The organism is Deltaproteobacteria bacterium (assembly GCA_019310525.1).
In the GTDB taxonomy this organism is placed as follows: Bacteria; Desulfobacterota; DSM-4660; order Desulfatiglandales; family HGW-15; genus JAFDEE01.
Genome location: JAFDEE010000030.1, coordinates 1 through 43,018 on the forward strand (window position 1 = coordinate 1; position 43,018 = coordinate 43,018).

Annotated in this window: 40 protein-coding genes and 1 tRNA gene; 11 read left to right on the top strand and 30 right to left on the bottom strand. The window is 53.5% G+C overall.

The window, feature by feature from the left end:
* The 5 genes from JRF57_07150 to JRF57_07170 all read right to left on the bottom strand — a co-directional run.
* Positions 1-1,346: LON peptidase substrate-binding domain-containing protein (locus JRF57_07150; GenBank protein MBW2303477.1), on the bottom strand; the 1,346-nt coding region annotated here is incomplete at its 3' end.
* 3 nt (positions 1,347-1,349) lie between these two features.
* Positions 1,350-2,603: an ATP-dependent Clp protease ATP-binding subunit ClpX gene (clpX, locus tag JRF57_07155; GenBank protein ID MBW2303478.1), complete on the bottom strand. Its 1,254-nt coding sequence runs from the start codon at positions 2,601-2,603 to the stop codon at positions 1,350-1,352.
* A gap of 11 nt (positions 2,604-2,614) precedes the next feature.
* Complete coding sequence (clpP, locus tag JRF57_07160) at positions 2,615-3,214, bottom strand: ATP-dependent Clp endopeptidase proteolytic subunit ClpP (protein MBW2303479.1); 600 nt, start codon at positions 3,212-3,214, stop codon at positions 2,615-2,617.
* A gap of 62 nt (positions 3,215-3,276) precedes the next feature.
* Positions 3,277-4,617, bottom strand: coding sequence for a trigger factor (gene tig, locus JRF57_07165; GenBank protein ID MBW2303480.1), 1,341 nt, complete (start codon positions 4,615-4,617; stop codon positions 3,277-3,279).
* A gap of 720 nt (positions 4,618-5,337) precedes the next feature.
* The gene (locus tag JRF57_07170; GenBank protein MBW2303481.1) at positions 5,338-5,634 is read right to left on the bottom strand and encodes a hypothetical protein; all 297 of its coding nucleotides are present in this window, start codon (positions 5,632-5,634) and stop codon (positions 5,338-5,340) included.
* Positions 5,635-5,800: 166 nt separating this feature from the next.
* On the opposite strand from JRF57_07170, the gene JRF57_07175 reads away from it, so the two are divergent.
* The 6 genes from JRF57_07175 (at position 5,801) to JRF57_07200 (ending at position 9,790) form a co-directional block, all read left to right on the top strand.
* Positions 5,801-6,172: a zinc ribbon domain-containing protein gene (locus tag JRF57_07175; GenBank protein ID MBW2303482.1), complete on the top strand. Its 372-nt coding sequence runs from the start codon at positions 5,801-5,803 to the stop codon at positions 6,170-6,172.
* A 326-nt stretch (positions 6,173-6,498) separates the two neighbouring features.
* A complete protein-coding gene (locus tag JRF57_07180; GenBank protein MBW2303483.1) occupies positions 6,499-7,119 on the top strand; it encodes a MotA/TolQ/ExbB proton channel family protein in 621 nt (206 codons plus the stop codon).
* 10 nt (positions 7,120-7,129) lie between these two features.
* The gene (locus JRF57_07185; GenBank protein ID MBW2303484.1) at positions 7,130-7,585 is read left to right on the top strand and encodes a biopolymer transporter ExbD; all 456 of its coding nucleotides are present in this window, start codon (positions 7,130-7,132) and stop codon (positions 7,583-7,585) included.
* Complete coding sequence (locus tag JRF57_07190) at positions 7,575-7,865, top strand: septum formation initiator family protein (protein MBW2303485.1); 291 nt, start codon at positions 7,575-7,577, stop codon at positions 7,863-7,865. Before JRF57_07185 ends, JRF57_07190 begins: the two co-directional genes overlap by 11 nt.
* A gap of 43 nt (positions 7,866-7,908) precedes the next feature.
* Positions 7,909-8,682: a tetratricopeptide repeat protein gene (locus tag JRF57_07195; GenBank protein MBW2303486.1), complete on the top strand. Its 774-nt coding sequence runs from the start codon at positions 7,909-7,911 to the stop codon at positions 8,680-8,682.
* A gap of 97 nt (positions 8,683-8,779) precedes the next feature.
* Complete coding sequence (locus tag JRF57_07200; protein MBW2303487.1) at positions 8,780-9,790, top strand: hypothetical protein; 1,011 nt, start codon at positions 8,780-8,782, stop codon at positions 9,788-9,790.
* Positions 9,791-9,892: 102 nt separating this feature from the next.
* On the opposite strand, the gene JRF57_07205 is transcribed toward JRF57_07200, so the two are convergent.
* The 15 genes from JRF57_07205 to JRF57_07275 all read right to left on the bottom strand — a co-directional run bounded on the left by JRF57_07205 (position 9,893) and on the right by JRF57_07275 (position 23,938).
* Entirely contained in the window at positions 9,893-10,690 is a 798-nt protein-coding gene (locus JRF57_07205; GenBank protein MBW2303488.1) for an inositol monophosphatase, read from the bottom strand.
* Positions 10,691-10,825: 135 nt separating this feature from the next.
* On the bottom strand, positions 10,826-11,401 hold the full coding sequence (locus tag JRF57_07210; GenBank protein MBW2303489.1) for a tRNA (cytidine(34)-2'-O)-methyltransferase: 576 nt from the start codon (positions 11,399-11,401) through the stop codon (positions 10,826-10,828).
* A 208-nt stretch (positions 11,402-11,609) separates the two neighbouring features.
* Positions 11,610-12,383 (bottom strand): MBL fold metallo-hydrolase, encoded by a 774-nt coding sequence (locus JRF57_07215; protein ID MBW2303490.1) that lies wholly within the window; start codon positions 12,381-12,383, stop codon positions 11,610-11,612.
* A 46-nt stretch (positions 12,384-12,429) separates the two neighbouring features.
* On the bottom strand, positions 12,430-12,882 hold the full coding sequence (gene dut / locus JRF57_07220) for a dUTP diphosphatase (protein MBW2303491.1): 453 nt from the start codon (positions 12,880-12,882) through the stop codon (positions 12,430-12,432).
* 61 nt (positions 12,883-12,943) lie between these two features.
* Positions 12,944-14,209 (bottom strand): insulinase family protein, encoded by a 1,266-nt coding sequence (locus JRF57_07225; protein MBW2303492.1) that lies wholly within the window; start codon positions 14,207-14,209, stop codon positions 12,944-12,946.
* The gene (gene pnp, locus JRF57_07230) at positions 14,196-16,295 is read right to left on the bottom strand and encodes a polyribonucleotide nucleotidyltransferase (protein ID MBW2303493.1); all 2,100 of its coding nucleotides are present in this window, start codon (positions 16,293-16,295) and stop codon (positions 14,196-14,198) included. Before pnp ends, JRF57_07225 begins: the two co-directional genes overlap by 14 nt.
* Positions 16,296-16,383: 88 nt before the next feature.
* A complete protein-coding gene (rpsO, locus tag JRF57_07235) occupies positions 16,384-16,653 on the bottom strand; it encodes a 30S ribosomal protein S15 (GenBank protein MBW2303494.1) in 270 nt (89 codons plus the stop codon).
* Positions 16,654-16,791: 138 nt separating this feature from the next.
* Positions 16,792-17,718, bottom strand: coding sequence for a tRNA pseudouridine(55) synthase TruB (truB, locus tag JRF57_07240; GenBank protein ID MBW2303495.1), 927 nt, complete (start codon positions 17,716-17,718; stop codon positions 16,792-16,794).
* Positions 17,718-18,101 (bottom strand): 30S ribosome-binding factor RbfA, encoded by a 384-nt coding sequence (gene rbfA, locus JRF57_07245; GenBank protein ID MBW2303496.1) that lies wholly within the window; start codon positions 18,099-18,101, stop codon positions 17,718-17,720. Before rbfA ends, truB begins: the two co-directional genes overlap by 1 nt.
* A 56-nt stretch (positions 18,102-18,157) precedes the next feature.
* Positions 18,158-18,445, bottom strand: a complete 288-nt coding sequence (locus tag JRF57_07250; GenBank protein ID MBW2303497.1) for a DUF503 domain-containing protein — start codon at positions 18,443-18,445, stop codon at positions 18,158-18,160.
* Between the two features lie 3 nt (positions 18,446-18,448).
* A complete protein-coding gene (gene infB / locus JRF57_07255) occupies positions 18,449-21,160 on the bottom strand; it encodes a translation initiation factor IF-2 (protein ID MBW2303498.1) in 2,712 nt (903 codons plus the stop codon).
* 145 nt (positions 21,161-21,305) lie between these two features.
* Positions 21,306-21,554, bottom strand: coding sequence for a YlxR family protein (locus JRF57_07260; protein MBW2303499.1), 249 nt, complete (start codon positions 21,552-21,554; stop codon positions 21,306-21,308).
* Positions 21,555-21,582: 28 nt separating this feature from the next.
* Positions 21,583-23,064, bottom strand: a complete 1,482-nt coding sequence (gene nusA, locus JRF57_07265) for a transcription termination/antitermination protein NusA (GenBank protein MBW2303500.1) — start codon at positions 23,062-23,064, stop codon at positions 21,583-21,585.
* 127 nt (positions 23,065-23,191) lie between these two features.
* The gene (locus tag JRF57_07270; protein MBW2303501.1) at positions 23,192-23,623 is read right to left on the bottom strand and encodes a ribosome maturation factor RimP; all 432 of its coding nucleotides are present in this window, start codon (positions 23,621-23,623) and stop codon (positions 23,192-23,194) included.
* Positions 23,624-23,862: 239 nt separating this feature from the next.
* Positions 23,863-23,938, bottom strand: a tRNA-Gly gene (locus JRF57_07275).
* Positions 23,939-24,458: 520 nt separating this feature from the next.
* Between JRF57_07275 and JRF57_07280 the strand changes: the two genes are divergently transcribed.
* The 3 genes from JRF57_07280 (at position 24,459) to prfB (ending at position 28,053) form a co-directional block, all read left to right on the top strand.
* Positions 24,459-25,223: an HlyC/CorC family transporter gene (locus tag JRF57_07280; GenBank protein ID MBW2303502.1), complete on the top strand. Its 765-nt coding sequence runs from the start codon at positions 24,459-24,461 to the stop codon at positions 25,221-25,223.
* Positions 25,224-25,261: 38 nt separating this feature from the next.
* Complete coding sequence (lnt, locus tag JRF57_07285) at positions 25,262-26,827, top strand: apolipoprotein N-acyltransferase (GenBank protein ID MBW2303503.1); 1,566 nt, start codon at positions 25,262-25,264, stop codon at positions 26,825-26,827.
* Between the two features lie 167 nt (positions 26,828-26,994).
* A complete protein-coding gene (gene prfB / locus JRF57_07290) occupies positions 26,995-28,053 on the top strand; it encodes a peptide chain release factor 2 (GenBank protein MBW2303504.1) in 1,059 nt (352 codons plus the stop codon).
* Between the two features lie 160 nt (positions 28,054-28,213).
* Here prfB and JRF57_07295 read toward each other — a convergent pair whose 3' ends face one another.
* From JRF57_07295 to JRF57_07320, 6 genes are read right to left on the bottom strand one after another with little or no spacing between them, the layout of a single operon-like run.
* Positions 28,214-29,947 (bottom strand): N-acetylmuramoyl-L-alanine amidase, encoded by a 1,734-nt coding sequence (locus JRF57_07295; protein ID MBW2303505.1) that lies wholly within the window; start codon positions 29,945-29,947, stop codon positions 28,214-28,216.
* Positions 29,944-32,556: a DNA mismatch repair protein MutS gene (gene mutS / locus JRF57_07300; protein MBW2303506.1), complete on the bottom strand. Its 2,613-nt coding sequence runs from the start codon at positions 32,554-32,556 to the stop codon at positions 29,944-29,946. The genes JRF57_07295 and mutS overlap by 4 nt, the downstream gene beginning before the upstream one ends.
* Positions 32,553-33,830, bottom strand: a complete 1,278-nt coding sequence (locus JRF57_07305) for a tetratricopeptide repeat protein (protein MBW2303507.1) — start codon at positions 33,828-33,830, stop codon at positions 32,553-32,555. The genes mutS and JRF57_07305 overlap by 4 nt, the downstream gene beginning before the upstream one ends.
* A gap of 22 nt (positions 33,831-33,852) precedes the next feature.
* Positions 33,853-34,200 (bottom strand): LapA family protein, encoded by a 348-nt coding sequence (locus JRF57_07310; GenBank protein MBW2303508.1) that lies wholly within the window; start codon positions 34,198-34,200, stop codon positions 33,853-33,855.
* Positions 34,197-34,706, bottom strand: a complete 510-nt coding sequence (locus tag JRF57_07315; GenBank protein MBW2303509.1) for an HIT domain-containing protein — start codon at positions 34,704-34,706, stop codon at positions 34,197-34,199. The genes JRF57_07310 and JRF57_07315 overlap by 4 nt, the downstream gene beginning before the upstream one ends.
* Positions 34,707-34,757: 51 nt before the next feature.
* Positions 34,758-35,255, bottom strand: coding sequence for a metallophosphoesterase family protein (locus JRF57_07320; protein MBW2303510.1), 498 nt, complete (start codon positions 35,253-35,255; stop codon positions 34,758-34,760).
* 189 nt (positions 35,256-35,444) lie between these two features.
* Between JRF57_07320 and JRF57_07325 the strand changes: the two genes are divergently transcribed.
* Positions 35,445-35,933, top strand: coding sequence for a zinc ribbon domain-containing protein (locus tag JRF57_07325; protein MBW2303511.1), 489 nt, complete (start codon positions 35,445-35,447; stop codon positions 35,931-35,933).
* A 264-nt stretch (positions 35,934-36,197) separates the two neighbouring features.
* On the opposite strand, the gene JRF57_07330 is transcribed toward JRF57_07325, so the two are convergent.
* Positions 36,198-37,118, bottom strand: a complete 921-nt coding sequence (locus JRF57_07330; GenBank protein ID MBW2303512.1) for a UPF0280 family protein — start codon at positions 37,116-37,118, stop codon at positions 36,198-36,200.
* A gap of 504 nt (positions 37,119-37,622) precedes the next feature.
* Between JRF57_07330 and JRF57_07335 the strand changes: the two genes are divergently transcribed.
* On the top strand, positions 37,623-38,822 hold the full coding sequence (locus tag JRF57_07335) for an aminopeptidase P family protein (protein ID MBW2303513.1): 1,200 nt from the start codon (positions 37,623-37,625) through the stop codon (positions 38,820-38,822).
* 128 nt (positions 38,823-38,950) lie between these two features.
* Here the strand turns inward: JRF57_07335 and JRF57_07340 are convergent, their stop codons facing one another.
* The 3 genes from JRF57_07340 to pheS all read right to left on the bottom strand — a co-directional run bounded on the left by JRF57_07340 (position 38,951) and on the right by pheS (position 42,792).
* Positions 38,951-39,277, bottom strand: a complete 327-nt coding sequence (locus JRF57_07340) for a MerR family transcriptional regulator (GenBank protein MBW2303514.1) — start codon at positions 39,275-39,277, stop codon at positions 38,951-38,953.
* A 6-nt stretch (positions 39,278-39,283) separates the two neighbouring features.
* Positions 39,284-41,701 (bottom strand): phenylalanine--tRNA ligase subunit beta, encoded by a 2,418-nt coding sequence (locus JRF57_07345; protein MBW2303515.1) that lies wholly within the window; start codon positions 41,699-41,701, stop codon positions 39,284-39,286.
* An 83-nt stretch (positions 41,702-41,784) separates the two neighbouring features.
* Positions 41,785-42,792, bottom strand: a complete 1,008-nt coding sequence (gene pheS / locus JRF57_07350) for a phenylalanine--tRNA ligase subunit alpha (protein ID MBW2303516.1) — start codon at positions 42,790-42,792, stop codon at positions 41,785-41,787.
* Positions 42,793-43,018: the final 226 nt, after the last annotated feature.

Sequence of the window (43,018 nt, forward strand, 5' to 3'; positions counted from 1 at the left end):
AGGGCCGCTGAAGGATCACCACGGAAATCGGTACTCATTTTGTCTACTTCGTCCAGGCAAAAGACCGGGTTGTTTGACTTGGCCCTGCGCAGGTACTGGATGATCTTTCCCGGCAAGGCGCCGATATAGGTGCGTCTGTGGCCCCGGATCTCAGCCTCGTCCCTGACACCTCCGAGGGAAAGGCGGACGAAGTTACGGCCCGTTGCCCTTGCCACGGATTTCGCAAGGGATGTCTTTCCGACACCCGGGGGGCCTACGAGGCAGAGGATTGGGCCTTTGATCTTCTTGGTGAGACTCTGTACCGCGAGGTATTCAAGGATCCTTTCCTTGGGTTTCTTGAGGCCGTAGTGATCTTCTTCAAGGATGGCTTCGGCCTCTTCGATGTCCATTTTGCTCTTGGTGCGCTCGAACCAGGGAAGGGCGAGAATCCAGTCGATGTAATTGCGCACCACGGTCGCTTCCGCCGACATGGGGGACATCATCTTCAGCTTCTTGTATTCCTGCCAGACCTTGGTCTTGGCCTCTTTGGGCAACCGCTTTCTCTTGATTTTCTTTTCAAGTTCCTCGAGTTCGGCCTTGAAATCGTCCTTGGCCCCCATCTCCTTCTGGATCGCCCGCATCTGCTCGTTGAGGTAATAGTCCTTCTGGGTCTTCTCCATCTGCTTCTTGACGCGGGTCTTGAGACGGTTTTCCAGTTTGAGGATGTTGATCTCCCCTCGGAGTTTCTCAAAGAGCTTCTCAAGCCTCTTGTTGACGTCTTCCGTCTCTAAAATCTCCTGCTTGTCGTGGACCTTCAAAGGAAGATGGGCGGCGATGGTATCGGCCAGGCGAGGAGGATCCTCTATAGCGGCGATGGTGGAAACGAGTTCTTTTCCTATCTTGTCATTGAGCTTGGCGTATTCCTCGAAACTCTCATTGACCGCCCGCATCAGGGCCTTGGATTCGATGGTCATCTGGAACTCGTCACTGAGTTTCTTCACCTGGACCATGAAGAATTCCTGGTCATCCAGAAATTCCTCTATGAGTGCCCTCTGCTTTCCCTCGATGAGGGCCTTCACGGTTCCATCGGGAAGCCTGAGCAACTGCAAAACGCTCCCAAGGGTCCCCATCCGGAAGATATCCTTCCTGGACGGATTGTCCACCTTGGCATCCCTTTGGGCGGAGAGCAGAATCTCCTTTTCGTGGGACATGGCGTATTCAAGGGCCTTAATGGATTTTTCGCGGCCCACGAACAACGGAACCACCATGTTCGGAAAAACGACCACATCCCTCAGAGGCAGCAAAGGGTACTGGAGATGCTGAGAGTTGAAGAAATCTACCGGGTTTTTCTTGTTTAAATTGAACATATCCTACGCATACCCTGCCTGGTTTTCATAAAGTAGGAGGGGAGACTCACCCCTGGTGATGACTTCTTCCCCGATGATGCATTCCCGGACACCTTCCAGGTTGGGGATTTCATACATGATGTCCAGCATGATGGACTCCAGGATGGCCCTGAGTCCCCGGGCCCCTGACTTCCGTTCAATGGCGGCCTTGGCAACCGCCAGGAGGGCCTCGTCGGTGAATTTCAGTTCAACACCCTCAAGTTCGAACAGCTTCTTGTACTGCTTGACCAGGGCGTTCTTGGGTTCAGTCAGGATCCTCACAAGGGCATCCAGGCTGAGGTGATTAAGGGAGGCCACAATGGGAATTCTCCCTATGAATTCCGGGATCAACCCGAATTTGACCAGGTCTTCGGGTTGGACCATCGACATGATCTCGTCCGTGTCGTTGTCCTTCTGTTTTAACTGGATATCGGCCTCGAATCCCATGGATTTGCTTCCGATTCGGCTTCGAATGATCCTGTCGAGACCGTTGAAAGTCCCCCCGCAGATAAAGAGGATATTGTTGGTGTTTACCTTTACGAAATCCTGCTGGGGGTGCTTCCGACCGCCCTTGGGAGGAATGCTCGCCATGGTGCCCTCTATGATCTTGAGAAGGGCCTGCTGAACGCCTTCACCTGATACGTCTCTGGTAATGGAAGGGCTGTCGGATTTCCGGGCTATCTTGTCGATCTCATCGATATACACGATACCCTTGCTGGCCGCTTCGACATCGTAGTCGGCCATCTGGACGAGGTTCAGGATGATGTTCTCAACATCCTCTCCCACGTAACCGGCCTCCGTAAGGGTGGTTGCATCGGCGATGGTAAAAGGCACCTTCAGGATCCTTGCGAGGGTCTGGGCCAGAAGTGTCTTTCCTGAACCAGTCGGACCGATGAGGAGAATATTGCTCTTTTGGATCTCTACACCTTCCATGTCCACCTTGGTGCCGATCCGCTTGTAATGGTTGTGCACCGCCACGGAGAGGATTTTCTTGGGTCGTTCCTGCTCGATGACATACTGGTCCAGGATTTCCTTTATCTCTTTCGGTTTGATGAGTTGTCCGTCGAACTCGCCCTGTGGTTCTTCGCCGTACTCCTCAGCAATGATTTCATTGCAAAGCTGGATGCACTCGTCGCAGATATAAACCGAAGGTCCGGCGATGAGTTTTTTCACTTCGTCCTGGCTTTTTCCACAAAAGGAGCACAGGAGATCACCATTCGAATCGTCTTTCCTGGGCATAAAATGTTCTCCTACCTTTTGGTGTCTCGGACCTCTCGTTCCGTGATGACCTTGTCTATGATTCCGTAACGCAAGGCCTCTTCACTGTTCATAAAGAAGTCCCGCTCAGTATCCTGAGCGATTTTTTCAACGCTTTGACCCGTATGCTTGGCCAGGGTCTGATGAATGATGGCTTTGATCTTCAATATCTCCCTGGCCTGGATGTCGATATCCGTGGCCTGTCCCTGGAAGCCACCAAGGGGTTGATGTATCAGGATCCGTGAGTTCGGCAGGGCGTAACGTTTCCCCTTGGCTCCGGCGGCCAGGAGAAGGGCGCCCATGCTGGAGGCCTGGCCCATGCAGATCGTGGCGACGTCAGGTTTTATATACTGCATCGTATCGTAGATCGCCAGTCCTGCGGTTACGGATCCCCCCGGCGTATTTATATAAAGATTGATATCCTTATCCGGATCTTCGGATTCAAGGAAAAGCATTTGGGCGATGACGGTGTTGGCCATGTTGTCATGGACCTGTTCACCCAAGAAAATGATTCTGTCCTTCAAAAGCCTGGAGTAGATATCATAGGCGCGTTCGCCGCGGCTCGATTGTTCAATCACGATTGGAATCAACATGGTACTCGTTCTCTCTTGTTTCAATCAAAAGGTTAAATCAAGGCCCCCATATAAAGAGAGGGTTATTTCACTCCCATCTGAACCTCTTCTGGCTCGCTTGACTTTAATTTTTCCGCTTCAACCTCAATAATCTTAGCACCGCTGACCAGGTAATTCAAGGTCTTTTCCTCCAGAAGCCTCTCCCTGAAAGACTCCACGGCCTGATTCGCTTCATAGTACCTACGCACGACCTGGGGATCCTGGCCGAGGTTCACGGCAAGATCCCGAAAGCCTTCATTGAGTTCCTCCTCCCCGATGGTAATATCGTTCTGCCTGGCAATTTCACCCAGGATCAACATGTTTTTGACCCGCTGTTCAGAGGCAGGCCTTAAATCATCCCGCATTTTTTGGACGCTGATACCCGCCTTTTCCAGGTCGGATCCCGACCGAATCAGGTTTTGCCTGACATTTTCAACAGCCCGGTTGAGTTCCGATTCAACCAGGCTCTCCGGGAGCTCAAAATCCACGGTAGCTGAAATCTTGCCCAGAAGCCTGGTCTTCAGCTCCTGTTCAACCCGCTTTTTCTCCCTTGCCTCAAGGTCTTCCCTGATTTTCTCCCGGAGGTCATCGAGGCTTTGGAATTCGGAGCCCAGATTTTTAGCAAACTCATCATTCAAATCCGGCAGCTCTACTAATTTGATATCGGCCACCCGGACCTGGAACTCAACCGTTTTTCCCGCCAATTTCTGGTGGAAAAAATCCTCTTCGAATGAAACCGTGAACCGGGCCTCCTCGCCCTTTTTAAGACCCAGGAGCTGCCTCTCAAAATCCGGGTGAAATTTATGACTCCCGACCTCCAGGGGAAAATTCTCTGCCTTTACATCTTCCAGGGGTGCCCCGCCCTCAAATGCCTTGTAATCGATTACGGCGAAATCCCCTTCGCGGATTCCTCGATCCTCCTCCACTGGCATCAGGTTCCCATGGGCGGTCCGGATCTCTTCAAGATATTTGGATACCTCCTCGTCGGTCACCCGGGGGATCTCTTTTTCCACCTCAAGCCCCATGTAGTCCTTGAGTTCGAACTGAGGTTTTACCTCCATTACGGCAGTATACCTGAATTCACAGCCTGCCTTGAGGTTTCCCTTTTCAATGACCGGATAGCTCAGCGGGAAAGTTTCGGTTTCCTGGACGGCCGCAGGCAGGGTCTCGGTCACCAGATCCCTTGCCAGGTCTTCCAGCAATTGGGGCCCGTAATAGCTCTCCAGGATCTTTCTTGGGGCCTTTCCAGGTCTGAAACCTGGAATCTTTGCCCTTTTGGCAAGGGTCCTGTATGCCTCATTGATCCTTTGATCGATCTCACTGGAGTCGATTTCAACGATCAACCTCTTCTTTACGCCGGTAATATCCTCTACGGTTGCTTTCATCTGCACTCCTGAAAAAAACGTTTCGCTGATTCTGTATCAGGCCAAGTCGTAAAGCCATATAGGTGTTTTCCGGATCCACCCAAAAATCATAGGTTGTTATTGCATTTATAATAATGCCGGTTTGGATTGTTTCAATGAACAGACCCGCAGTTATTAAATCCCGGGTCAATGAAAATAAGAGACAGCCAAGGCTGAAACGATTCAAGGAATCCACAGGCCTTTTTCCTGGCTTGCCCGACTACCGCAAAAACCCGGGGTTTTGCGAATCAGCCGGAACCAAGATTCATACAGGGGATTCCTACATGTTGTCAACAGGATAAACTTGTGATTCACATTGAAAGTCCCAAGGATGCCTTTCCGCCTCAACCGCGCCTTTTATTATTATGGGTTCCCTCCCCTAATTAGTGCCCATCCATAAATGGCCCTTTTCCCCAATCTCTGCGTCAGGCTCAGATTTTAATCCTCGAAATACTTCAATGTATTCCTGCGGTTAAAATCTTCGCCTTCCTTGACCTTGACTATTTATGGATGGACACTAATTAGCAGGAAATATGCCACCCAACGGCCCGGATCCCTTATCCAATCTTCAGAAATCCCGGCAAACAACCTCATTATGCTGGATTGGAATAATCGAGGAAGGGAAAAGGCGGGAATTCGGCTCAGAGATGTGAATTTCTCATATTCTTTACCGGCCCTTTCGATAATACCGGCCAAGAGAACCTAGTCCTTTGTACGTTTTTTCACCAGCTCAATGAAATTTTCCAACTGTTCCTCTGAACCGAAGGCCTCGTTATACAACCGTTCGCTCCACAGAGAGAGGCCCATCTTGAAGATCCGGTGGATCAGTGTGTCCAGCTCTTCCGGTTTTTTGAATTTAAGGGTTTGATAAACGAGTTCATTGGGCACCTTAATCGGATAAACGGCTGTATCCGCCCTCTCTTCCGATTTCAGGTAATCCTGAATACCCTTGAGAATCCTTAGATCAGCGTACTTTTTCTGATATTCGGCTTCATCCATTTTTCTTGACCTTTTAAGTTATGATAGTATCCCCTTCCCGGGGAGTCAACGTAAAATGCTTGCGCCTCCCTGTTTCATAAACCTGCAAATCCCTCAATTTATGTTTACAAAGGAGAATTTTTCACTAAAGTAATGACAATGCATTTCAGATGGAGGTGCTTTCAGCATGCCCATTTACGAGTACCAGGCCCTGCGCCCGGAAAAAGGTTGTCCGCGGTGCCGAACCCCTTTTGAAGTCCTGCAGGGTATCGGGGAAAAACCTCTCGCCACCTGTCCACAATGCGGTGCAAAGTTGAAAAAAATCATCTCCTGGTGCAGAGCCGCGATCATCGAGAGATCAGACGAAGATATCAGGGTGGAAAAGACCATCAAGGAATACGAGTCTTCGGGCATGTGGAGCCATGCCGCTGAACTTGCGGACAAACATTCGGAAAAGACCAAGGATAAGGATCTTAAAATGAGGGCCCTCGATAATTACGAGAAGGCGGGATATGACCCCGCCTCTCTAGCCAAGCACGCGGAGCCGGAAAACGATTGATAAACATGAACGTTTACCTTCCAGTCCCACCCCTTTTCAGCCCTCGCATAAAAAACATGGGAATTTTCAAAGGCTTTCACCCTTCAAGCCTTTGCCTTACTCCTGAAAATCTTTATCTCCAGAGGGGATCCCTGACCTTCCATTCATCTCGCATGGGACCCCGAACCCTTCAATCTTCCTTGACTTTATCTGTTTTTTATTGATGATGGTATCACAACCTGATGTGCCGGTGACCCTTTTCCCACAGACCGGAAAGAGATCAAGATCTCATTCCATGCGGACCCGGGGCCCGGGCCTGCAATTCAAGGATTGATGGAGAGACAAAGGTGATCGAACTCATATTGAAAGGGGGAATCTTTATCTACCCCATCATTGCCTGTTCCATCATTACCCTCGCCGTCTTTCTCGAGCGGTTGTGGATTCTCAGGAGAAACAGGATCATTCCTGCAGATTTTGTCAATAAGGTTGAGGATCTGTTGAAGAAAAAAAGGATCTCCGAGGCCCTTTCACTTTGCCAGGGCGATCCTTCCTCGATCGCCCGGGTCTTTTTCGCAGGGCTGAAAAATGCCGGCCGGGGCCTGTGGTTGGTCAAGGAGGCCATTGAAGACAGGGGGGGAAGGGAGGCTGTGATATTGGGTAAGCACGTAAACATCCTTTCCACAATCGCCCACCTGGCCCCTTTGCTTGGACTCCTCGGAACGGTCTCGGGTATGATAAAAATTTTCAACGTTATCTCGGTCCAGGGGGTGGGGAACCCTGCGCCCCTTGCCGGAGGGATCGCCGAGGCACTCATTACGACGGCATCAGGCCTGTGCGTGGCCATTCCCGCGCTGGTCTGTTATCGGGTCCTCAAGGACAAGGCGGATTCCTTGATCTTTGATATGGAAGAGAGTTCGATCAGGATCGTGGAGATCATGGAGCAATACGGCCATAAATCCAAGGGATGAGCAGTGTCCCATGAAATTCAGGAAATCCAAAGATGAAGAGATCAATCTCGGTATCGCACCTCTTGTGGATATCGTCTTTCTCCTGCTTATATTTTTCATGGTTACTTCCCATTTCGACGTCGCATCGGGAATTCGAATTCGACTGCCCAAAATAACCCAAAAGGTGTACCATCAGGAGAAAAAAAATATTACCCTGATCATAGCAGAATCCGGAGAGGCATATCTTGAGGGTGAAAAGATCGATCTTGAGGCCCTGGGGAAAAAGGTGGAGGAAATCATAAAAACTCGGGGAGTGAGCAACCTGATCCTCCAGGCCGATATCAACGTGAGACACGGAACGGTAGTAAAGGCCATGGATGTGGCCAAGTCTGCCGGAATCCGGTCCATCATAATTGCAGCCCATTGGAAGGCCGGCAAGATTCTATCCCAGCCCGAGACGGTGAATACGCTCAACCATGGAGATTAAGAGGATCCGACTCATAAAAGTTTTGTTCTTTCTTCTTATCCTGACCCTGATTGCGGCATGGCTCAGCTTTGGAGAAGGGGGGTTCGTACGCCTGTACAGGATGGAAAAGGAAAGGGAGGCTTACGTTCAAAGGCTCCGTAAACTTGAGGAGGAAAACCGTCGGCTCCTGGAAGAGATCGACCGGATGCGGAACGACAAGGAATATGTCGAGTCAGTCGCCAGGAGGGAGCTGAACCTCGTTAAAGATGATGAAATCCTTTACCGATTCACCAAAGAATGAGCCCATTGTTCCGAAAACCCCCAAATTGGACCAGGAGGAACCAATGAGCATCCCGGAAGATTTCTATGATGAAATCCTGCGCCAGGGGCCTTCCACCGAGACACGATTTATCCTTCTCTCGCGGTTAAAGGAAGAAGGACGGATTGAAAAAGTCATCCGGGAGTGTCGGCGCGCCCTGGATATTTCTCCCCGTGATATCGGGATCCGGAGCCTTCTGGCCGAATGCTTACTGGAATCCGGGCAGCCGGAGGAAGCGGAAGAGGAACTCAACCAAATCTATTCGCAATTCAGGGGCCTCACACGAAACTTCAAAGACATGGCCGGGGTGCTCAAGGAAAGGGGTAAGCCCGAGGCCGCCGAAAAGGCCATCCATCTTTACTTGGCCTTTCATAGGGATGATCCCGAGGCCGAAAAGATCATTGATGAACTCATGCCCCCTGGAAAGCCCGAACCAGATGTGCATCCTCCCACCCTTGACGAAGACGCCCTTCCCGAGTCCAGCCCCCTGGAGGATGAAGAAGAGGTGGACTTGCCCGAGATTTCCACTCCCACCCTGGCGGAAGTCTACTTCCAACAGGGACAGGTCCAAGAAGCCGTCCGGACTTACGAAAAAGTGGTTGCACAAAACCCCCTGGATGAACGCTCCAGGGCGCGTCTCGAAGAACTAAGGAGCCTGCTCGAACCTTCTCCTGAAGAAAAGAGAGAAGAAGAGAAGTCGGAGGAAAAAGACCGGGAAAGGCTGATCACAATACTGGATACCTGGCGGACGAATATCCGGGGGATCTCTTCCCGCCGACATTCGACCCTGGACCCTTGAAACTAACACCATGAAAAAAGACAGACCCGCCTTTTTTTTTCAAGCCACTGGAATAGGAAGCGTGCCGTTCCTCGATGTTGAGGAGGCCTGTAGTTTTTTGCTGGAGCGATTTCCCACCATCCCCTTCTGGCCCCAAATGGTGAAGCGCGATGCCCGGGAGGATATGTCGATTCAGTTTACCGAAGGGCTTCCTCTCCTGGAGATTGACGAGCAATCACGATCCCTTACCATTTCCAGCACCGGGGAGAGAGAATCGGCCCTCGTAACCTTTTATGAACATTATCTTGCTGATGATCTCCCCTATTTCGCCATCAGCCGCAACTTCGCCCCAGGCCTTTATGAAATTATCGAAAAGGTCAAAAGAGAGGCGGAGACCTTCGGTCCCTTTATTAAGGGGCACTCGGTCGGCCCCGTAACCTTTGCTGCGGGGGTGAAGGCGGGGGAGGGACGCTCCCTCTTCCAGGAACCGGATCTCCTGGACGCGATGGTCAAGGGATTGTCCATCAAGGCCCTCTGGCAGGTGAAGGAACTGGCCCGAACAGGGAAACGACCGATCATCTTCCTGGACGAGCCATATCTTTCAGGTTTCGGGTCGGCCTTTTCTCCCATTCAGCGGGACCAGGTGGTCAAGATTCTACGGGAAATCGTGGGTTACCTGAAGGAGAGAAGCGATGCCCTCGTGGGGATCCATTGTTGCGGAAACACGGACTGGCCCATGATCCTGGAAGCGGAACCGGATATCGTAAGCTTCGATGCTTACGAATACCTGGATTATTTCTTGCTTTACCCCGAAGACCTCTCCCGGTTCTTGGAGAATGGAGGAACCATTGCCTGGGGCATTGTCCCGACCTTCTCTTTCACGGGGACGGAAACCGTGGATACCCTCCTTTCAATACTCCGGGAGGGCCTGGATCGGCTTCACCGGTGGGGACTGGACCCCGAACTCACGGCCGCCGCATCTCTCCTGACTCCGGCCTGCGGCATGGGAACCATGGATCCGGCATCGGCTATGCGGGCACTTGAATTGCTGGAAGGTGTTACCGATAATTGTGGAGCACTGATTCCGGCGGGGGTCGCCCGCCTTGAGAGCCTGGATGGAAATCAATAATCCTCCTTTAAACCGATGATTCCACAGCCCCAGGCCTCCCTCACAAAGGTTTTTCTGTTACCTGCCGAAAGGAGAAAGGTCCGGGGCTATGGGGGGGCGGGATCAATAAGACTCCGCAAGGTATCCCCGCACCTGGGCGAATGCGTCCGGAGAGGTCACCAATAAGGCTTCGTCGATTCTCTGGCCGTCCATGTATTCGTTTAGGAAAAATTCGCTCCCATCCATTCGATAGAGTTTCCCTCCCGCCGCCTCAACGATCACCCTGACGGCGGCCAGATCCTGGAAGGATTCCTTTGAGATAAGCGCCGCCTCGGCCCGGCCCATGGCGACGTAGCACAGGTGGGCCCCCGTGCATCCGAAATCCCGGATTTTCCCCGGAAAGTTAACCTTGAAATGCTGGTGAAAACGCGAATAGGTGAGGAGAAGACTTTCATCGTTGATCTCCTCCTGTGGAGAGACGTGTATCTCCCGATCTTTCCAAAAGGCCTTCTCACCGGCACGGGCATGAAACATATCTCCTGTCGCCGGCATGTAGAACACCCCGAATATGGGCCAGTAGTTGTCAAGGAGGGCCACTGAAATCCCCCAAATGGGGATGCCAGCCTGGAAATTAGCGACCCCGTCAAGGGGATCGAATACCCACATGAACCGCTTCTTTTCATGGGTATAGCCGTTGTCCGTCTGGCTGTTTTGAAATACCTGGTGTTCGGGAAAACGGCTGTGGAGTTGGTCCAGAAAGAACTCCCGCAGTTGGAGTTCGGCCTCTGTTACAAGGGATTCGTCGAATTTTATACGGGGGGTTCCCCGTCCCGAATAACCCAGGACCTCCTCTCCCGCCCCCTGAACCACGTCCAATGCGAAGCCGGTCAACTCCTCGATATCATGGCCTTCTGTTTCCACTGAATTCCTCCTTCTAATTTTGCCGTTTATTGCCTTCAAGGAAAAGATCTCCAGGCACCTCCACCGCCCGGGCCCCGCCCCTTTCCTGGGGCACTGTGAGATTTCCCCTTTCCTCCCCCCGTGACGAATATACCCCTAGAATCGTCCCATCCGGTGAAGGCAATGGTACACCACGATGCCGACCGAGGTTGAAAGATTCAGGCTTCGCACCCTCCCCCAGATGGGGATCCGATAGGCCGGATAGTTCTCCAGGATCTCAGGCGGCAGTCCCCGGGTCTCTTTACCGAACAGCAACCCGTCTCCATGACCCACCCGGGCCTCCGTATAAGGGACCGAGGCATGTCTGCTGAAAGCGAACAAGCTGCGACCTTCATTCCTCTCCCATTCCCCGAGGAAAGACTTGAAGGAATCATGATATCGGATATCCACCTCCGACCAATAATCCAATCCCGCCCTCTTCAGGTGACGATCGTCCACCTTGAACCCAAGGGGAAAAACGAGGTGGAGACGCACCTCGGCTGCAGCGCAAAGGCGGGCGATGTTCCCGGTATTGGCGGGGATCTCGGGCTGGTACAGGATCACGTGGAGGGCGGGATCCTTGATGACCTTGTGCACGTTTCGTTTCGATGGGCCTCCGGAGATACCAGGGGAGATAGGTTTCACAGGATTGGATCGGATCAAAAGGGCCTCATGGCCCCACAATCGGGACATTGCCAATGGGTTCCGCTGCAGGTAAACCCCCAGAGGTTTTCCTCCATGCATAGGTTGCAAATCTGGAAACCACAGGGGCAAGTCCAGCAGAAAAGAGAATCCGTCCCGCAGCAATGGCAGTGATAGCTCCTCCTGCGCCGTTTCTCTCTCTTACCTTTCATTTTATACAGGGTTCACATTCACTGGCAAGAGAATAGGGCCTGTCACCTCAACAATCCACGAGGGGGAGGGGCTCGTCCTGGGTGCTGACCAGGATCTTTGTTTCACCCCGCCCTGATTCATTCAGGGCCTTTTCAGCCTCCTTCAAGGCCTTGTCAGGGAGATTGTTGGCCTCACTCAAATGGGCCAAAACCACCCAGGCAAGTTTCTCATGGGCGACGGATTTCAGGAGCCGGCCGGCCTGGCGGTTGGACAGGTGGCCGTCAGGGCCTTTGATGCGCCGTTTCAGGGCCAGGGGATAAGGACCCTGTTCAAGCATTTTTTCATCGTGATTGAACTCAAGGATCAGGCCCCGGCATCCCCGAATACGATCCTCCACAACGGGCGAGCTGCGCCCCAGGTCGGTTACGAGTCCCAGTCTGTTCCCGTTCGCGGATATCACCACACCCATCGGATCAGCCGCATCGTGGCATTTGGTGAAGGTCTCCAGGATAAGATCCCCGATGGTGATTGCCTGGCCTGTATGGAGGGGAATCGGACGGGACAGGTTTCCCAGGGCACGCCAGCCCCTCTTAAGGGTCGCTCCGTTTATGAATACGGGGATGTCGAGGCGCCGCGCCAGAGGGCCGGCCCCCTTGATATGGTCCAGGTGCTCATGGGTGATGACAAGGGCATTGACCCGTGAAGGATCCACCCCGATGATTCTCAGCCTCCGAATCAATTCCCGGCTGCTCAATCCTGCATCAATGACAACACCAGTGGAAGGGGTCTCCACATAGCATGCATTTCCACCGCTCCCTGAGGCGAGAACCGAAAACCGCATAATCGTCCTTAATTGAAACCGAAACCAATGCGGGAGGACCCCCCGCTCACTTCACGCCGCTGTGCCCGAATCCACCTTCCCCGCGACCGGTGGGGTCAAGTTCATCGACCTCTTCTATCCCTGCCCTGAAAACACGGGTTATGCACATCTGCGCTATACGGTCTCCCCGGCGGATTTCAAAGGGCTCTTTCCCCCAGTTGATCATGACGATCCCGATCTCTCCCCTGTAATCTGAATCAATGGTACCAGGGGAATTCACCATTCCAATGCCATGTTTGAGGGCGAGCCCGCTGCGGGGACGGATCTGGGCCTCGTATCCACGGGGGATGGAGACCGCCAGACCGGTGGGAATCAGCTTGATTTGCCCTGGATCCAGGATCGTTTTCTCCTTTACGGCAGCCCTCAAATCCATTCCGGATGCCCCTTCCGTCTCATAGGAAGGAAGGGGGAGGTCGCTGTTATCATTGACCCGCTTCACCTTGATCGTCAGCCGTTCCAAATACTTGCCCCTTTTTTCCTTGCTTCTCCGTTCCCTTTCAACGGCATGTCTCAACCAAAGCCTACCCGGAAAACTTAAGATAATTCAGGTCAACATCTTCCTCGCGCAAAGGCCCCAGGGTGGTCAACGAAACCCCCTCATCCCCAAAGGCTTCCCGCGCAACGCTCACCACCTCTTCCACCGTGACCCTCTCCAGGTCTGAAAGAACCTCATCATAATCAACGAACCGGCCGAATACGAACTCGTTCTTGGCAAGGCGCATCATCCGGGTATCGGTGTTCTCAGCTCCAAGGAGGATCCCCCCGACAAGATGCTCTCTCGCCGAACCCAGATCCTCCGGGGTGATATCTCCGTCCAGAATCTTTTTCACCTCCCCGTGCACAAGGGCAAGGACCTCGTTCAGTGAAGCGGGGTCTGTTGCGACGTATATGCCAAGGAGGCCCGTGTCGATGTAAGGAGAAAGAAAAGAATAGACAGAATAGGCCAGGCCCCGCTTCTCCCTTATCTCCTGAAAAAGCCTGGAGCTCATGTTCCCCCCGAGGATGGTGTTCAGGAGAGCACCGGCATACCGGCGTTCGCTCGCAAGATCAGGGGCCTTTCCCCCGATGCACACATGGACCTGCTCCAGATCCTTGGTAAGACATGAAACGCCCCCGGTGATCCGGGGCTTGCTTCTGGAAGAAGGATCCCCGCCCTCTTCAAGGGATTCCAGCAAAGGCCTGAATGCGCTGACCAGGGTATCATGTTCAATGTTTCCCGCCGCCGTGACCAGGATCCTCTCCGGTCTGTAGAACCGATCCATGAACCGCAGGATACACTCCCTCCCCATACTGGAGACGGTTTTCGTGCTCCCCAGCACGGATCTTCCCAGCGGGTGATTCATCCAGAAATTGCGGGTGAAAAGGACGTGGATGTAATCATCTGGAGTGTCTTCCACCATGCTGATCTCCTGGAGGATGACATGTCTTTCTTTTTCGATATCGTGGGGATCGAGCACGGAGTGAAGGAGAATATCGGAGAGGATGTCCACCAAGATGGGAAAGTGCCTGTCCAGAACTTTGGCGTGGAAACAGGTGTACTCCTTCCCGGTGAAAGCATTGGACATCCCCCCGATCGCGTCCAGTTCCTTGGCGATGTCCAGGGCGGAACGATTCCTCGTCCCTTTGAAGAGCATGTGTTCGATGAAATGGGAAACGCCGCTTTCCTCTTCCGATTCGTCCCGGGAACCCACGTCCACCCAGATTCCCAGGGAAACGGATCGGTAGTTTTCCATCTGCTCGGAAAGGATCCGGATCCCGTTGTCCAAAACCGTTTTACGATACATCATCGAGAGTTTCGCCGAGGGCGGCCTTCCGGGAAAGGGCGATCCTTCCGTTCTTGTCGACATCCAGGACCTTTACAAGGACCTCGTCACCTTCCTGAAGGACGTCGGTCACCTTGTTCACCCTTCCCTTGTCCAGTTGGGAGATATGAACCAGCCCGTCCGTTCCGGGGAAGATTTCGACAAAGGCCCCGAAATCCATGATCTTGGTGACCCTACCCCTGTAAAGCTTGCCCACTTCGGCCTCCTGGATGATCCGATTGATCATGTCGACTGCGGCCTTTGAGGTCTCCGCATCGGGGGAAGCGATCATGACCTTGCCGTCATCCCCCACGTCGATCCGCGAGTCGGTCTTGCTGCAGATTTCTTTGATCATCCTGCCGCCGGGACCGATCAGGACCTTGACCTTCTCGGGCTTGATCTTGATGGTCGTGATGACGGGGGCATACTGAGACAGCTGGGGCCTGGGCTTTGGGATCACTTTGTTCATACGGTCAAGGATGAAAAAGCGGGCCTCTTTAGCCTGGTCCAGGGCATTTTGCATGGTCTCCCTGGTTATACCGTCGATCTTGATGTCCATCTGCAGGGCGGTGATCCCCTCCCGGGTTCCTGCCACTTTGAAGTCCATGTCGCCGTAATGGTCTTCGTCTCCGATGATATCGGTCAATACCACCGTCTTGTCCCCGTCCGATACGAGTCCCATGGCCACGCCTGCAACCGCCGCCTTGATGGGAACTCCCGCATCCATCAACGACAGGGAACCCCCGCAAACGCTCGCCATGGAGGAGGAACCATTGGATTCAAGGATCTCGGAGACGGTTCGGATGGCATACTGAAACTCCTCCTTTTCCGGTACAACGGGAAGGAGTGCCCTCCTGGCCAGTGCACCGTGCCCGATTTCCCTCCTTCCGGGTCCGGTGAGCCTCCGGGTTTCCCCGACGCTATAGGGGGGGAAGTTGTAATGAAAGATGAAATGACGGAACACCTCGCCGTAAATGGTTTCAATTCGTTGCTCATCCATCTCCGTTCCGAGGGTCGTCAAGACCAGGGCCTGGGTCTCTCCCCGCGTGAAAAGAGCCGATCCATGGACCCTGGGCAAAACCCCGACCATGCAATCGATCGGTCGAACTTCCGTAAAAGAACGCCCGTCAATACGCTTGCCCTCCTCAAGGATCCGACGGCGCACCAGTTCCTTCTCCAATCTCTCCAGGGACTGTTTGATGTAGGTCTCCCTGCCTTCAAATTCTTGAGCGAGCGCATCGAAGGTCCTGGTGTAACACTCGATCCGCTTCTTCTGGCGTTGAAGTTTATCCGCAATGGAGATCACATCCTCCATCAGGGGAACCGCGACCTCCCTCACCCTGTTTTCCAGCCCGGGATCCTCTTCCTGGGTCGGGGTCTCCCGCTTTGTTTTGCCCACGGCTTCCTTGATTTCCCTCTGCACCTCCAAGAGGGGCTGAAGGGATTCATGACCGAAAAAAATGGCGTCGATCATGTCCGATTCCGATACGAACCGCCCTCCGCCTTCCACCATAACCACCGCGGAACGGTTTCCCGCAACGACCAGATTGATATCGCTCTCTTTTTGTTCGGACACGGTGGGATTGACGATGAACCTTCCGTTTCGCCTGCCGACTCTCACGGCGGCGATAGGCCCTTCGAAGAGAATATCGGATACCTCCAGAGCTGTGGAGGCCCCTAGAATCGCCAGCACGTCCGCCTCATTCTCCTTGTCGGTCGACAGGACCGTGGCGATCACCTGAATTTCATTGAAATAGTTGTCCGGGAATAAGGGGCGCAGGGGCCTGTCGATAAGTCGAGCGGTAAGGGTTTCCCTTTCGCTCGGTCTCCCCATGTCTCTTCTGAAGTAATTCCCGGGAAACCTTCCGCCCGCATATGACATCTCCTGGTACTCCACGGTGAGGGGCAGAAAATCCACTCCTTCCCGAATCTGGTCCGAAGAGACCGCAGTGACCAATACCACCGTTTCACCCGAGGTTACGACAGCGGAACCTCCGGCCTGCTTGGCGATTCGTCCGGTCTCGACGTGAATCACCCGCCCGTCAATCTCTGTTGATCCACTCTTTATCATTGATCCTGACTTCCTTTCTCTCTGGAATAGACCTCCCACCCGTCTATGGAGGGCGATGGTCTTAGGAATTCGATCCACACGATCGAATCTATTTCCGGAGACCGAGTTCCTTGATGATATTCTGGTATCGATTAATATCGCGCTTCTTGAGGTAGTTGAGAAGTCTCCTTCTCTGTCCGACCAGCTTCAGCAGCCCCCGCCTCGAATGGTGATCCTTCTTGTGGGTCTTGAAATGATCCGTAAGATAACTGATTCGATTGCTGAGGATCGCCACCTGGACTTCGGGCGAGCCGGTGTCCTTCTCATGGAGCCTGAAGCGATCAATAATCTCTTTCTTGGTTTCCGGAGTCAAAACCACTTTTCTGCACCTCCTTTAAAATCATTGATGATGGTTTGATGTTCGGCCTGACCTTTCATCCCACCCGGTTATGATCTAACAGGGTGAATTTCCATTAAATTTTTCACAGGTTCAAGATTGTTTATGCAAAATCCGGGCTCAATGAAATACCCTTTGGATTTTCAGTCTCTCTCCTTTTCCATCCGGGTAAAGGGGCAGGCGGACGACAGCCACCAAATCCTCCCCGTGTAAGATCTTCCCCCAGGGTCCCTGTTTCCTCATACTGCCCTGTGGGGATTCCAGTTCCCTGAGAAAAGGTTGATATCCATTCCGAATCTTCCGGGCGGTAGGGCCGTCCACCTTAAAAGCTTCCAGATGGGGCAAGGCCTCGCCCAAGGGAATTACCCTGGTGAGGAGTTCCCCCTGCACCGACATCGATTTGTGAAGCTTCCGGGAATCCCAGGCATCCTCCACGCAAAAAGGGCCGATCGCCAGCCGTCTCAAGGCCGCCAGATGCCCGCCCGTTCCGAGTTTGCGGCCCATGTCGGCCGCGAGACTACGCATGTAGGTCCCTTTCGAGCATTCCACCTCCAGGGTAAAATCGGGCAAAGACACGGAAAGGACCTCCATCCGAAAAACCGTGACCTTCCTCTTTTTCAATCTGATCTCGACACCCTTCCGCGCCCATTGGTAGGCCCGGCTACCTTGAAACTTAACAGCCGAGAAGAGCGGGGGCACCTGCTCTATCTCTCCGACAAAGGCCCGGATCTCCTGCTCGATCCCTTCCCGGCTGATCTCCGGCACCCTGTTCGTCGCTATTACGTTTCCGGTCGGATCAAGGGTGTCTGTTTCGATGCCCAGCCTGACGACGGCGCGGTATTTTTTTCTTCCGTCCATGAGGAAGGGGGAAAGCTTGGTCCCCTCACCCAGGAGAAGGATCAGCAGACCCGTTGCAAAGGGATCCAGGGTCCCGGCATGTCCGACCTTTTTGACCTTCAGGATCCGCTTAACTCTCCTCACCACATCGAAAGAGGTCTCACCCTCGTTTTTATCAACCAGAATGATTCCGTCAACGGGTTGTCCCATCAGCTTGACGAGTTCTTGGATTCCCCTTGTGCTTGTGCATCCGCTTTCAGCCTGGACAATAATTCTTCCATGTAACGGCCCTTCTCAAGAGAAGGATCGTGCATGAAAACAATCTCAGGGAGGTATTTCAGATCCAGCCGCAGACCGATTTCTCTTTTTATATACCCCTTGGCGCTCTCCAATCCCGCCTGGACCCTCATTATCTCTGCTCTTCCACCCAACACGCTGAAATAGACCCTGGCATGCCGAAGATCATTGCTCAAACGTATTCCCGTAAGGGTCGCTCCCTGGGCCCTAGGATCCTTTACTTTTCTCATGAGGAGATCGGCGATCTCCCTGAGGATCTGATCCCCCACCCTGACCGCTCTCTTTCCAGCCAGCATCGCTATACCCTCCACTACCAGGAGAAAAACGACCCTTCATTCGGGTCGCCTGCCCTTCAGGTATTCAGGATTTCCACCTCCGAGTCGACGATCTCCGCCAGGTAAAGGGAATCGATATAGTTCAAGATGGTGTTCAAGGAGGCATTGATATGACGCCTGTCGTTTCCCACCGTGCTGATCCCCAATTCGATCTTCTGCCACATATCATTGGAGCCGATCTCGGCGATCGACGCGTTGAATTTATTCTTCACCTTGTCGATGAGGCTCCGTACGATCTTTCGCTTTCCCTTAAGGGAGCGATTGTCATGCACGAAGAGCTCCACCCTGAGTATACCTATAACCATCCTTTACAACTCGGCCTCGACCTCTTCCATCTGGTAGATTTCCAGGATATCACCCGGCTTAATGTCCTGGTAGTGTTCCAGTCCGATACCGCATTCATATCCCGCCTGGACCTCCCGGACGTCGTCTTTGAAGCGTTTGAGAGAGGCCAGTTTCCCGTCGAAGACCACAACCCCGTCCCTGACCAGACGGACATTGGAATTCCTCTCCACGAACCCGTCCGTCACGTAACACCCGGCCACGGTCCCCACCTTGGGAACGTGGAAGGTCTCCTTGACCTCAACCCTTCCGATGGTCTTCTCCTTGAGGACCGGTTCCAGAAGACCGGCCATAGCCATTCGGATATCCTGGATCACATTGTAGATGACATCATAGTACCGGATATCCACCTGTTCCTTCTCGGCGATTTCGGTCACCCTTTGGTTGGCACGCACATTGAAACCGATCACGATGGCGCCGGAGGCGGAAGCAAGCATGACATCCGTTTCCGTAATGGCACCCGTTGAAGAATGGATGATCTTGAGCTTGACCTCGGATGTGCTCTGCTTGAGCAGTGAATCCGAGAGGGCTTCCAGGGATCCCTGTACGTCTGCCTTGAGAACGATGTTGAGTTCCTTGACTTCCCCTTCCTTGATCTTCTCGAAAAGATCGTCAAGGCTCACAATACCTCGCCTGCCCGTCTCCCTCTCCCTCATCTGGGCTTGGCGCTGCTCGATAAACTGCCTGGCCTTCTTTTCATCCTGCACCACTACGAATTCGTCGCCAGCCATGGGAACACCAGAAATCCCATAGATTTCAACGGGTTCGGAAGGGCCTGCAGTCTTGATTCTCTTGCCGTGGCTGTTAAGCATGGCCCTGACCCGTCCGAAATAGTCGCCGCAGATGAAATCGTCTCCCTGTTTCAGGGTTCCATCCTTGATAAGAACCGTGGCCAGGGCGCCACGACTCTTGTCCAGTTTCGCTTCGATTATGGTTCCGATCGCCGGTTTTTTCGGATTGGCCTTGAGTTCCAGGAGTTCGGCCTGTAGCAGGATAAGCTCCAGGAGTTCATCGACCCCTTCCCCTGTCTTGGCCGACACGTACCCGAATATTGTGTCACCGCCCCATTCCTCCGGGACCAGTTCCATCTCTGCCAATTCCCTCCTCACCTTTTCGGGATTGGCGTCGGGTTTGTCCATCTTATTCACGGCGACGATGATGGGGATGTCGGCCGCCCGGGCGTGGTTGATGGCCTCCCTTGTCTGGGGCATGACCCCATCATCGGCCGCAACGACCAACACAATGAGATCCGTCACCTTCGCCCCACGAGCCCTCATGGCCGTAAAGGCCTCGTGACCCGGGGTGTCCAGAAAGACGATGTCCCCTTCCGGCCTATCCACGTAATAGGCGCCGATATGCTGGGTTATTCCGCCCGATTCCCCGCTTATGATGTTGGATTTGCGAATATAATCCAGCAGGGAGGTTTTACCGTGGTCCACGTGACCCATGATGGTCACTACAGGGGGCCGCCGGACCAGGTCTTCGGGCTTTTCCTCGACCTCCGGAATCAGGCTCTTGATGTCGAGCTTGTCGAGCTCGAGTTCGTAACCGAAATCATCCGCCACAAGGGAGGCTGTTTCATAATCAAGGGACTGGTTTACATTGGCCATCACCCCCTGAGCCATGAGCTTCTTGATGAGTTCAACGGCCTTAACCCCCATTGCTTTGGCCAGTTCCCCCACACTCACCTTTTCCTGCACCCGGATTCTCCGCTTGATGGCCTTGGGCTGGGTGATTTCTGTGCGTTTGAGTCTTTTCTGGGCCTCCCTGCCCTTCCCTTCTTTTCTCTTGGGCTTGGTCTTTCTTCCTTCGTAAAGGTCGGCACGCTCAAAAATTTCTATCTTCTTCTGTCGAATACTCTTCTTCGGAACGGCTACGTCTCGCTCCGCCCGCTTCTTTTCTTTTTTCTTCTTTGGAACCTTTTCTTTCTTTTCACTTACTGGGACAACAACTTCCGGTATCGGGGGCCCCTTGGGTTCAACCTTTTCGGGCTTAGACACTTCCTTTGCCAAAATCTCTTTTAGAGGTCCTTCCTCCGGAAGCCGGATGATCTTGGCGGGCTGATGGGCCTTTTTCTTTTTTGCCTTCTTCTTTTCTTTTACCTTCGCTTTTTTAACCTCTTCAGGTTTCTCGGGCTCCTCTTCCGGTTTCGGCTCGGCCTCACCAGGGGTGGGGGGGGCTTCTTCAGGCGGCGCTGGTGCTTCCGCCTGTTTTTCCTCCTCCGGTGCAGGAGCCTCACCGGCTGAAACCATCTCTTCCTTCTCGGGTTCGGGCCTCTCCTCTGGTTTTGGAATCTCCTCTTCCACTGCCTCTTTCACCTTCTTCGGCTTCTCTTCAGGTGCCTCCTCCTTTACGGAGACCTTCTCTCTCGCCTTGGAGACTTCTTGGGCTTCAGGGGCGGTAGGCTCTTCGGGGGTCTCACCCTTGACTTCCTCTGCAGGCTTGGCTACCGGCACGGTCTTCCTTCGTCGGCGGATCACCGTGGGTTTGATTCGCTTCTCCTCCACGACCTCGGACACCTTTCCGGTGATGAGGTCCCTGGCCCGGGCGGCGGCCTGCTCATCCAAGGTGCTCATGTAATTCTTGATATTGAGTCCACCGGCCTTGAGTTTCTCCACCAGTTCTTTACTATCCATGTTGAGCTCTTTGGCCAATTCATAGACCCTGACTTTCGCCATCTAACCCCCCGATATTTGATATTCTATTTACTCTCACGTATTGATCAACCAATCAGAATACTCACAAAACATAGTCGATCCGGACACTCAATGTTACGGAATCTGCGGTGTGTTCCCTTGGCCCCTTGAGATGCCCTTTCACCTTCTAAGGTTGAAGAAGGGTCAGTGCCTTCTTCGTTCTAAAAGCCCTGTTGAGGCGTTTGCCCCGGGTGAGCCCGTTCCAGCATGTAGGGGCCTTGCAGACATAGGCTCCTCTTCCGGGTAATGTCCCTTTCTCGTCCCTCGCAACGACGCCCTCTGAAATCATGACTAAACGTATAAGCTCCCCCTTCTCCTTTTTGGTACCGCAAGAGATACAGGTTCTGAAGGGCACATGCCCCTTTTTCTTCCCCATTTCAAACCGCCCCCCTCAAGAATCATCCTCACTCACCTTCAGGGCTTTCATCATCGGCGGCTTTCACTTCTTCGGCATCGGGCACTCCGGGCTCCTTCTCCATCCCTGCAGCGCTCTCTCCCGACTCCGATTTTTTGTCTCCGGTTTCAGGTTCCGGCTCCTCCCCCTCCCCTGCGGCTGAATCCGCAACAGGTTCAGCGTTCACGGTTTCCTCCGCCTCCACTCCTTGGCCTTCCATGGACTCCTGTTTCTCCTCCAGGCTTCCTTCACTTTCCTCCGCCTCAAGGCACAGGTTTGCATTCTCAATAATGGTTCGTGCCTTTTCCTCGTCCATGTCCTGTATCGTCATCAGATCCGATATTTGGGCGGCGGCCACGTCTCTGGCGGACCTATATCCTGCTTGGTAGAGATTCAGGGCTGTTTTCTCCCCGACTCCATCGATTTTCAGGAGGGAATCATAGGCCTCCTTAAGGGCCCGATTATAATTCGTCTCGCTCGTAACATCGAGATGCCAGCCGGATAGCTTAGACGCCAATCGAACATTCTGGCCCCGCTTGCCGATCGCAAGGGAAAGCTGGTCGTCCGGGACCACCACTTCCATAGCCTGGTCCTCTTCATCCATGATGACCCTTGTAATTTCAGCCGGTGCCAGCGCATTGCAGATAAATTTGGCGGGATCCGGGTCCCATGGAACAATATCGATCTTCTCGCCCCTCAGCTCCTGAACAACGGCCTGGACCCTGCTTCCCTTCATCCCGACGCAGGCCCCTACAGGATCCACGTCACTGTCCCGCGACTGCACTGCGATCTTTGCACGGCTTCCTGGTTCACGGGCCACCTGGACGATGGACACGATCTTCTCGGAAATTTCGGGGACTTCATTTTCAAAAAGGGCTGAGAGGAAGTTCGGATGGGTCCGGGACAGGATGATCTGAGGACCACGGCTGAATTGCTTCACATCTAAAATATAGGCCCTGATTCGGTCCCCCTGCCTGTAAACCTCCTTTGGGATCTGCTCCCTGGGAGGGAGTTCGGCCTCGGTTCGCCCCAGGTTTACGATAATCGAGCCCTTGTCGAACCGCTGAACGATACCGTGGATGATCTCTCCCCGCCTGTCCTTGTAATCATCATACACGATGTTTCTCTCGGCTTCCCGTAACCGCTGCATGATCACCTGTTTCGCGGACTGGGCGGCGATCCTGCCGAACTCATCCGTGTCCATCTTGACACCCAGACTGTCGCCGATCTCCGATTCCGGGTCGATCTCCCGGGCCTCTTCCAGGGAAATCTGGAGGTGGTCGTCCTCAACCTTTTCCACAACTTCTTTGAATTCGAAGACTTCTATCTCACCCAGTTCTTCGTTATAGTTGACCTCCAGGTCATAATTCGGTCCCATCTTTTTCTTGGCCGCGGCCCTTACGGCATCTTCCAGGGTCTTGATCAGCACCTCTCGATCAATGCCTTTCTCCCGGCTCACCTGGTCAATGACTCTTTTCAATTCTGTAACCATCTCATTATTACTCCGCGGTTATTAAGGTTATTCAGTACCTCTCAGACTCCTCACAAAGGACTTAACATCACCCTTTTATTTTACCTGTCCCCGCAATCCCGCGCCTTTTTCTCATACGCCCCCGTGGTCAAATGTCGAACTCATAGACCACATTCGCCTTTTCAAGGTCGCTGAGAGAAAAGGTGAGAGACTTTCCCTCCCATTCCAGGTCCAGGACGCCGTCCTTGAACTTCTTCAGCCGGCCCACGAAGATCCGGCGTCCCCCAATAGGCCGCACCGTTCGAATCCTGATCTTTTTCCCGACGGCCTCAAGGAAATGCTTTTCCTTTTTGAGGGGCCTGTCGAGTCCAGGCGATGAGACTTCCAGGACATATTCATGGGGAATGATGTCCTTAACATCGATCAGATCACCGATTTCTCCACTCACCCTGGCACAGTCGTCGATCGTTACCCCACCTTCCGTATCGATATACAATCGGAGAATCCACCGGCCCCTACTGGAAAGGTATTCGACGTCAATCAGCTCAAAACCCAGATCCTCAAGGATGCCTTCGACCAAACCCTCAACCTGTTTGGTTATATGCTGGAATTTACTAACCATTTCGACAAATAAAAAAGCGGGTTAAAGACCCGCTTCCTCAATGCAGACTGACGTGTTGCCAGTATTAATGCATAGAAGTCATAAGGCAGTTGTTATGGTCACAACAACGTGTCCGCAATTCGAAGTAAATTGCCCCACCCTCCCGGGCAACAACCTCAAAAAGGGAACCAGGCCTTACACGAACCTCGGGAAATAAATGGAGCGGGCAACGGGGTTCGAACCCGCGACCCCAAGCTTGGGAAGCTTGTGCTCTACCAGCTGAGCTATGCCCGCATAAGATCCCCCGATTGATCGTCCACACCGAGACCTTTAAAGCCACTTCAAAGATCTCTTAGTGTGGAACGTAATGCTAAAACCTAGCACATGTCTCGGCGATGTCAAGTAAATTTTATGGCAAAGGACTAATAATTCAAGGTTCTTGACAGGCATAGCAAGGATCCATATTATAAAAAAACTGTCAGGAATCAGCGAGGCTAAAATCGTATCAATTAGTGTCCATTCATAAAGCAGGCAATTTTGTTCAAGGTCAAGGAAGGCGAAGATTTTAACCGTAGGAATACATTGAAGTATTTCGAGGATTAAAATCTGAGCCTGACCTGAGAGATTGGGGAAAAGGGCCATTTATGGAGGAACACTAATTAATGATTAAAGATTCCATGCAGAAGACAGGATCTGAATTTCATTGGATGACGATTCATACCACAGCTTGATCAACGTGATCAAGGCCCTGTTCAAAAAAAGAAAATCCCCCTCCCACAAGGGGGATGACCTCACTGAAGAAATCCATGATCTCATGGATGAGGGACAGGCCAAGGGGCTCATCTCGGACGAGGAGTCCGACATGGTTTTCGGAGTCCTTGATCTTAAGGAGACCCAGGCCCACTCCATCATGGTCCCCCGGACGGAGATCTCCTCTGCCCCCATCGATGCAACCCTGGGTGAGATCATTGCCCTGGTCGCCGAATGCGGCCACACCAGAATTCCAATTCATAACGGCAGCATCGACGAGATCGTAGGCATCCTCCATGCAAAGGACCTCCTGAAATTCTGGGGAAAGGATCCGGCCCTGAAGATCCCGAGGGAAATACTGAGGGCGCCCCATTTCACCACCAGGAACCAAAATATCAGTGAGATTCTCAAAGACCTGAAGGAGAAGAAGACCCATTTGGCCATAGTCACCGACGAATACGGCGGCACGGCCGGCATCATCACCATCGAGGACATCCTGGAGGAGATCGTCGGGGAAATCTTGGATGAGCACGATGAGGAACTCCCCCTCATCACCGTCCTGGAAGATGATTCCCTGCTCGTGGATGCACGGCTTGAAATCGAAAAGCTAGAAGAACACCTGGGCATTAAACTGCCGGAAGGAGAATTCGAATCAGTCGGCGGTTTTGTGATTCATCTCCTGGGAAGGCTGCCCAAGGTCAATGAAAAGGTTCACTATGACGGGATCGAGATGATCGTGGTCTCCGCCGATGAAAGGAAAATCAACAAAATTCATATCCTCCCTCATCCCGCCTCCCCTGTGTGCACTCCGGAAAAAGATACGAAGTGACGAGACCTTTAGGCCCCTGGAGGTGATCTTCCCGGTCCATGAAATCCGTTTCCCTGGAAAAAATCCTTCTTGCCGTACTTTCCGGCCTGATGCTGACGGCCGGTTTTCCTCCTGCCAAAATCCCCTGGATCCACTGGATCTCCTTGATCCCGCTCCTGAAGGCCCTCAAAGATGAAGAGCCCTCCGGGGCCTTCCGGCTGGGATTCATTGCCGGGATGTCCCATTACCTGACTCTGCTCTATTGGGTCACCTTGGTACTGGGGCATTACGGAGGGCTACCATTTCCAGTAAGCGTTTCCATTCTGATCCTTTTCTGTCTCTATCTTTCCCTTTATCCAGCCCTTTTTTCCCTGCTTTTTTCCCGGGGCAAGGGAACCTTCGGGGCGATCTTTTTGACTTCTGGGCTCTGGGTCGCCTTAGAATTCGTAAGGGCCAAGATATTGACGGGCTTTCCCTGGTGCCTCATGGGTTACGGCCAGTTTCGGAATCTCCTTCTTATCCAGAGCGCGGACCTTTTCGGGGTCTACGGCCTATCCTTCCTCTTGTGCCTGGTCAACGTCACGATATATGTCCTACTATTTGAGCGGGGCTTTTCAAGAAAAACCCTGGTGCTGGAGACCGCCCTCACCGCTTTCTTCCTCTCCCTCGCCGTCATTTACGGATACGATCGATTGGCGGAGACCCTGGAAAAAGAGAAGACCGCCCGGGCCCTCCGGGTCTTGATCGTCCAGGGGAATGTAGATCAATCGGTCAAATGGAATCCAGCCTACCAGAAAAAAACCGTGACCCTATATGAGACCCTTACCCACCGAGGGCTGGCCTCCAAACCCGCTTTGGTGGTATGGCCGGAAACCGCAATGCCTTTTTTTTTCCAGGAAAACACCCCCTTGTCGGAAAGGGTCAGGGAAACGGCGCGGAGGACAGGGGCGGACCTCATCTTTGGAAGCCCCGCATACGAGCGACGGAAAGGAAAACCCGCTTATTTCAATCGGGCCTTTGGCATCTCCCCTTCAGGGACCCTTGTAGGGACCTATGACAAGGTCCATCTCGTCCCCTTCGGAGAATATGTCCCACTTAAGCGATTCCTGTTCTTTGTCAACAGGTTGGTGCAAGCGGCAGGAGATTTCACCTCAGGAACCCGAATCGCCCCCATCCGCCTGACCTCAGCCCCTGCCGGCATCCTGATCTGCTTTGAAATCATCTTTCCCGAAATCGCGCGGGAACAGGTGCGCACCGGGGCGGAAATCCTGATCAACCTTACCAACGACGCCTGGTTTGGAAAGACCAGCGCCCCTTATCAGCACCTGGCCATGGCGGTTTTCCGGGCGGTGGAGACACGCAGGCCCCTGATCCGGGCGGCAAATACCGGTTTCAGCGCCTTCATCGCTCCCTCGGGGAAAATCCTTAAGAAAAGCGGCCTCTTCAAGACGGAAACCCTGGCCGCTGAAATACCCCTGCCTGCGAATCGCACCGTTACACCCTATGAACGATTCGGTGATCTCCTGCCCTGGTTCTTTTTTTTAATCTGGTTGATTAAAATTCTATTGATTTTATGTTATAATAAAAAATTTAAAAATTCATGCGGTGCCTTATTCAACCGATAGGCGGGTGTATTGGGAAACCGAGGAACCACCCCGCCCGGATCCTTTAGGGTTGGCATGAGTGAATATCGATAGGACTTTTATTCCAAGACCAAGGAGAACAACCATGAACCATGAAATGATTGCAAAGATTGATCACATAATGGGCCTCCTAGAAGAGCTCAGAGGTCATCTTTGACTTGGATCGAAGGCAAAAAGAACTTGATGAAATCGAAAAAACAATGGCGAAGGCCGATTTCTGGAACGGTGACCAGGAGGAAATCCTGCGCTTGAATCAGCATATGGCCTCTTTGCGGGAACCCATCGAGCGGTGGGAAGAATATTACCGCCGGGCTGAAGACGCCAAGATCCTTGCGGAAATGGCCTTCGAAGAGGACGACGGACAGACCCTCAAGGAGGTCGAGGGTGAGGTCTCCCGGCTTGAAAAACAGATTCGGGGCCTTGAAATCCAATCCCTATTGGGGGATCCAGACGATAAGCGAAACGCGATCGTGGCGATCAATGCCGGGGCGGGCGGTACAGAGGCCCAGGATTGGGTTGAGATGCTCCTCCGGATGTATCTCCGGTGGTGTGAATCCAAGGGATTTGCCACCCGGATCATCGATATGCTGCCCGGAGAAGAGGCGGGGATCAAGAATGTCACGTTTACCGCGTCGGGCCCTTATGCTTACGGGTATCTGAAATCCGAGCACGGCATACACCGCATGGTGAGGATCTCCCCCTTCGACGCGACGGGCAGGAGGCACACCTCATTTGCCTCGGTTTCCGTTCTCCCCGAAGCGGATACCGATATCAAGATTGAAATCGATGAAAAAGACTTGCGCATCGACACCTTCAGGGCGAGCGGCCCGGGAGGTCAGCACGTAAACAAGACCAGTTCCGCTGTTCGGATTACTCATCTCCCGACGGGCATCGTCGTCCAATGCCAGAACGAGAAGTCCCAGCATCGAAACAAGGACATGGCCATGCGGGTCCTCAAGGCGAGACTGTATGAGATCGAGAGGGCCAATCGGGAAAAAAAGAAACAGGAAATTCACGATTCCCAGAAGGAGATCGCCTGGGGAAGCCAGATCCGCTCTTATGTGTTCAATCCTTACCGCCTGGTGAAGGACCACCGGACAAACGTTGAGGTCGGAAATCTGGAGAAGGTCATGGATGGGGATATCGATGTATTCATCGATGCCTATCTCCGGATGAAGCCCTCCGCTGCAAGCAGCGAGGTATCCTGAGCGGAAATGCGACGGAGTCGGCCCGCCGTTCCTCCTTGCAGCAAGCTAGAAGGCATCATGGCGAAGGCGGATGAAAAAGTAGCGGTTGAAACAAAACAGGCTTTCAAGGAGAATTTGTGGATTGAAAGATGCCCGCATAGGTGGAAAAGAGGCATGAGGATCACCCGCCCTTAAAGGTCTGCTCGATGCTTTGGATGTACCTCGCCACTCCTTTTACGATCCCGTTCGACAGAGTTTCCTGGTAAGAATGGCTGAGGAGGCGTTTCCTTTCCGTGGGATTGGTGATAAATCCGGTTTCCACCAGAATGGCGGGCATTTCGGCTCCGATGAGCACGTAGAAGGGGGCCTGTTTCACCCCCAGGCTCTTGATGTTCCGATACCGTCTCCTCGCCTCGTACACCATGCTCTTTTGGACCGCAGCGGCCAGCCTGCTTGACTCGGTGATCTTGGTATTGAGCAGAAGGCTGTTCAGGATTACCTGGAGATCACTGATGTTCTTCTCCGAGGTGGCGTTTTCTCTGGCCGCCACCATCACGGCCCGGGCATCCGTCGCCATATTCAGGAAATAGGTTTCCAGACCGTGCACTCCCGGTTTTTTGTGGGCGTTTATATGCAGTGAGATAAAGAGATCCGCCTTCTTGGTATTGGCAAAGGCGGTTCTTTCATCTAAGGGGATGAACACATCCCTGGTACGGGTCAGGATCACCTCGCATCCCAGTTTTTTCTTGATTTTTGCAGCAAGGATCTTGGCCATCTGCAATACGATATCTTTTTCCTTGATTCCACCCTTCAAAAAGCACCCGGGATCCTTTCCTCCGTGTCCTGGATCGATCACGATCCTTTTGACCGTCAACCCGAGCTGTCTGGCAAGAGATACGCTCTTGTCGGGTTTTTCGACCTTCCGGATCCCCTTTCGCACAGGCCTTGTCTTCTTGCTGCCTCCTGCGATCCGTTTTGAAGCGGCCCCTTCCCTTCCCCGGACGTCCACAACGATGCGAAAGGGATCATAGAGGTGAAAAATCTTGTACCCACCGATACTGTTGATATCCAGGACAACCCTGACGGTATCCTTTTTGTTTTGCGCGGCCCTGGCCCTCTTGAGAAGTCCGCCCCGGATCGGAATGGAACTTTCGATATCATTGTTTACAAAGGCATTCTGGATATCCACATAGAGTCGCCTGGGCTTTTCGTGGTTCGGATCGGCCTTCAAGATATGGGATTGATATTTTACGGGCTTTTCCAGATCAATGACCACCCTGGTATAGGTCGGAGTCGACCAGTGACGAATATTCGTGACCCTCGCAAGAGCACTTCGGGAATCCCCGGACTTCTTCTTCTCTTTACGCTCTGCCTTTTTGCTCATGGCGGCGGCAAGCCGGTCCATCATGGCACGGGCCTTAGGCCGCATGTCACCGGAGGGAAACTTTATTTCCGTCTTGAGAAATTCAACGTAGGCCTGGGTGGGGCTGTTTTTATAATAGTAAAAGATTTCGCCTATACGGTATTGGGCGTCATCGGCCAGGCGATGTGACTCGTAATCTTTGACCAGCTTCCGGAAAAGAGATAGGGCCCTATCAAGGTCCCTTTCCATGCCGGAATACTTATAGAGCCTGGTATAGAGGCGGCCCGACCGGTAAAGGGCCCATGCGGCCTCATCACTTCGGGGGTAGCGGGTGTAGACCCGCTTGTACTTTTCGATACATCGCTCCCAGTTGTGGCGGAAGCGCATCTTTTCCCTGGAACGGTAAAGAGATTTGGCGCAAGTATCTGCGGCCTTCAGGAGGGACTTGGCGCTGATTGAGCCCTTTGCAAGGGCCTGAAAACCGGCCGGCAGGAAAAAACCGATGCAAAGACAAAGCACAATGAAGATGACGTGATCCGATCGAGATTTCATGTCAGGTGTTCTTCTACATACTTCCGGAGCTTGTCGAGTTCGATCAAAGCCTCCAGGGGTGCCATGGATGGGATGTCCAGGTCCAGGATCCACTTCCTGAGACGATGATCCGGGCCCCCGAAAAGGCTGAGTTGGCAGGTATCCTCCGCGATACGCTTCTTGCCGGATCGGGCCTTCATGGGGCGACCCGCCTCGTCCCGCTCTTCTCCCTCGAGATTGCGGAGTATCTCCTTGGCCCGATCAATGACCCCTTGGGGCAGACCGGCTATCCGGGCGACCTCTATGCCGTAACTTCTGCTTGTACCGCCCGGAACCAGCTTTCTCAGGAAGATGATCCGACCGTTCCATTCCCGCACGGCGATATTGAAATTTTTCACCCTCGGCTTGGTAGTCACGAGTTCCGTCAGCTCATGGTAGTGGGTGGCGAACAGGGTCCGCACCCCCCTCCCATTCCTGTCGTGCAAGGCCTCGGCAACGGCCCAGGCGATACTCAAACCGTCGTAAGTGCTCGTGCCCCGGCCGATTTCGTCCAGGATGACCAGGCTCTCCGTGGTGGCGTGCCTCAGGATGTTTGCGGTCTCATTCATTTCCACCATGAAGGTGCTTCGACCCCGCGCCAGGTCGTCCGAGGCGCCGATCCGGGTGAAGATCCGATCCACGAGGCCGATCACCGCCTTTGAAGCAGGCACGAAACTTCCCATCTGGGCCATGAGAACTGTAAGGGCCGTTTGCCTCAGGATGGTGGATTTCCCCGCCATGTTGGGACCCGTGATGATCAGGAATTGCTGCGCCCTGTCATCAAGACGGATATCGTTGGGAACAAAGTCTTCATCCTTTACCGTTTGTTCGATTACCGGGTGTCTTCCATCCAGAATTTCGATCGTCTTTCCATCGTTCACTTCCGGATAGGTATACCCGTATTCCTCGGCGGCCTCGGCGAGTGCGGCCAGGACATCCAGCTCACCGACCAGTTTCGCGGTTTCCTGTATGCGACCGTTCTCAGCCGCCACCCTCTTGCGGACCTCTTCAAAAAGTTCATACTCTAAGGCCGCCCTTTTCTCTTCCGCTCCCAACACGAGTTCCTCGTATTCCTTCAGGGTCTCGGTAATGAAACGTTCACCGTTGACCAGGGTCTGTTTCCGGATGTAGTCGGGAGGTACGAGGTGCAGGTTGCTCTTGGAGATCTCGATATAATACCCGAAGACCCGGTTGTATCCGATCTTCAGATTAGAAATACCGGTTCTCTCCTGTTCCGTCGAAACCAGCTCAGCGATCCATTTCTTTCCGTCTCGGGTGACGGAAATAAGCCTGTCCAGTTCAGGATGATAGCCTTCCTTGATGATGCCGCCTTCCCTTATGGACAAGGGAGGATCTTCCCTGAGGGCTTCTTCGATCCAGTCCGCCACGTCCTGGAGCGGATCCAGCCCCTCGGCGATCTCGGATACCAGTTCGCTGGGTGAGTCGTCAAGCCTGGTCTTGAGGGAGGGGAGCCTTCGCAGGGAAGACTTGAGGGCCACCAGATCCCTGGCATTGGCTCGGCCCATGGAGATGCGTCCGTTCAACCGCTCCAGGTCATATATACCCCTGAGTTGTTCACGGACCTCTTCCCTTAAAATACGATCCTCCCGGAAACAGCTCACTCCAGCAAGTCTTTTCCTGATCCTATCAAGGTCGAGAAGAGGATACCCGATCCAACGTTTAAGAAGCCTGCTCCCCATGGGGGTAACGGTTCTATCCAGGATATGAAAAAGGGTGCCCTTCGTGGATCGACGCCTCATGGTCCTGAAGAGTTCCAGATTGAGGGTCGTGGCCTCGTCAAGGAACATGAAGTCCCCAAGCCGGTAAGTGACGATTCCCTTAATATGACGCGGGGTTCCCTTCTGGGTCTTGAGAAGGTAATGGACGACGGCACCGGCGGCGACTATCCCCTGATCCATTGCCTGACACCCGAAGGCGTCGAGGGAATGGACACCGAATTGTTTCAGGAGAAGCTCTTCGGCCCTCTCGGGAAGGAAATCATCCCGGTGGAGCAGTTCAAGGCGATAGGGTGCAAGTCTTTCCCTGGCTTCGGGAAGGTCCTTCTCAGGTAGGAGAACCTCGACCGGATCGATTCTCCCCAGTTCGTCCAGGAGTTCATCCAGGGTACCGGCCTCTGTGACCCGGAATTCACCCGTGGACAGATCCAGGTGGGCAAGGCCGTAAGGCCCTCCGACCCCGGTGACGGCAGCCATAAAGAGGTTGTTCTTGCCGTCCACTTCCACTTCTTCCACCACCGAACCCGGTGTGACCACCCTGACCACTTCCCGCTTTACGACGCCCTTGCTGGCCTTTGGATCACCCGTTTGCTCGCATATGGCCACCTTCCATCCCTCTTCTACCAGCTTGGCCACATAGGAACCGGCTGAATGATACGGCACACCGCACATGGGGACCTTTTCGCCGTTGTAAGTTCCCCGGGAAGTCAGGGTGATACCAAGGATCCTGGAGGCCACCTTCGCGTCGTCGAAAAACATCTCGTAGAAATCACCCATGCGGTAAAAAAGGATGGCATCCGCGTACTCGCTCTTGATACCCATGTACTGCTTCAGCATGGGCGTCATTTTGCTCATCGGTCTTCCTCTGAACGGGGATCGGATGGGAAAGGGTGTTTTTCCTGGAGATCGAGGGTGGATGTCGTATTCACGGTCCTGGACTCTACAAGATCCACGGTGTCCCACCTCCGGCACTGGGGACATTGCCATTGAAGTTCGGGGGGACTGAATCCGCACTGGAGGCATTGAAATTTGAGGTAGGGGACATTCAAATGGGAAATGAGATCCTGGTAGGCCGCAAGAGCTTCTTCTTTCTGTTCCCGTGAGAGAAGGATCTCACCCAAAAATTTCCTCGCCTCCCAGAAGGAAGGGTCGATCTCGAGCGCGGCTTTCAGTTCCCGGACGGCTCCCTCGTAGTCCTGTTCATTGTGCCGGTATCGGGCGAGGGCCATGTAAGTGAAGGCGTCCGGGTGGGACTCCGCGCATTCCCGGAGAAAGTCCTCAACCGGCTGGAGATTCTTCATCTTCGAGTAAGCCCCTTCCAACCTCCGGTAGGCCAGGAATGTAAATTTCGGGGCAACTTTTACGGCCCTCTTCCATGTGTCTATGGCCTTGTTGTAATCCTTCCTGCTGAAATGAAGGTCCCCCAGGTGAAGATAGGCATCCACGCACCCGGGATCCAGGGAAAGGGCCTTCTTGAAGCATGCCCTGGCCCGGCCGAAATCCCCTTTTTCAAACCATGCTTTTCCCATTTCCGTCTGGTGATGGGCCAGGATATGACCATGGTTCCCCTTTGACAGCTTTGCGATTTTCTGACGCGTGAGAAAGGCGTTCTCCCAGTCCCTGAGTTCCTCGTAAATCTTTTCAACTTCCTTCAGCACGTTCAGATCCGAGGGTCGCTTCTGAAGGACCTTCTGAAACGTATCAAGCGCCCAGCTTAAAAACCCGCCCTTCCGGTAGTCCAATCCCAGGTCGATAAGGGCCCTCAACTTGATTTCTTCGTCAATATGCGGGCGGGCGATGATGCTCTGGCGAATGCGGATGGCCCGATCGATATCTCCCCTCGATCGATACAGGTTTCCCAGGGCCACATAAGTCTCGATGGTTTCTGAATTTATTTGGACGGATTGGGTAAATGCTTCAATGGCTTGATCATGTTCGTTGGAAAGAATGTACTGGACGCCCTTATAAAAGGCCTTGTCCTCTTCACTCCTGATTTCCCCGGAACCATGACCTTTCCTGGCACGCCACAGACGCCCGATGACCAGCCCTAAGATGAAGGCTGCGACGATCCCGAGCCCCACCTCCAGGATCCCTGGTTCTGTAATCCACTGGGCGATGCGGCTGGTCATCGATCCATCTCCCCCAAGCCCTTTAGACCTGATTCACAGGACCTGAATTCACATCATCCGAGGTGATGGGAAGATTTCTCAGTGAATTCAGTTCTTGATTCTTGATCTGCAATTCCTTTTCGTATTGCTTGATCCGCTTTTTCAAGCGAAAACGCTCCATGATTCCACACACTCCAGCAACGACGAGGCCGAAAAAGAATGCTATGAGCGTAACGAGCCCTATGGCGATAGGAGGTGTACGGATCTCATGGGAAATAAGGGGATTCACCCTGAATTGAACGGTTCCGGATATGGCCGCCATGTTCTGAACAATCAATATAATAACGACAACCGTTGCAAAGATCAGAAGAATGAGCTTCACCTGTCTCATTGGATGCCTCCAGGTAAGTTGTTTGAGGATTTGAAATGGGGCACCAGCTTCTCATAGGTCTCCCGGATATGCTCGGGAATGACCCTCACTTCCCCTAATACCGTCATAAAATTGGTATCCCCGTTCCACCTTGGCACGATGTGAAAGTGCATATGTTCCTCGACCCCCGCACCTGCAACCCTTCCAAGGTTCAACCCGACATTGAACCCCTCCGGGTTCATGACCTTTTTGAGTATCTCCACGGATCGGCGCACCAAGTGCATAAGGTCAAGGAGCTCTTCATCGCTTAGGTGTTCGAGGCCGGGTACGTGTCTGACGGGAGCCACCAGGAGATGACCGTTGTTATAAGGAAAACGGTTCATCATGACCAGGGAGAGGGTTCCCACGTGAAGAAACAACCGGTCTGAATCTTCATTCCTCTCAGGGCCTGGACAGAAAATACAACCTTCATCCTTTTCTTCGGACAAGATGTATTTCATCCTCCATGGCGCCCACAGCACTTTCATAGCCCCTTGTCTCTCCTTTCTCATATTCTGGTAGGGGCGGTGATCCCGGACTCATCGGGACAAACCCGAGGTTTCAATGTCAATGATCTCTCCGCGGATCCCGTCCTCGACCGTCAGTATTCCTACGCTGTGGATACCCGTGAGGGCGTATCCCATGGCTGTGCCGGGATTGAAAAAGAGGGTTCCCCCTCTCAGATGGTTTACGCTCCGGTGAGAATGCCCGTATACGATGACATCCACCGCACCGAATTCTCCCCATATCCTTTCTTCGAGGTCTTCAGGAGCGCCCCAGCCGTGAATGAGGCCTATTTTCACCCCTTCCAGTTCCAGCACCTTCTTCGATGGGAGGGACTGCTTGATTTCGGGTGGATCCATGTTGCCGTGGACCCCATGAAACTCCCACTCGGACAGGAAAGAGACGATCTCCGGTGATACGAAATCACCGGCGTGAAGTATCACGTCCGCATCAGAGAAATAGCGTTCCAAGAGATGCCGAAAGGCATCGGTTACTTTTCGAAGGTGGGTATCGGAGATCACGCCGATCTTCATTCTCCACTTTCCTCGGCTCGATTTGATGGGGTAGGAGTATAACAACCTAAGGGAAAAAGACAAGCCATAAATCTTGAAGACCCACGAGAACCTTGACTATAGGGATCATCTCGGGTATCTCGTGCGTGAATGGAGAGAGACATAAAAAACCGACCCTTTTCATTCCAAAGCTTCCCTGGAGAAATACCGATGCCGATCTACGAATTTTATTGCCCAGATTGCAATAGGATCTTCAATTTCTTCTCTGCATCCGTCAATACGGAAGCGAGGCCCCTGTGTCCGAGGTGTGGGAAAAGGAGGCTGGAGCGCAGGATGTCGGTCTTCGCCACTCCGCGAAATCTCGGGGAAGAGGGAGAAGCTCCCCTGCCCGAGTTCGACGAAAAAAAGATGGAGCAGGCCTTGGAGCGCCTTGCCCTGGACGCGGAACGAATGGACGGGGATGATCCCCGTGAGGCCGCCCTGCTCATGCGAAAACTCACCGACATGACCGGCATGAGGCCCGGCCCCGGCATGGAGGAGGTCTTACGGCGCATGGAGGCCGGAGAAGACCCTGACGAGGTGGAGGCTGAGATGGGCGATATCCTCGAAGAAGAGGATCCCTTTGTACCTTCCAAAAAATCATCAGGCAGGGGATTGAAAACCCCGCCTAAGGTAGATGAGAAGCTCTATTTTCTCTGACCTCGAAATCCCTTATTCATCATTTCTCGGGGGGGCAAGAATCCCCCGTCCTTAACCCTTTGAAATAACCAGGCCGGGAAATTCTGAAGCGAAGAAAAGATCCACATGCCCCTCCATTAAAATCCGGTGAGTATTCCAATACCATCTATACTCCAAAAATATGCTAACATTTCAGTCAATTATATTGCCTCATTTGAAATATTCAACTTAGAGAGACCTTTGAAAAATGTTCAATTTTGTTCAAGGTCAAGGAAGACGAAAATTTTAACCATCCCGCTTTAGAATGCCAAGCGGCAGAGGAGAGGCACCATACATTGAAGTATTTCGAGGATTAAAATTTGTCCGCGCGAAGCGACGACTCCCCACCCAACGGGCGGGTCCCCGGTTTGAGTCTGACGCAGCCTGTCCGCCGTTGTCTGGCGGACTTGTCACGCCGTAACCATAGCGAAGGCGGAAGATTGGGCAAAAGGGGGCGTTTTTCAAAGGTCTCTCTCCCCATGGGGCCAAGGCATCGCCCATGACGGCCAGGCCGCCGATGATTCCTCCCATCTGAGCGGCCCACCGACCGACGTTTTCCAGGTCTTTCCTGTTCTTGATCCTGTTACATAGGGCCGTGGCCGCCCCGTCCGCCCTGGCGGCGGATTTAGACAGAACGCAGACCAGATCAGCGGCACCCAGGCTGAGAGAATGCCCGATGGTGGCCGAGGAGGAGCAGACCCCCATCGGCATCTGTTCTACAGGGATCTTCAACCCGAGCCTTTCGCTCAGCGCCGATTTCCCTGCAAAAACCGATACCGTCATCGGCTTTTTCATGTTCAGGTAGACATCCCCACCGTTTTCCACGATCACCTGCCGGGTGAACTCCCGAAGGCCCTCCGCCACGAACTGTGCCATGGCCCCGGCGACCGCCGCCATGGGTCCCACGCCGATATCATGTGTGGCCTCGATCATGGCCTTTACGATCGGCGGGGCGAGAGGGTCTTTCCGGAAGGGTTGAAGGGTGGAAAGAAAATCAGGATGCAGGGAGATGTAATGTTCGAGATGGTTCCTGTTTTTGAGGACGAGGTCCCTTGTCTCCTTCACCAACGGACGATCGGCGCATATCCAGAGATCCGTCTCTTTCACCGCCACCTGGAATGAATGAAGTCCCCGGGTCCCCACCTTCTTTCTGTATATGCGCTCCATGCTTTGATGCCTTCTCTCCGAACGGGTCCATTCATTTACGTCTTCGCACCTTCCGCCTTGCATCTTCGGCAAACCTGGCGATTGCTTAATCCGGGTTCAAGGCTCCCAGAAAAGTGCACCTATGGGAAATACATTGAGACCTTTGAAAAATGTTCAATTTTGTCCAAGGGTCAAGGAAGGCGAAAATTTTAACCGCAGGAATACATTGGAGTATTTCGAGGAATAAAATTTGAGTCTGACCTGTCTGCCGTGCCTGCCTGTCCCGTTGGAACGGCAGATAGGCCCGGCACAGGCAGGCGCAGAGATTGGGCAAAAGGGGGCGTTTTTCAAAGGTCTCACATTCTCCAATGCCGAAGGGCTTGCCTCCAATACCCAGATAATGGTATCAAACGGCGGATCCGAATTGGCCATCCACCAGGGTTTCCCCGGCCGGAGTCCTCCTTGATCCGGGAGAGGGCCCCACCTTCCCGACGATATCCCCTTGAAAGGAGCAAAAACAACGCGATGAACGATATTTTCAAGGTTCCTGCAAAAGAAATCAACGCGCGTATCCGCAAGATTCAGGAGACGATCCAGGCGCAGGATATAGACGCCCTTCTCGTGATTCAAAGGGTGGACCTCTTTTATTTCACGGGCTCCGCCCAAAACGGTTTTCTCTTCGTCCCGGCGGAGGGGCCTCCACTTTTCATGGTCAAACGGTACATGCCCAGGGCCAGGGAGGAATCTCCCCTTGCGGAGATCGTGGAAATCCGCTCCGTCAAGGAGATACCCGGATTGATCCAGGATTATTACGGCCGGCTCCCTGAAAGGATCGGGTTCGAGTTGGACGTCATCCCGGTGAGGGATTTCAACTTCTATCGATCCCTCTTCCCTCGACAAGAAATCGTGGACGCATCCCCCCTTATCCTGAAACTTCGGAGCCGCAAATCGGCCTGGGAAATCGAGCAGATGGAAAACACCGCAGAACTATCCCGCAAGACCTTTGAATACATGAGGCACATCATCAGACCCGGGCAGAGTGAGATGGAATTCGCCGGTCTATTCGAGGCCTATGCCAGGAAATTGGGTCATGGCGGGAAGATGCGTGTCCGGGACTACCAGACGGAAGGGTATCCCTGGCATGTCCTGAGCGGGAAGAGCGGCTCCATGGTGGGCCTGCTGGATTCCCCGGCAAGCGGGCAAGGCACCTCCCCCGCCTTTCCTTGCGGAGCGGGGCCCAAAGCCCTTGCCCCCCACGAACCCATCATGGTCGACCTCGCTTCCGTGCTGAACGGTTACCACATGGACGAGACCAGGATGTTCGCCATGGGTGCCATGCCCGACAAGGCCCTCAAGGCTTCCCACGCAGCCATCGAGATCCATCAGGCCGTCCTGGAAAAAACGAAACCGGGCCTTCAGACCGGAGAGATTTTCGGCTTCGCCCACACCCTGGCGGAGAAACTCGGATACGGAGACGTCTACCTCGGGCTCCCGGGGTACAAGGTGAACTTCATCGCCCATGGGATCGGTCTGGAACTGATTGAACCACCCTTTATCGCCCGGGGGAAGCAGGAGATTCTGGAACCCGGCATGACCTTCGCCCTGGAGCCCAAGATGGTCTTCCCGGACGAATTCTGCGTGGGCGTCGAAAGCGTTTTCCTGGTGACGGAGACCGGATCCCGCCTCATCAGCAAGGTACCCGTCGAAATCTTCGTTTGCTCCTAGGGAGGAGATTTCGAACCTCCCTCGCCGATGGAGCTCTTGGGCGGAATTGCGCCGGAGCCAAAACCGCTTTAGGGCAAAAGCGCTTCGACGCGCTCACCCCGCCTTTCCTCTCTGGAGCGTCTTTCAGTTCAACTAAGGATTCGAAGAATCTCCCTGAGGTCTCTTTTCAAGGATTCAATGAACGCCCCAGGGGAGACCGGGGCAGTCTGGACTCCTCTCTTACGCAACTTTTGACGCGCCCCGGCGATGGTCATTTTTTCATCGTACAGGAGCCGCTTTATCTCGAAGAGGATCTCGAGGTCCTTCTTTTGGTAAGTCCGCTGGTTGGAATCAGCCCGCCTGGGGCGAATCTGGGGGAACTCCGTCTCCCAGTATCTCAAGACATAAGGCTCCACGCCGATTATACGGCTGACCTCTCCAATCCTGAAATATCGCTTGTCATCCGGGACCTGCATGTTGAATCAGGCCTCTCTCAAACGGCCGCCCGTCTTTTCCAGTACGGTCTTCATGACCCTCTCGTGCAACCGGTTCACTTCTCTTCCGTCCAGGGTCTCTATCCTTGACCGGTACCGCAGCCTGAAGGTCAACGCCTTCTCCTGAGAACCGATCTTCCCACCCTCGAAGACATCGTAAAGCTCCACGGATTCGAGGAGTTCTCCGCCTTCGCGAAGAATGATATCATGAACGGACGCACTCTCCACTTCCTTGCCCACAACTATGGAGAGATCCCTATACACGGCCGGGAACCTGGAATAGGGTTTGAAGGATGCCCACCCTTTCATCCAGGATAAAAGAACTTCCAGGTGAAGTTCAAAGAGATAGGCGTTGTCGGTCTTGATATCGTACCGCTCAAGGACCTCGGGGGTGATTTTTCCAATATATCCTGCCGTGGTCCCCGAGACATCCACCAGTGCGGAGATCTCCCTGTCGAAATAGGCTGGGATCTGACCTCTCAGGAATCGAACACCCGTTACCCTAAGACCCTTCAGGAGGGACTCAAGGATCCCCTTGATATCAAAGAAGTCAACTTCCCGTTTTTCCCCGTACCAGGTTTTCCCGCAGGCCTCCCCTGTCATCACCGCCGCCAGGCAGGAGGTTTCACGGGGCAACTCCTCTCCTTCCCGGGGCAAAAACAGGTTCCCCAACTCGAAGAGTCTCAGGGTTTCCTCACCGTGGGCGATATTGGATTTTACGGCACCAAGAAGTCCGGGAACAAGGGACGTCCTCATGACCGACTGATCCGATGTAAGGGGATTCAAAATCCTCACGCATGGCTTCAGGCCGCCACCGGTATCCCCATCAGCAAGGAGATCCAGGGCCTCAGGGGAAATGAAGCTATAGGTTAATATCTCGCTGAAACCCATCCCCGCCATTAGTTCCCTGGGTCTTTCATTGATAAACAGGAGCGGTTTCTCCGCCTGGGCATGGGGCCGAATGGAGGGATAGGTCACAGGGATCCGGTCATAGCCCTCGAGGCGTGCCACTTCTTCCATTAGATCGACCTCGCGCTCGAGATCCATCCGAAAGGCAGGGGGCCTGACCCGCAGGGTATTGTCATCCAAGGTTTCAACACTCAATTGGAGAGCCTCGAGATCAGCCGCCACTTTGTCGCGGTTGAGTTCCATCCCTAGGAATCTATTGGTCCTGTCTATCCTCAGATCGATGGTCCTCTGTTTATAGGGCCTGGAATAGATATCGATGACTCCCTTTGCGATACGTCCTCCCCCGAACTCGGCCATCAAGGCAAGGGCCCTATTAAGGGCCGAGACGGTATTTTCCGGATCCACCCCCCTTTCGAACCGATAGGACGCCTCGGTGGATAGGTTCAGTTTCTTGGATCCGCGCCGGATCGTGATAGGATCGAAACAAGCACTCTCGATCAAGACGTTCCTGGATCCGGCGAAGATCTCGGAGTTGAGCCCTCCCATGATTCCTGCCAGGGCAATGGGCCTCTTTCCGTCACAGATCATAAGGTGATCTTCCGAAAGGACATGGCTTTTTCCATCCAGGGTCGTGAACCTTTCTCCTTCGCGCGCCCTTCGAACGATGATTCGGTTTTCCTCAAGCCGGTCGTAATCAAAGGCATGGAGAGGCTGTCCCAGTTCCAGTAGTACGTAGTTGGTGATGTCCACCACGTTGTTGATGCCCCTCATTCCACACAGGTAGAGGCGGTAACGCATCCAGAAAGGAGACGGTGCCAAGTCCACGTCCTGGATCATGCCTGCGGAATACCTGGGGCACCCTTCGGGATCCTCAACGCTGACCGATGCGAGATCCTGGATGGGCGGATCACTTGCTTCTATCCGGATGTCCTGATGTTTCAGATTCTGGCCGGTCAGCGCCGCGATTTCCCTTGCGATCCCTATAATGGACGTGCAATCGGGACGATTGGGAGTGATTCCTACTTCAAGGACCCAGTCTGTAAGGGGAATCACCGAATCCACCGGAATCCCCGGTGGTGTGCCCTCGGGCAGCTCCAGAATTCCGGTATGATCATCGGTCAGTCCCATCTCGTCTTCCGCCAAAAGCATCCCAACGGAGCGCTGGCCCCTGATGCGGGTCTCTTTCACGATCATCCCACCGGGCAGCTTGGTTCCCGGCATGGCGATCGGGGCCACCACCCCGGTTTTCGCATTGGGGGCGCCGCAGACGACGGGAACCTCTCCACGACCCGTATCCACGAGGCAGACAGACAAACGATCCGCATCCGGGTGAGGACCCACGGAGAGGATTCTTCCGGTTATGATATCACCAAGCTCCTGACCGTGGGGCTCCACGGCCTCCACCTCCAGACAGTTCATGGTCAAGAGATGGGCCAGTTCAGCAGGCGGCATCTCGATTTCCACAAAATCTTTCAACCAATTCAGACTTACTCGCATGAAGACGACTCTTTCGATCGGATTTGAAAACAGGGATCAAAGACCTCCGGGGGTCAACCCCAAGGGGCCTGTGTAGGAAATGGTCAAAACTGATTCAAGAAACGGATGTCATTCCTGTAAAACAACTGGATATCGTCGATCCCGTATTTCAGCATAGCTATCCTCTCAATTCCCATCCCGAAGGCGAATCCCGAAACGGATTCCGGATCGTATCCCACGAATCCGTACACGGCCGGATCAACCATTCCTGAGCCCAAAATCTCCAACCATCCGGTGTTGGAACATGTCCTGCACCCCTTTCCCCCGCATATGACACATTGGATATCCACCTCGGCGCTCGGTTCGGTGAAAGGGAAAAAGCTCGGCCTGAATCGCAGGGCCGTGTCGCCTCCGAACATCTCCCTGACGAAATGGGTCAGGGTGCCCTTGAGATCGCCGAATGTGACCCCTTCATCCACCAGAAGACCTTCCACCTGGTGGAACATGGGGGTATGAGATACGTCCGAGTCCCTACGGTAGACCTTCCCGGGCGCGATGATGCTGACAGGAGGGGCTTGTTTCTCCATTACCCGGATCTGCATGGGCGAGGTATGGGTCCGCAGCACAACGTTGTCCGACACATAGAAGGTGTCCTGCATGTCCCGGGCCGGATGGTCTTTGGGGATATTGAGTGCTTCAAAGTTATAGTAATCCAGCTCAACGTTAGGGCCTTCTACGACCTGGAACCCCATGGCCATGAAAATATTGCATATTTCTCGAAGCACTTGATTGATGGGATGGAGATGACCTCTTGGAGGTTCTCTTCCAGGCAATGTGATATCCAGGAGGGCCCGTTTTTCAGTCTTCTGTGATTCCAGCTTCGCACGTGTCTGCTCATAAAGCAGGGTAATCCGAGACTTGACCTGGTTAGCCAGTTGACCGATTTCGGGTCTCTCTTCCGGAGGCACCTCCTTGATTCTTTTCAACAAGGCGCTGATTCGCCCTTTTTTTCCAAGAAAAGCGATCCTGAAATCTTCGAGGGCCTTCAGGTCCCGTGATTTTTCCAGTTCCCCAAGCGCCTCTTTTTCAAGCTCCTTGAGTTGAGCTTTCATCACCTCGACTTCTCACCTCCACAAAGATAAAAACCATTCCGTTTTAATGAGAGATCCCTTCTTCGGCATTACGGATACTATGGGCAAACCCACTGAGAGACCTTTGAAAAACGCCTGACCCGCCCAATGGGGCGGAGCCTGCTTGTACGTTGCCCTCCGAGAGGCGGACTCAAACCGGGTATCCTTTCGAAAGGCGGGGAGTCCGCCGCGCGCGGAGCGATTTTAA

Coding starts and splice junctions, on each gene's coding strand:
- clpX (MBW2303478.1), bottom strand. CDS start 2,603: ATGCCCAGGAAAGACGATTCGAATGGTGATCTCCTGTGCTCCTTTTGT.
- clpP (MBW2303479.1), bottom strand. CDS start 3,214: ATGTTGATTCCAATCGTGATTGAACAATCGAGCCGCGGCGAACGCGCC.
- tig (MBW2303480.1), bottom strand. CDS start 4,617: ATGAAAGCAACCGTAGAGGATATTACCGGCGTAAAGAAGAGGTTGATC.
- JRF57_07170 (MBW2303481.1), bottom strand. CDS start 5,634: ATGGATGAAGCCGAATATCAGAAAAAGTACGCTGATCTAAGGATTCTC.
- JRF57_07175 (MBW2303482.1), top strand. CDS start 5,801: ATGCCCATTTACGAGTACCAGGCCCTGCGCCCGGAAAAAGGTTGTCCG.
- JRF57_07185 (MBW2303484.1), top strand. CDS start 7,130: ATGAAATTCAGGAAATCCAAAGATGAAGAGATCAATCTCGGTATCGCA.
- JRF57_07190 (MBW2303485.1), top strand. CDS start 7,575: ATGGAGATTAAGAGGATCCGACTCATAAAAGTTTTGTTCTTTCTTCTT.
- JRF57_07195 (MBW2303486.1), top strand. CDS start 7,909: ATGAGCATCCCGGAAGATTTCTATGATGAAATCCTGCGCCAGGGGCCT.
- JRF57_07210 (MBW2303489.1), bottom strand. CDS start 11,401: ATGTCCCGATTGTGGGGCCATGAGGCCCTTTTGATCCGATCCAATCCT.
- JRF57_07215 (MBW2303490.1), bottom strand. CDS start 12,383: ATGCGGTTTTCGGTTCTCGCCTCAGGGAGCGGTGGAAATGCATGCTAT.
- JRF57_07225 (MBW2303492.1), bottom strand. CDS start 14,209: ATGATGTATCGTAAAACGGTTTTGGACAACGGGATCCGGATCCTTTCC.
- pnp (MBW2303493.1), bottom strand. CDS start 16,295: ATGATAAAGAGTGGATCAACAGAGATTGACGGGCGGGTGATTCACGTC.
- truB (MBW2303495.1), bottom strand. CDS start 17,718: ATGGGACAACCCGTTGACGGAATCATTCTGGTTGATAAAAACGAGGGT.
- rbfA (MBW2303496.1), bottom strand. CDS start 18,101: ATGCTGGCTGGAAAGAGAGCGGTCAGGGTGGGGGATCAGATCCTCAGG.
- JRF57_07250 (MBW2303497.1), bottom strand. CDS start 18,445: ATGGTTATAGGTATACTCAGGGTGGAGCTCTTCGTGCATGACAATCGC.
- infB (MBW2303498.1), bottom strand. CDS start 21,160: ATGGCGAAAGTCAGGGTCTATGAATTGGCCAAAGAGCTCAACATGGAT.
- JRF57_07260 (MBW2303499.1), bottom strand. CDS start 21,554: ATGGGGAAGAAAAAGGGGCATGTGCCCTTCAGAACCTGTATCTCTTGC.
- nusA (MBW2303500.1), bottom strand. CDS start 23,064: ATGGTTACAGAATTGAAAAGAGTCATTGACCAGGTGAGCCGGGAGAAA.
- JRF57_07280 (MBW2303502.1), top strand. CDS start 24,459: ATGGATGAGGGACAGGCCAAGGGGCTCATCTCGGACGAGGAGTCCGAC.
- lnt (MBW2303503.1), top strand. CDS start 25,262: ATGAAATCCGTTTCCCTGGAAAAAATCCTTCTTGCCGTACTTTCCGGC.
- JRF57_07295 (MBW2303505.1), bottom strand. CDS start 29,947: ATGAAATCTCGATCGGATCACGTCATCTTCATTGTGCTTTGTCTTTGC.
- mutS (MBW2303506.1), bottom strand. CDS start 32,556: ATGAGCAAAATGACGCCCATGCTGAAGCAGTACATGGGTATCAAGAGC.
- JRF57_07305 (MBW2303507.1), bottom strand. CDS start 33,830: ATGACCAGCCGCATCGCCCAGTGGATTACAGAACCAGGGATCCTGGAG.
- JRF57_07310 (MBW2303508.1), bottom strand. CDS start 34,200: ATGAGACAGGTGAAGCTCATTCTTCTGATCTTTGCAACGGTTGTCGTT.
- JRF57_07315 (MBW2303509.1), bottom strand. CDS start 34,706: ATGAAAGTGCTGTGGGCGCCATGGAGGATGAAATACATCTTGTCCGAA.
- JRF57_07320 (MBW2303510.1), bottom strand. CDS start 35,255: ATGAAGATCGGCGTGATCTCCGATACCCACCTTCGAAAAGTAACCGAT.
- JRF57_07325 (MBW2303511.1), top strand. CDS start 35,445: ATGCCGATCTACGAATTTTATTGCCCAGATTGCAATAGGATCTTCAAT.
- JRF57_07330 (MBW2303512.1), bottom strand. CDS start 37,118: ATGGAGCGCATATACAGAAAGAAGGTGGGGACCCGGGGACTTCATTCA.
- JRF57_07335 (MBW2303513.1), top strand. CDS start 37,623: ATGAACGATATTTTCAAGGTTCCTGCAAAAGAAATCAACGCGCGTATC.
- JRF57_07340 (MBW2303514.1), bottom strand. CDS start 39,277: ATGCAGGTCCCGGATGACAAGCGATATTTCAGGATTGGAGAGGTCAGC.
- JRF57_07345 (MBW2303515.1), bottom strand. CDS start 41,701: ATGCGAGTAAGTCTGAATTGGTTGAAAGATTTTGTGGAAATCGAGATG.
- pheS (MBW2303516.1), bottom strand. CDS start 42,792: ATGAAAGCTCAACTCAAGGAGCTTGAAAAAGAGGCGCTTGGGGAACTG.